Here is a 47500-nt window from a genome sequence, read left to right on the forward strand (position 1 = left end):
TGACCAGCCGCGACGCGTTGAACGAGAACACGATCATCACCACGATGGGGACGTAGAGGAAGGCGTAGGCGAGGATCAGGAGGCCGTAGAGAATCATTTCCCGGCCTCCTCCGCCTTGGTCCTGGCGTTCTGAATGATCATGATGGGGGCGACGAGGAGCACCAGCATGGCGATGGCGACGGCGGACGCCACCGGCCAGTCGCGATTGTCGAAGAATTCGGCCCACAGAACCTTGCCGATCATCAGGGTGTCGGGGCCGCCCAGCAAATCGGGGATGACGAACTCGCCCACCGCCGGGATGAACACCAGCAGCGATCCGGCGACGATGCCCGGCATGGACAGCGGCAGGGTCACCGCCACGAAGGCCTTGAACGGCCTGCAGCCCAGGTCGGCGGCGGCTTCCAGCAGGGTCAGGTCCATCTTTTCCAGATTGGCGTAAAGCGGCAGCACCATGAAGGGCAGGTAGGAATAGGTCATGCCGATGATGACGGCCAGATCGGTCTGAAGGATCTGCAAAGGCTCGGAAATCACCCCCAGCCACAGCAGCAGGGCGTTGAGCATGCCTTCGCTCTTCAATATGCCGATCCAGGCATAGACCCGGATCAGGAACGAGGTCCAGAACGGCAGCGCCACCAGCAGCAGCAACGACTGGCGCCACGCGGTCGGCGCCCGGGCGATGGCATAGGCGGCGGGATAGCCGATCAGCAGGCAGCCCAGTGTGGCTATCCCCGCGATGCGGATGGAATTGAGATAGGCGAAGGCGTAAAGCTCGTCGCCGAACAGGGTGGCGTAATTGCCCAGGGTGAGGTGAAAGGCCAAGGCGCCGGTCTCGTCCCAATCCCACAGCGGCAGATAGGGCGGCGCCCCGGCCGAGGGCTCCGACAGGCTGATTTTCAGGACGATCAGGAAGGGGACCAGGAAGAACAGCGCCAGCCACGCATAGGGCGGCAATCCCACCAGGAAACGGCCGAGACGCCCTGTTCCCAGCCGGTCCATCATTTTGTCAGCACCAAAGCATTAGCAGGATGCCAGGACAGATAGACCGGATCCTCCCAGGTCAGCTTGCGTTCGTCGGTGTGGCGCAGATTGGTCTGCAAGGCCTCGATGCGATGGCCGGACTCCAGCCGCACATGGAAGATGGAAACGTCGCCCAGATAGGCGATATCCGCCACCACGCCCTGGGCCCAGTTCAGACCCTCGGCCGGCTTGTCGCGGGAGATGGCGACCTTTTCCGGCCGTACCATGACGGTGACCGGCGTTCCCTCCGGCAACATGTCATTGTGGGCGATGATCAGGTCATGGGCCAGTTCCGGGCAATTGACCACCACCTGATCCGTGCCGCTCTGGCGCACCGAGGCCTCGAACATATTGGCGGCGCCGATGAAGTCGGCGACAAAGCGGCTTTCGGGGTATTCGTAGATATCGACCGGCGTGCCCACCTGGGCGATGCGCCCGGAATTCATGACGCCGATGCGCGACGACATGGTCATGGCCTCTTCCTGGTCGTGGGTGACCATGACGAAGGTGACGCCGACCCGGTCCTGGATATTGACCAGTTCCAACTGGGTCGCCTCGCGCAGCTTCTTGTCGAGCGCCCCCAAGGGCTCGTCCAGCAGCAGCACCTTGGGCTCCTTGGCGAGCGCGCGGGCGAGGGCGACGCGCTGGCGTTGGCCACCCGACAGTTGATGCGGCTTGCGGGTGGCGAACTTGCCCATCTGGACCAGATCCAGCACCGCCTTGGTGCGATCCGTGATGACCGGCTGGGGCAATCTGTCCTGCTTCAGGCCGAAGGCGATATTGGCCTCCACCGTCATATGGGGAAACAGGGCGTAGGATTGGAACATCATGTTGACGGGCCGCTCATAGGGCGGCACCGCGCTCATGTCGACGCCGTCGATGAAGATGCGGCCCTCGGTGGGCGTCTCGAACCCGGCCAGCATGCGCAGCAGCGTCGTCTTGCCGCAGCCCGAGGCGCCCAGCAGGGAAAAGAACTCGCCCTTGTGGATGGCGAGGTCGACCTGATCGACGGCGACGAAATCGCCGAACCGCTTCGAGACGCCCTCGAAGCGGATCAGCGGCTTGGCGCCTGGATCATTCCAGGGGGCGGCGGTGGTCTGGCTTGCCATTACTTGCCGGTCTTCACGCTGGTCCAGATGCGGGTGCGTTCGCGTTCCTTGGCGAGATCGGCTGGCGGCACCTGGAACTCCTTGGCCAGCACGTCGGCGGGCGGATAGATCACCGGATCGGCCAGGATCTCCTTCTTGACCACGGATTTCGACGCGGCGACCGCATTGGCGTAGCCGGTGGTGTTGGTGATGTCGCCCATGATGTCCGGCTTCAGCAGGAAGTCGATGAAGGCGTGGGCGTTGTCGGGATGGGGCGCATCCTTGGGGATGGCGGCGGCGTCGATATTGACCACGGCGCCTTCCTTGGGGATGAAGATGCCGATCTTGACGCCCTTGCCCGCCTCGTTGGCGCGGTTGCGGGCTTGGACCAGATCGCCCACATAGCCGTGCGCCATGCAGGTGTCGCCGTTGGCGATGTCGTTGATGTATTTGGACGAGTGGAAGTATTTCAGCGACGGCCGGATGGCGGTCACGGCGGCGGCGGCGGCTTTCAGGTCGGCGGTCTCGAGGCTGGACCCGGTCTTGCCGAGATGGAGCAAAGCGGCGGGGAACACCTCGGTGGGGGTGTCCAGCACGCTGACGCCGCAGCCCTTCAGCTTGGCGACCTGGGCCGGGTCGAACAGCACCGACCAGCTGTCCATGGCCATGCCCGGCGCCGCCTTGGCCACCTTGTCCATGTTGTAGCCGATGCCGGTGGCGGAAATCTGATAGGGCACCGCATAGAGATTGCCGGGATCGGCGACGCTGGCCATGGTCTTCATGACCTGAGGGTCGAGACCGGCGTAATTCTTCAGCTTGGCGCGGTCCAGCTTCTGATAGATACCGGCCTTGATCTGGCTTGCCAGGAAGGGCGAGGCCGAGGGGAAGACCACGTCATAGCCGGACTTGCCCGCCTGCAGCTTGGCCGACAGGATCTCGTTGCCGTCATAGACGTCGTAATTGACCTTGATGCCGGTGGCCTTGGTGAATTTCTCCAAGGTGTCCGGCGCCACATAGTCCGACCAGTTGTAGACGTTGACGACCTTTTCCTCTTCGGCCCAGGCCGAGGTGGACAACAGAACCAGTCCCATGATCACGGCGATACGCATCACAGCCCCCCTGTATGGCTGAAACGTGGCGGTCCCGATATTTCGGACCCTGCCCGCGACTTGTCAACCGTGATCCTGTCGCGACTGATTGTTTGCTAGGTAAACAATCTTGTTGCTAAATTCGTTGACCTGGTAAACAATCCTCTTCGAAGAGTGAGGGAATGCCATGCGCGCCAGCCACGCCAAGACCGTCAGCGATGCCGCCGAGCCGGAGATTTCACACGGCGTCATGGTCGATGAACTGGGCTTTCATCTGCGCCGGGCTCAGGTGGCGGCGTTCAAGCAATTCGCCCAGACGGTGACCCAGGCCGAGGACATCACCCCCGGCCTTTACGGCATGCTGCAAGTGATCGCCAACAATCCCGGCCTGACCCAGAGCGCCCTGGCCGAGGCCATGGAGGTGGACCGCTCCTCCATCGTCAAGGTGGTCAACCAGTTGGAGGATAAGGGCCTGATCATTCGGGCCGCCGTTCCCAACGACAGACGCAGTTACTCACTGCGCATGACGGCGCAAGGCAAGCTCTCCCTCGCTCGTATCGAGGACGCGGTGATGCGCCAGGACCGTGATTTTTCCGCTGCTCTCACCGAGACCGAGCGGGGCGTGCTGATCGGGCTGCTGAAGCGGCTCGGTAAATAAGATCGAAAGACTGGGAGGAAGACCGTGAAAAGCATCCTGCGATTGACCCTCAACGGGCGCGCCCGCGAGGATCTGGTGCCCGACAACATGCTGTTGCTGGACTATCTGCGCGAGATCACCGGCGTGACCGGCTCGAAGCAGGGCTGCGACGGCGGCGAATGCGGCGCCTGCACCGTGCTGGTGGACGACCGTCCCCGGCTGGCCTGTTCCACCCTGGCCCATCAGGTGGCGGGGAAAAAGGTCGAGACGGTGGAAGGACTAGCCACCCAGGGCACCATCTCCAGGCTGCAGGCGGCGTTTCACGAGAAGCTGGGCACCCAGTGCGGTTTCTGCACGCCGGGCATGCTCATGGCCTCGGAGGCCCTGTTGCGGAAGAACCCCAATCCCAGCCGCGATGAGATCAAGGCGGCGCTGGCGGGCAATCTGTGCCGCTGCACCGGCTATGTGAAGATCATCGAATCGGTGGAGGCGGCCTGCGGCTGCTCTGCTCAGGAGGCGGCGGAATGAGCGTCAAGATCCCCAAGAATGGCACGGTCGGCGCCCGCACCCCCCTGGTGGACGGCGTCGAGAAGGTGACCGGCAAGGCCAAGTATACCGCCGATATCGCGGCGGTCGGCGCGCTGGTCGGACGTATTCTCAGAAGCCCGGTGGCCCATGCGCGGATCGTTTCCATCGACACCTCGGCGGCGGAAGCCTTGGATGGCGTCGTCTGCGTCTGCACTGGGGCCGAGACGCCGGTGCCGTTCGGCGTGCTGCCCATCGCCGAGAACGAATATCCGCTGGCTCGCGACAAGGTGCGCTATCGCGGCGATCCCGTGGCCGCCGTCGCGGCGGTGGATGAACTGACCGCCGAGAAGGCCCTGGGCCTGATCAAGGTGGAATACGAGGCGCTGCCCGCCTACATGACCGCCAAGGCGGCCATGAAGCCCGGCGCCGTCGCCATCCACGACGACAAGCCCAACAACATCCTGCGCGAGGTCCATGCCGAATTCGGCGATGTGGAAGCGGGTTTCGCCGAGGCGGAGATGACCCGCGAGAAGGTCTTCACCTTCGCCGAGGTCAACCACGTCCATATGGAGCTGAACGCCACCCTGGCCGAATACGACCCGGTCCGCGACTGGCTGACGCTGAACACCACCACCCAGGTGCCGTACTACGTCCATCTCAAGGTGGCGGCCTGCCTGCAGATGGATTCGGCCCGTATCCGGGTGATCAAGCCCTTCCTGGGCGGCGGCTTCGGGGCGCGCACCGAATGCCTGCATTTCGAGATCATCGCCGGTCTGCTGGCCCGCAAGGCGCGGGGCACGGTGCGGCTGATCCAGACCCGCGAGGAGACCTTCATCGCCCATCGCGGCCGTCCGTGGACGGAAGTGAAGATGAAGATCGGCCTGAAGAAAGACGGCAAGATTACCGCACTGGCTTTGGAAGCCACCCAGGCGGGCGGCGCCTATGCCGGTTACGGCATCATCACCATCCTCTATACCGGCGCGTTGATGCACGGGCTCTACCATATCCCGGCCATCAAGCACGACGCCTGGCGCGTCTATACCAACACGCCGCCCTGTGGCGCCATGCGCGGCCACGGCACGGTGGACACCCGCGCCGCCTTCGAGGCGCTGCTGTCCGAGATGGCGGATGAACTTGGTATCGACACACTGAAAATACGTCAAATCAATCTATTGCCGGAAATTCCTTATGTAACGGCTTATGCCCAGCGGGTCATGAGCTATGGCCTGCCCGAGTGTCTGGAGAAGGTCAAGGCGGCGTCCGGCTGGGACCAGCGGCGGGGCAAGATGCCCAAGGGCCGAGGCCTCGGCATCGCCTGCTCCCACTTCGTCTCGGGCACCTCGACCCCCAAGCATTGGACCGGCGAGCCCCATGCCACCGTCAATCTGAAGCTGGATTTCGACGGCGGCATCACGCTGTTGACCGGCGCCGCCGATATCGGCCAGGGCTCCAACACCATGGCGACCCAGGTGGCGGCGGAAGTGCTCGGGGTGCGGTTGGATCGCATCCGGGTGATCTCCGCCGACAGCGCGCTGACGCCCAAGGACAACGGCAGTTATTCGTCGCGCGTCACCTTCATGGTGGGCAACGCCTCGCTGGATGCCGCCGAGGCCTTGAAGGGCATCCTGGTCAAGGCGGCGGCCAAGAAGCTGGACGCCCGCGAGGAGGATATCGAGGTCATCGACGAGGTCTTCATGGTCGCGGGCAGCCAAGACCCCGGCCTGACTTTCCAGGAGGTGGTGAAAGCCGCCCTGATCGACACCGGCACCATCACGGTGAAGGGCACCTTCACCTGTCCGGTGGAGTATCAGGGCGACAAGAAGATCCGGGGCAGCGCCATCGGCGCCACCATGGGCTTCTGCTACGCGGCCCAGGTGGTGGAGGCCTCGGTGGACGAGATCACCGGCAAGGTCACCGCCCATAAGGTCTGGGTGGCCGTCGACGTGGGCAAGGCCTTGAACCCGCTTGCCGTCGAGGGCCAGACCCAGGGCGGCGTCTGGATGGGCATGGGCCAGGCCCTGTCGGAGGAGACCCGCTATGACGACGGCCGCATGATGCACGGCAATATCCTGGATTACCGGATGCCGACCATGGCGGAAAGCCCCGATATCGAGGTCATCATCGTCGAAAGCATCGATCCCAACGGGCCGTTCGGCGCCAAGGAGGCCTCGGAAGGCATGCTGGCCGGTTTCCTGCCCGCCGTGCTGGAAGCGGTCCATGAAGCGGTCGGCGTGCGCGCCACCAAATTCCCCTTGAGCCCGGAAACCATCACCGAACTGCTGGACGCCAGGGAGGCCGCAGAATGAATATCCTTCCCGACTTCAAGACACTGCGCCCCGCCACCCTGGCCGAGGCCGTCAGCGCCCTTTCCGCCGAAGGCTCCACCGCATTGGGCGGCGGCACCGATCTGCTGCCCAATCTGCGCCGTGGCCTGGGGCAACCCAATACGCTGGTGGACCTGACCGGCATCGGCAATCTGGGCGGAATTTCCGTCCTCGCCGATGGCAGCTTGCGCCTGGGCGCCGGTACCACCCTGGAAGCCATCGCCGAAAGCGCGGCGGTCAGGGCGGGCTGGCCGGTGGTGGCGCAAGCGGCCGAACTGGTGGCCGGTCCCACCCATCGCGCCGCCGCCACCCTGGGCGGCAATCTGTGCCAGGACACCCGCTGCGTCTTTTATAACCAAAGCGAATGGTGGCGGTCCGGCAACGGCTATTGCCTCAAATACGAGGGCGACAAGTGCCATGTGGTGGTGAAATCCGACCGCTGCTACGCCACCTATCACGGCGATGTCGCTCCGGCGCTGATGGTGCTGGAGGCCGAGGCCGAGATCGTCGGCCCCAATGGCAAGCGCATGGCTCCCATGGCTTCCCTGTTCAAGGAGGATGGCGCCGAGCATCTGGCCTTGGCCCAGGGCGAGGTGCTGGCTGCCGTGATCGTCCCGGCCACCGACTGGATCGCCGCTTACGTCAAGGTGCGGGTCCGCGACGCCATCGACTTTCCGCTGGCCGGTATCGCTGGCGCCTTGAAGCGGGACGGGGCCAAGGTCGCCGGTCTGCGCCTCGCCATCACCGGCACCAATTCGGCGCCGCTGATGGTTGATACCGCCGCGTTGTTGGGCGGTGCCTGGGACGCGGCGGCGGCCGAGACCCTGGTCCAATCGGTGCGCAAGACCTCCAACGTGCTCAAGACCACCATCACCGGCGTCAAGTATCGCCGCCGGGTGTTGCTGGCCATGGCGCGCAAGGTGGTCGACGACCTCTGGAACGGGAACTAAGGCCATGTGCGTCGACGCCATCCGCTGCGATCCGGCCGACATGGCCGCCGATGACGGCGAGGTGCTGGAAACGGCGCTGCGCTGGATGGAGGCGGGCAAGCCGGTCCGGCTGGCGGTGGTGCTGGAAACCTGGGGCTCGGCGCCGCGCTCGCGGGGTTCGTATATGGCGGTGGCAGGGGATGGAGCCTTCGCCGGTTCCGTCTCCGGCGGCTGCGTCGAGGCGGCGGTGATTTCCGAGGCCCGGGAATTGGAGGCGGGGGAGGCTCCCCGCATCCTGTCCTTCGGAGTCGAGGACGAAACCGCCTGGCATGTGGGACTGCCCTGCGGCGGCAATATCCGGGTGGCGGTGTTCATCCCCGAGAAAGCGCTGCTGGAGCGGATCACCGCTTGTCATGCCCAGCGGATTCCCACCGCCTTGGCGCTGGACCTCACCAACGGGGCGCAGAGTCTGGCCGAGGGCGACGCCGCCATGGACGCCCTGCCCAAGGATGAAGAAGACCGCTTCATCCGGGTTCACGAAGCCCCCTGGACCATGATCATCGCGGGCGCGGTGCATATCAGCCAGGTGTTGGCGGGCATGGCGCGGGCGGCCGGGTTCGCGGTGACGGTTCTCGACCCCAGGACCGCCTTTGCCCAATCGGAACGCTTTCCCGGTGTTTCGCTGGTTTGCGGTGAACCCGACGAGGTGCTGGCCGAGATGACGCTGGACCGCCGCACCGCATTGGTCAGCCTGACCCATGTGCCGCGCCTGGATGACGCCGCCCTGAAGATGGCGCTGGCCTCGGAAGCGTTCTACGTAGGGGCGCTGGGCAGTACCCGGACCCACGCCAAGCGTCGCCAGCGTCTGGGAAGTGCCGGGATCGACGACGAGGTTTTGGACCGCATCTGCGCGCCCGTGGGACTGGATATCGGGGCCAAGACCCCGGCCGAGATCGCGGTCTCCATCCTGGCCGAAATCATCGCGGCGCGCCGGGGAAAGCCGTTTGGGCGGGCTACCCGCAATTAAGTCCGGTCTGCCCCTCGCTGCATGACGGCCTTGACCGGCCTCAATGCGAGGCTTTCCCCATTGGGACCAATCTCCGGCGTCACCTCATCAGGTTAGGGCGTCCCATGGCCACCATTCCACTGCAAGAACCGAAATATCAAGGCTCACAGGGGCCCGTCTTCTTTGCCGCCGGGTTTCGTCCGTTCTTTCTGATGGCCGCTGTCCAGGCCGCAATCATGCTGCCTTTGTGGCTGGCGGTATTCTTCGGTATCGTCCCCATGGCCGAAGGCTGGAACCCGGTGGCGTGGCATGCCCATGCCATGGTATTCGGCTTTGCCGGTGCCGCTATCGGCGGTTTCTTGCTGACGGCGGTTCCCAATTGGACCAGTTCCCATCACGTGTCGGGCAAGCCGCTGATGGTGCTGTTCATGGTCTGGTTGGCCGGGCGCCTCGCGGTGGGGCTGGCGGGACATCTGCCTCCGATCATGGTCGCGGTGCTGGACCTTGGTTATCTGCCGCTGCTCGCCGCCCTGCTGGCCAAGCCGCTGGTCGCGGCCAAGAAGTGGCGCAACATCGCCTTCCTGCCCATTCTGGCCGTCATGTGGCTGGCCGATCTTTGCGTTCATCTGGAAGTGCTGACCGGCCGCGACACGGCCATGAAGGGGATCTATCTCGGCCTGTTCGTGGTGCTGCTGATGATCGTCATCGTCGGCGGCCGCATCATTCCGTCCTTCACCCAGAACTGGTTGCGCATGCAAGGCCAGCCGGTGGAGATGGAGCCGGTGGCCTGGATGGAGAAGGGGGGCGCCGCAGGCAGCCTGATTCTCGCCGCCCTGGCGCAGTTGATCATTCCATCCTCGCCGCTGGCTGGGGCCCTGGCCTTGGTGGCTGCCGCGGTTCACGGCTATCGCCTGTCACGCTGGCACGGGGCCAAGACCTTTTCCAATCCCATTCTGGCGGTGCTGCATGTGGGCTATTTCTGGATGGTGGCCGGTTTCGCCCTGTTGGGTCTTGCCGCCTTCCTGCCCGGCTTGCCCGCCTCGGCGGCGGTGCATGCCCTGACCGCCGGTTCGGTGGGCACCATGGTCATCGGCGTCATGAGTCGAGCGGCGCTTGGGCATTCCGGACGTCCGCTGCAACTGGCGCCCGCCACCGTACTGGCCTATGGTTTGATATCATTGGGCGCCTTGCTGCGGGTGGCGGCCCCAATCATTCCCGGTGCCATGACGGTCCTGACCCTGGCGGGAGGACTGGCCTGGACTGGCGGTTGGGTGGTCTATGCCGTGGTGTATTTCCCGATCTGCGCCCTGCCACGGGCCGATGGACGGCCGGGATGAGGAGCTAGGACGACGGATCTGATCGCCACCTTCACCGATTTCGGCACCCAAGGGCCCTATCTCGGACAGATGGAGATGGCGTTCCGAAGGCTCGCGCCCGCTGTTCCGGTGGTCCATCTGCTGGCCGATGCGCCGGTGTTCGATCCCATGGCTTCGGCCTATCTGCTGGCTGCCCTCGCACAGGATACGCCGCCGGGGACGGTGTTGCTTTCCGTCGTCGATCCCGGCGTGGGCGGGGATAGAATTCCCATGGTGGTCAAGGTGGACGGGCGTTGGCTGGTCGGGCCGGACAATGGTCTGTTCGAACCCCTGATTCGCCGGGCCGTCTCGGTGGAGGCTTGGGAGATCGTCTGGCGGCCGGAGAGGCTTTCGGCGACCTTTCACGGGCGTGATCTGTTCGCGCCCGTCGCCGCCCGGCTGGCGCTGGGGCAGGGGCCGGATGCCGCCGGTTTGCGGCCCATGATGGTGCCGCGACGCCCCCATTGGCCCGATGATCTTGGCCGGGTGATCTATTTCGACCATTATGGCAATGCCTGGACGGGGCTGCGGGCCGCCATGGTGGAGGGCGAGCATATGGAGGTCGCCGGGCATCGCCTGCGCAAGGCCCGTACTTTTGGGGAGCTGGCGCCGGGCGAGGCATTCTGGTACGAGAATTCTAGCGGGTTGGTAGAGATCGCTGTCAATGGGGGACGCGCCGATCGGCTGTCGGGGATTGAATCTGGGGCATTCGTCACAATTTGACGAAACTCACGTCTTAATTTTTCCATCCTGTGTGACCAAATGCATACAGGTAGCGCCGGGTTAGGCTTAACCTGGGCGTGTGAACGGTCGTCGGAGAGCGAAAGCATGGAATACAAGGTGAAGTTTTGGGGGGTGCGTGGCAGCATCGCCTGTGCTTCGCCTGACCATGTGATCTACGGCGGCAATACCAGCAGCATTTCCATTACCACCGATATGGGAGTCATCGCCTTCGATGCCGGGACCGGCATTCGCTCCCTGGGCAGCGATCTGATAAAGAAAGGCGTGACGGAGGCCCATCTCTTTTTCACCCATGCCCATTGGGATCACATTCTGGGTTTTCCGTTCTTCGCGCCAGCCTACAATCCCGCCTTCAAGCTTCATATCCATGCGGCGCGGTTGGAAGGAAGCCCCAAGGGCATCCAATACATTCTGGCCCAACAGATGGAGACGCCGAATTTTCCGGTGCCACTGGCGGCCATGCGAGGCATTGTTTCCCACGAGGACTTTCCGATCGGAACCGTGCACGAGCCCTATCCAGGCGTGGTGGTGAGGACTGGAAAGTTGCGCCATCCCAACGGCGCCTGCGGCTATCGGGTCGAATACGGCGGCATCGCGGCGGCCTACATCACCGATACCGAGCATGTTCCCGATCACCCCGACGCCAATGTCCAGGCTTTGATCGCGGGCGTCGATCTGATGATCTACGACTGCACCTATACCGATGCGGAATTCCCGTCCAAGGTTGGCTGGGGCCATTCCACCTGGCAAGAAGCGGTACGGCTGGCCCGGGCGGGCGGCGTCAAGCGTCTGGCCATCTTCCACCACGATCCCGAACATATCGATCCCATCATGGCCGAGATCGAGGCCGAGGCCGCCAAGACCTGGGACGGCGCCTTCGTCGCCCGTGACGGCATGGAAGTGGTGCTGGCCTAAAGGCCTTAGCCGGTCAGAGTTTGGTGGAATCGGTTTTTCCTTTTCGTCACCCTCGGACTTGACCAGAGGGTCCATGGATGGCCGGGCCTGTCCCATGGCCACCGCCGCGGATTCACCACCAAGGCACCAAGGACACCAAGAGGGCGGAGCAAACGGCCAAGCCTCACTCTTTCGTCATGGCCAGGCTTCTCACGGGCACGACGGAAGGCAAAAAACCGTGTCGACCTCTTGGTGTCCTTGGTGACTTGGTGGTGATTCCTTATCCGAGTTCCATGCCGAAGTGAGGCGCTTCCACATAGCCTCCGATTCGGAAAGATCCTGCCAGGACGAGATTCTTCCTCGCGTTGGTCGTCAGGATGACAAGACCAATATGCTTATCTCGGATAGATATGAATCTCGATCCGGCGGTTGATGGCCTGGTTTTCCGGATAGGGCTTGCCGCTTTCGCTGCGGTTGGGCACGCGGGGGGCGGTGTCGGCCATGGCCGACAGCTTCATGCGGGACTGGACGATGCCCTGATCGGTCAAGGCCTTCAGGGCGGCCAGGGCGCGGGCCGAGGACAGATCCCAGTTGGAGGGGAATTGTTGGGTGCGCACCGGCGTATCGTCGGTATGGCCCTGGATTTCGATCTGATAATTGGCGAAGCGCTTTTGGTTGAGCGTGCCGGAGATTTCCTTGATCAGGGGCAGGATCTCGGCGCGGACCTCGGCTGAGCCGGGCTTGAACATGGCGCCCGAGGCAAGATTGAGCACGATGCCCTTGTCGTCCTTGCCCACATCGACGCTATCATCCACTCCGGCGCCCGCCACTTCGCCCAGCAACTCGCTTTTCAGATCCTGCAACGGCTTGGTGACCTCGCGGTTGCCCACGTCCTTGGCCATGCCGGCCTGGACTTCCTCGTATTTGGCGGGGTCGATCTTGGACATGGACACCAGCACGATGAAGAAGGCCATCAGCAGGGTGATCATGTCGGCATAGGAGAGCAGCCAGTCTTCCTGCGCCTCCTTGTTTTCCTTATGAAACTTGCTCATGGCCGATACCCTTTACTTCTTCGGCGCCTTGTCGATGTCGAAGTGGATGGAGGGATCGAGGAAGCTGTTCATGCCGTCCTGGATGAAGCGGGGGCTGCGGCGCTCGGCCAGCAAGGCCAGCCCCTCGGCCACCAGCAGATTGCGGAACCGCACGATGGCTTCGCGCTGATGGGTCTTCTCGGCGGCGGGCATGATGGCGAGGCGGGCGAACAGGACGCCGTAGAGAGTGCCCAGCAGACCGACCGCCATGCCGGCGCCCAGCTTGGACGGATCGGTGCCCATATTGTCCAGCATGACCACCAAACCGATCAGGGTCGCCATCATGCCGAAGGCAGGCGCGTTGCTGGCCATGTATTTCAGGATTTCCACCGGGACGGTGTTGCGCTGGAAGGTGGTCTCGATCTGGTTTTCCAGCATGGAACGCACCTCGGGGCCGGTATAGCCCGAAATCACGAGGCCGATGCCGTAGGCGAGGAAGGCGTCTTGGCTCTTGATGCTTTTGGCATCGGTTTCCAATGCCTGGATGCCGCTTTTCTGGAGCAAATAGGCCCAACGGATGATGCGCGCCACTTCGTTGGTCAGCATGTCGCGGGTGACCTTGGGCGAATTGAACACCGCCTTCAGCTTGCCCAGGGACATCTTCACATAGCGGGCCTCGTAGGCCACCAGGGTGGCGGCAAGGGTACCGCCGATCACCATGAGAATACCGCTGAGGTGGAGGAAGATCTTAAAATTGGTGGTGAGTTCGAGAATCGAGCCGATCAGCAAAAGCAGGCTAATGGAGAAGCCGATGATTGTTGGAAGTGACATGCTGGTCCGGTCCCCACTCGCTCTTGGCGTCGTCGACTCTCTCAGGCTCTCGCGACATCTTGAGGCAAGTCGTCACGTTGGGCAACACTTACGGAACGGTGGGGGCAACACTTCCGGAACGGTGGGTCAGGCGGTGGGATCGGGGCCTGTCGGCGGCTCCTTATGGAGATCGAGTTCCACCTCGACGATGTCGCCGTCGATGGTGCGGGTGGGGATGAAGCCCAGATGCTGGACGAATTTCAGCATGCGCGGATTGTCGCGCAGCACTTGGCCCGCGATGCCGTGGGTTCCGCGGGAGCGACAGTATTCGATCATCTTGACCAGCAGCCGCTTGCCCAGGCCGGATCCCTTGAGATCGGAGCGCACCACGATGGCGAATTCCGCCTTTTCATTATCGGGATCGGTCACGGTGCGCACGACGCCCAAGGTTTCCTTGGTGCCGTCGGGGCCGTCCACTTCGCCGATGAAGGCCATTTCGCGGTCGTAGTCGATCTGGGTGAGGCGCGCCATCTCGGTATGGGGCAGCTCATGGACGAGGCCGAAGAAGCGGAAGCGGATGTCTTCCGGCGTCAGCTTGGACAAGAAGACATGGTGATTGGGCTCGTCCTCCGGACGGATGGGACGCAGCAGCGTCTTGCGCCCATCGGTCATGGTGAACCATTCCTCCAATTCCTTGGGATAGGGGCGAATGGCGAGGCGCTCGGTTCCCGGCCGCGCCGCGGCAACGGTGATCCGGGCGTCCAGCGCCAGGACGCCCTGGGCGTCGGCGAACAGCGGATTGATGTCCAGCTCGATGATCTCGGGGAAGTCGATGACCAGTTGCGACAATTGCACCAGGGTCAGTTGAATGGCCTGGCGATTGGCGGGCGGACGGCCGCGATAGCCTTCCAGCAGACGCGATACCCTGGTGCGCGAGATCACTTCCGCCGCCAGGTTCATGTTGAGCGGCGGCAGCGCCATGGCGCGATCCGCGATGACCTCGACGGCGATACCGCCCTGGCCGAACATCAGCACCGGACCGAATACCGGATCGGTGGCGACGCCCGCGATCAATTCCACCGCGCCGGGGCGCCGCGCCATGGTCTGGACGGTGAATCCCTCGATGGTCGCCTCGGGATAGACTTCCTTGACCCGGTCGAGCATCTGGTGGGCGGCCTTTTCCACCTCGAAGTCGCCCTGGAGATTGAGCATGACGCCGCCCACATCGGACTTGTGGAGTATCTGCGGCGACAGAATCTTCAGCGCCACCGGACCGTTCATGCCGCGCGCGATGCGACCCGCCATGGCCGGAGTGGGGGCCACATGGGTTTCCACGGTGGGAATGCCATAGGCCTCCAGCACCGACTTGGCCTCGTGCTCATTGAGCGTGCCGCCGCCCTTGGACAGGGCGGATTCGATCAGAAAGCGGGCCCTTCGCGTATCGGGAATAAAGTCGGTGGGGGCCGAATTGGGCACTTCCATCAACAGTTCCTGATTCTTGCGGTATTGAATCAGGTGGGTGAAGGCCTGGATGGCGGCGCGCGGCGTGTCATAGGTGGGGATACCCGCGCCACTGAACATATGGCGCGCATGGGAGACCGCCGTGGCTCCGACCCAACAGGTCATGACATTGGCCCTGGGCTTGTCCTTGCAGCATTTGATCACCGCCACCGCCACGTCGGACGGGTCCGACAGGGCGGTGGGGGCATGCATGACCAGCACCGCGTCGACCAACTTGCTGTCGGTCAGGATATTCAGGGTTTTGACATAACGCTCGCCGTCGGCGTCGCCGCCGATATCCACCGGATTGCCGTGGGACCAGTTGAGCGGCAAGATGGCGTCCAGTTTCTCGATCACGTCATCGGGGAGCGCCGCCAGCTCGCCGCCCATTTCCGACAAATCATCGGCGGCGATGACGCCGATGCCGCCGCCATTGGTCAGTACCGCCAAACGCTTGCCCTTCATGGGCCGGGCGCGGGCCAAGGTTTCCACCGCGCCGAAAATCTCCTCGATATCGTGGACGCGCAGCATGCCCGCGCGACGCATGGCCGCGTCGAACACGGCGTCCGAGCCCGCCAGGGCGCCGGTATGGGAGGCGGCGGCGCGGGCGCCTTCGCGGGAACGCCCCGCCTTGATGGCGAGAACGGGCTTGTTGCGAGCGGCGGCGCGGGCGGCCGACATGAAGCCGCGCCGCTCGTGGATGGTCTCAACATAGAGCAGGATGGCCCGCGTCATGGGATCGCTGCCCAGATAGTCCAGCACGTCGCCGAAGTCGACGCCTTCGGTGTCGCCCAAATGAATGAAGTGCGAGAAGCCGATCTCCTTGTCGCGCGCCCAATCCAGCACGGCGGTGCACAGCGCGCCCGACTGGGACACGAAGGCCAGCTTGCCCGGCAGCGCGCTTTCATGGGCATAGCTGGCGTTGAGGCCGATGCTGGGGACCAGGATTCCCATGCTGTTGGGGCCCAGCAGGCGCATGTCGTTGGCTTGGGCGACCGCCAGTGCTTCGTCGAGCTTGGTGGTGCCGTCGTCGTTGCGTACCAGATGGAGGCCGGCCGTCATGATGCAGGCCGCCTTGGTACCGCGTTCGGCAAGGGTCGACAGGATGCCGGGAATGGTTTCGGGCTTTTGCACGCAGACCAGGGCCAGGTCGGGCGCCTGGGGCAGGCAGGCCACATCCGGATAGGCCAGCACGCCCGCCACCGAGGGATGATCCGGCGTGACGGGCATCACCGGTCCGGCGAATTCCGATCTCAGCAGATTGCGCATGACCAGGGCGCCGATGCTCTTGGGCGCGTTGGACGCGCCGATGACGGCGATGGACTTCGGACGGAAGAGGGCCTTGAGATTACGGGTGCTCATGGGGTGTCCCGAATAGTGACCATGGAATGGTTCTGAGTTGGAGCATAGGCGGGACGGTTGTGCGCCGCAACATCCTCTCGCGACATGACCGCCATGTTCTCATAATGATCTTGGTCACGAAGCCGTCATTGTACCGGAGTCGAAGGATCGGTATATTTTGCGGCGCAATATGGCCGCGTCACAAGCCGTCGAGGGAATCAGTCATGGTCGAAATGATGAAAAACCGGGTCTTCGCCGATATCAAGGTCGGTGATACGGCTACACTCGAGCGCACTTGCTCCATGAAGGATGTCGAGCTTTTCGGCGTCGCCACCGGGGATTTGAACCCCACGCATTACAGCGCCGAAAGCGCCGAGAAATTCGCCCATCATCGCAAGGTGGTCGCTCATAGCATGTGGGGCGCCTCGCTGCTTTCCGCACTGCTGGGCAACGAATTGCCCGGACCGGGCACCGTCTATCGCAGCCAGGATCTTGATTTCAAGCTTCCGGTCGAGGTGGGCGATACCGTGATCGTCAGCATCACCGTCAAGGAGAAGATCGCGCCCGCCGATGTGGTGTTCGACTGCAAGGCGGTGAACCAGAGGGGCGAGGCCGTTTTCACTGGCCGCGCCCAGGTGATCGCGCCGACCGAGACGGTGTCGCAGCCGCGCATGGAACTGCAGGAGGTCGCTCTGCGCCGCCGCCACCATGTGTTCGAGGACATCATCACCCGCTGTTCCGATCTGGCGCCCATTTCGGTGGCGGTGTGCCATCCCTGCGATCAGGTTTCCCTGGAAGGACCGGTGGAAGCCGCCCGTCTCGGACTGATCGACCCGATCCTGATCGGTCCGGAAAGCAAGATCCGCTCGGTGGCCAAGGAATTCGGCTTCGATCTGACCGGTCTGCGCATCGTCGATACCGCCCATAGCCATGAATCGGCGGAACGTGCCGTGGCCATGTGCCGGTCGGGCGAGGCCGAGGCGCTGATGAAGGGCTCGCTGCACACCGACGAGATGATGCACGAGGTGGCGTCGCGCGATAAGGGTCTGCGGACCGCCCGGCGTATCAGCCATGTCTTCGTCATGGATGTGCCTACCTATCCCCGCACCCTGCTGATCACCGACGCCGCCATCAATATCTACCCGACCCTGGAGGACAAGGCCGACATCCTGCAAAACGCCGTTGAACTGGCGCATGTTCTGGGTGTCGAGGTGCCGAAGGTTGCCATCCTCTCGGCGGTCGAGACCGTCTATCCCAAGATCAATTCCACCATCGAGGCGGCTGCCCTGTGCAAGATGGCCGATCGCGGCCAGATCACCGGCGCCCTGCTGGACGGTCCGCTCGCCTTCGACAACGCCATCAGCGAGGAAGCGGCCAAGATCAAGAAGATCAATTCGCCGGTGGCCGGTCGCGCCGACATCCTGCTGGTCCCCGATCTGGAGGCCGGCAATATGCTCGCCAAGCAGCTGTCCTATCTGGCGGAGGCCGATGCCGCCGGAATCGTGCTTGGCGCCCGGGTGCCGATCGTGCTCACCAGCCGCGCCGACAGCGCCAAGGCCCGCCTTGCGTCCTGCGCGGTGGCGGTGCTGTTCGCCCATGCCCGGCGTGCCAAGGCTTAATTCCGGATTTATCGTCATTCCCGCTTTCGCGGGGGTGACGAGGGAAGAAAATCGGACGCTGCCCGCTTGTTTGAATTAGGATTTATTGACATGCGCGACGGAATTCTGGTCATCAATGCTGGGTCTTCCAGTATCAAATTCTCGCTCTACATCGCCAACGGCGACGAAAAGCCCTTGCTGTCGTGCAAGGGGCAGGTGGAAGGCATCAACGTCTCGCCGCATTTCGTCGCCAAGGCGCCCCACGGCGCGGTACTGAACGAGCAGCGTTGGCCCGATCAACCCAATCTGAGCCATTCCGCCCTGTTCAAATACATGATCGATTGGATCGAGAGCCAGTTGGGCGACGCGCAACTGAAGGCGGCCGGTCACCGGGTGGTTCACGGCGGGTCGCAATATGCCCAGCCCCTGCTGATCGACGACGATCTGATGGTGGAATTGGAGAAGTTGGTGCCGCTGGCGCCCTTGCACCAGCCGCATAATCTGGCCCCCATCCGGGCGCTGAAGGAGGTCCATCCCGAGCTGTTGCAGGTGGCTTGCTTCGATACCGCCTTCCACCGCTCCAATCCCTGGACGTCGCAAAGCTTCGCCCTGCCGCGCAAGATCACCGGCGAGGGTGTGAAGCGCTATGGCTTCCACGGCCTGTCCTACGAATATATCGCCCGCCAGTTGGGCCAGATTGCTCCGGCGGTGGCGCGGGGCAAGGTGGTGGTGTGCCATCTCGGTTCCGGCGCTTCCATGTGCGCCATTTCCGAGGGCAAGAGCATCGCCAGCACCATGGGCTTCACCGCCCTGGACGGCCTGCCCATGGGGACGCGGACCGGCACCCTGGATGCTGGCGTCGTGCTCTACCTGCTGCAGCAAAAGGGCATGAGCGCCAAGGAAATCGAGGACATGCTTTACAAGCAGTCCGGCCTGATCGGCGTGTCGGGGGTTTCAAACGACATGCGGGTGTTGCTGGAAAGCTCGGAACCCCACGCCGCCGAGGCGGTGGAACTGTTCGTCTACCGCATCTCGCGGGAACTGGGGTCGCTGGCCGCCGCCATGGGCGGCATCGACGCCCTGGTCTTCACCGCTGGCATCGGCGAGCATTCGCCCAAGGTGCGTTCCTTGGTCTGCGAGCATGCCCAGTGGCTCGGCGTCACCATCGACGAGGACGCCAATAAGCACAATGCCCAGTTGATCAGCACCATCGACAGCCCGGTGTCCATCTGGGTCATTCCCACCGACGAGGAAATGATGATCGCCAAGCACACCCGCGAGGTTCTGCATTCCATCAAGGCATAGGCCAAGCGGCCGCCCGCTAAATCATCCGCTTGGCCTTCGCTATGTTTTGGGCCGCTATACCTAGTATTTCTGGTCAAACCTATCGGGACCGGGCAAACTGGCGCCGACCTTTTGAAGGCTATGGGGAAGCGGCCTGATGCGGAAACTTAAGATCACCATTGGACACGTCGTCCTGCATGTGGATGGCTATGACTGCAAGACGACCGACGCCATCTTGGCGGCGGTGCCGTTCGAGACCAGGGCGGCCATCTGGCAGGGCGAGGTCTATTTCCAGGCGCCGGTGCATGCGGACCGGGACGACAATGCCCGCGACGTGGTGGAACCGGGTGAATTGGCCTTCCGTCACGAAGGCGAATCCATCGTCATCGGCTATGGGCCGACTCCCTGTTCCGAGGGCGACGAGATCCGCCTTGCCATTCCCGCCAATATCTGGGGCCGCACCCCCGACGATCTCGGCAAATTGGCGGAGGTCGAGGCGGGCGAACTGGTCAAGGTCGAGGCGGCGGATTAGTCCCATGCGGCTTGCAATGGCCTTGATGGTGTCCTTGGCGTTATCGTCCCTGGTGGGCGGCTGTGCCTTGCCCGATCTGGTCGCCCATGCGGTCAAGGAAGTGGAAAAGTCCCAGCGGGACGGAGCGGCCCCCGCCAGCCAACAATCCCCGGCCACGCAGACTCGGACGGAAGAAGAGCCTCCGGCACCGGTCAGCGCGCCCCAGCCCCACCGCAATTCCGTCACGGTGGAAGAGATTCCCGCGAAGTAGGGGGAGTAACAGGGGGCGGAAAACGACCGTCATTCCCGCGAAAGCGGGAATCCATGCGTCAGCCCCTCAATATCTTATGGCTAAAGCCCGGTCTTGCGCCGACATGGACCCCCGCCTGCGCGGGGGTGACGATAAAAAGGGGGCTGGAACGCTTTCTTCCACAGCCTGTCAAAGCTGGCGGCGGCCTTCGGTGCTGATGGCCGCCTTCAGGTCCATGTCACCGGCCTCGCCATCCTCGATGATATGGTCGTGCCGCTTGTCCTTGGCCCGTTGGCCGATTTCGGCCAGTTCGCCCAGGTTATGCTCAAGCTTGGCCAGCACGCCCAGCATCTCGTCGGCCAGGGGCCGATCATCCATCAGATTGGCGTAGCGCTTGATATTGAAGGCGAAATGCCGGATCAGCTTGATATTGTCGCGAAAGCTGCGTGGCCGCCGCACGAAGATGCGATGGGAACTGCGGATGTTCTTGATGAACATGGTGACCAGGGCGTGGACGAATTTATCCGTCGCCCCCAGCTTGCGAGCGAACAGCGGTTCGGGGATCCTGGTGACGGAACTATCCAGGGCCGCAACGGCAGTGGCCATGCGGATGGAACGGTCGATCACCGCCATTTCGCCGAAGATCTCGCCCGGCTTGATGGAATCCAGCTCGACGCGCTGGCCTTCCACCTGCTGGAAGATGACGACCTTGCCCTTTTCCAGGATATAGGCGGCATCGCCCTCGTCCCCCTGGCGGAACAACACGGTTCCCGCCGGGATGGTCAGCTTCTCCAGCTTTGGTTCAGCGGGAGGAGGGGGGGAGGTGACGGCGCTGTCCATGTTGTCGCTCATTCGGTTGGGGGTGAGGCTTCGGCCGCGGCTTTCGCCGAGGATTTGGCCTTGCCGCGCAGGGCGCCGAACACGCCAACGCCGATCATCAATAGCACAAAGCCGAATAACACGTACCATTTGCTGTCGCCCAGCCAGTCTTCCAGCTTGCGACCGAGGAAGAATCCGCCCCAGGCGAAGCTATGCGCCCAGATGGCGGCGGCGATAAAATTGAGGACCAGATATTTCACCCGAGGCACCCCGGCGATGCCGACAATGAATGGGGCCAAATTCCGCACTCCGTAGATCCACCGGAATGACAAAATGAATATGGCCGGGGTTCGATTGACGGCGTCGAAAGCCCATTCGATCCGAGAACCGAGGCCAGGCCACCGGTTCAGCAGGGGGGTGCCGTATTTACGGCCGATATAATAATAAAGCTGGTCGCCAAAGAAGCTGCCGGTCAGGGCCGCCAGGGCCAGCAATTCAACACTGATATTGAAGCGGCCTTCGGAGGCAAGAACCCCGGTAACGATCACCACGGTTTCGCCTTCGACGAAGGTCCAGGCAGTGATGAACGGATAAAGCAGGAAGCCGTATTCCTTCAGAACGTGGAGAACGAGATCTTCCAAAGGGGCTCCTGGGGGAAAGGAAACAATTCAATACCGCCCGTAAAAATCCGGCAATAAGGGGCCATGCGTCAATGTCGAAATGCGGCGATTACAAAATCGTCACGGGGCGGTGGTCGGGGAGCGGGGACCAATGCGATTGACGTGACCCATCTTGCGGCCGGGCCGGGCTTCCGACTTGCCGTAAAGGTGCAGCTTCGCCCTGGGATCGTGAAGGATTTCAAGCCATTGGTTCACGTCGTCGCCGATGAGATTCTTCATGACGGCGTCGGAATGGCGTTCCGGCGAGCCCAGCGGCAGGCCGCAGACGGCGCGGATGAACTGCTCGAACTGATCGGTCAGGCAGGCGTCCATGGTCCAATGGCCGGAATTATGCGGCCGGGGCGCCATCTCATTGGCCAGCAGGCCGGTCTTGGTGACGAACAGCTCCACCGCCAGCAGTCCAACCACCCCCAAAGCCTCGGCGGCGCGATGGGCGATATCCATGGCCTGGTCCGCCATGGCGGCTGAAATGGGAGCGGGGGCGGTGGTGGTGTCGAGGATGTGGTTGGTGTGTACGTTCCACACCGGATCGAAGGCGGCCCATTGACCGTCCAGGCCCCGCGCGACGATCACCGAGATCTCGCCCTCGAAATCGATGAAGCCTTCCAGCACTCCGACGTCGGCACCGTTCAGGCCGCTGCCCAGTTCGCCCCAGGCCTGGGCCAGATCGGTTTCGGCGGTGATCTTAACCTGGCCCTTGCCGTCATAGCCCATGCGGGCGGTCTTCAGCACCGAGGGACGGCCGAGCTCTCCCACCGCCCTGGTCAAGTCATCGAGGGAATTGACCTCGCGCCACGGCGCCGTCTCGATGCCGATGGAGTTGAAGAATTTCTTTTCGCTGATGCGGTCCTGGGCCACTTCCAGCACGCTCCAGCACGGACGAACCGGCGCATGAGCGGCCATGCGCCGCACGCTTTCGGCGGGAATGTTCTCGAACTCGAAGGTCACCACGTCCACCGTGCAGGCGAAAGCCTCGATGGCGGCGTGGTCGGAATAGTCCGCCACGGTGGAAACCGCCGAGACCTGAGCCGCCGGACCGTCGGCCTCGGGCGAGTAGATGTGGACCAGATAGCCCAGCTTGGCCGCCGCCAGCGCCGCCATGCGGCCCAACTGACCGCCGCCGACGACACCGATGGTGCTGCCGGGCGGCAGCGGTCTTGCTTCCGATGGAGCGCTCACGGGCGGATCAGGTCGGGATTTTCGGGATCGACCGGAGCGACGGCCACCGATTCGGTCTGACGGGCGCGCCAGGACTCCAGGGCGGCGTCGAGCTTGGGGTCCATCAGGGCGAGAACGGCGGCAGCCAGCAAGGCGGCGTTGATGGCCCCGGCCTTGCCGATGGCCAGGGTTCCCACCGGGATTCCGCCGGGCATCTGCACGATGGACAGCAGCGAGTCCTGGCCTTTCAGGGCTTTGCTTTCCACTGGAACCCCGAACACCGGCAGCGAGGTCATGGCGGCGGTCATGCCTGGAAGATGGGCGGCGCCACCGGCGCCCGCGATGATGATCTTGAGGCCGCGCGACTTGGCGGTTCCGGCATAGTCATAGAGCCGCTTGGGCGTGCGATGGGCCGAGACCACGCGGGTCTCGAAGGCGATGCCCAGCTCGGCCAGGGTGGCGGCGGCGTGGCGCATGGTCTCCCAGTCGGACTGGCTGCCCATGATGATGCCGACCTGAGGCCCCGAAACACTGACCATGCGGCTCGCCTCGCCGAAGGGGGTTAAAGAAAGGGCGGAATTATAGGGATCGGCGACCGGGAAGCAAGGATGTATTGCCGAAATATCGGACACACCCCCATGATCATGATAGAATCCATGACTTCGACCTGGGTGTGATATGGCCAATCAGTTCCGTAGCGAGCCGGTCCGTTCCATCGGTCACGTCAATGAGTACGTGCGCGACCAGGATCACCATCACTCCGGGCATCAATCCCCCTATCCCCCGAACGAGCCGCCGCCGACCGAGCATACCGAGGCCGACGTGGCGTCCATTCTCGGCCTGCCCGAGGCGCTGGTCACTCCGGCGGTGATGTCCTCGGTGACCCGCATCCTGGCGGAGGTGGACCGGCTGCGCTGGCTGGACGCCCAACATCGCCGCCGACAATCCTATCTGGAGGGACTGGCGGACCGCGATCCCGTGGTGGCGGCGCTGAACCGGCGCGGCTTCATGCGGGAGCTGGAGGCCTTGCTATCGGCGGGCAGCGGCGACGGCACCCTGGTGGTGCTGCACGTGGTCGGCATCGAGCAAATCCGTCAGGTTCAGGGCATGATCGCGGGTGACGGCGCCTTGCGGCACATTTCGGCCAATCTGGTGGGATCGTTGCGGTCGTCCGATCTTGTCGGGTTGTTGGGCGTCACCGATTTCGCCGTGCTGATGGCCGCCACCGACCTTTGGTCGGCGCGCGAGAAGGTGCGTGACGTGATGGAGCGCATCAATTCCCAGCCCTATATATGGCTCGGCCAGCCCTATAGCTTCGCCATGTTCTCCGGCTATCATGTCCTGGTCCCGGGGGAAAGCGCCGAGGCCGCCCTGGGGGCGGCCGACCGGGCGCGGCGGGGCCTGCCCGACTGAGCCCTGAAGCGGTCTGATGGAATTAGTCCGGTTTGGTCGTTGAAGCCGACGACTTACCACCAAGACACCAAGGACACCAAGAGGCCGACACGGTTGCTTGCGCTCCGTCTTGCCCGGACTTGTTCCGGGCATCCACGCCGATCAGTCGAGGGCAATCGGGTGAACGACGATGCCCCCCTTTCTCCCTCTCCCGCAAGCGGGCGAGGGAATTTCGGCAAGGGTTCCTTCACCCGATTGCCCTGCCGAACAGTCGAATTCATTGCGTCATGGAACGCTATGGGGCGTTGTGGCGGTGCCGCGTGGATACGCAGGACAAGCCCGCGCATGACGAAAATAAGGAAAAGACCCCTTGGTGTCCTTGGTGCCTTGGTGGTGAATCCGCGGCGGCGGCCATGGAACCGGTGGTCGGACATTAAACTGGACTGGCGTGGATCAAGCCCGCGCATGACGAAGAACGTGGGCGCTTCCGCTTAAACCAGACAAACTCTAGTTGATGACCGGCGGCATGATCCAGCCCGACTGCAGCGCGATGCGAACCGCCTGGGCGCGATTGGCGGCGCCGATCTTGCGATAGACGTTGCGCAGATGAACCTTGATGGTGATTTCCTGAAGGCTCAGGGCGATGGCGATTTCCTTGTTGGTGCGGCCTTCGACCAGTTGGGCGAGGATTTCGCCCTCGCGCCGCGACAGCTTGTCGAAGGGCGGCGGCACGACGGCTGACTTGGCGGCGGGCGGCAGGCTTCCCTGATTGGCGGGATCCTCGAAGAAGGAGCTGGACGGCAAATAGGTCTCGCCCGACAGAACCAGCCGCAGCGCGTTGACCATGGCGGCGCCACTGACCGTCTTGGGGATGAAACCGGCGGCACCGGCCTGAACGGCGGCGAAGACATGGTCGCGGGTGGAATAGCCGGAAACGATAACCACGGGAACGTTGGGGATCTTGGCCTTGATTTGCTGCAAGCCATTCAGCCCTTCCATGCCCGGCATCATCAGATCCAACAGCACCAGCGACAGATTGGGAGACTTTTCCACCATGGCGATGGCCTCGCCAAGGGTGGCGGCGTCAAGAATATCGGCCTGGGCATCGAGTTCATGAAGGAATGGCCGCAACCCGTCGCGGACCAGCTTATGGTCATCGGCCACCAAGATCTGCATGCGTCCCGCTCCCGAAAATCCCATCGTCGTCCAACCCTAACCTACCTGAAAGTATAAACAACCCACTTATCTCAGACAATGCAAACGATGCGGTCCAAATTAAAAAAGCTATTCAGCCGGAGGTTGGAGGAACTCGGCGATGATCTCGCCCAAAGTTCCAAGAGCGAGAGGTTTCTTGAGGACGGCGCAGCGGTCGTCTTGCAGGCTGTCGGCGATCCGCTCGGTGGCGCCGAGATGGCCGGTGACGATGATGATGGGTTGCAGCGGATCGAAATCACGTAGCTTTTCAACAAGTTCCTCGCCATTGCCGGCAGGCATGCGGAGATCGGTGATGACCACATCGGCTGGGTCGCTTGAAAACAACGACCACGCTTCCTCGCCGGTTCCGGCGACGCTGACCCGGCATCCAAGGGCCTTGAGGTAGTGCCCCAGGGACTCGGCGGCGGCGGTTTCGTCATCGACCACCAGCACATGGGCATTGCCGAAGGCGCCGTGGGATGGGGCGCAAGGCGGCAGCGATGCGGGGAAGGGCTGCATCTCATGGGCCAGTGGCAGTTGGATGACGAAGGCGGCGCCGCTATCGCTTGCCAAAGCCTGTAGATGCCCCCCCATGGTGGCGATCAGGGTGAAGCTGACCGACAAGCCCAGGCCGGTTCCGCGTCCGGCTTCCTTGGTGGTGAAGAACGGTTCGAAGATTCGGGCGCGAATGGCATCGGGGATGCCGGGGCCGTTGTCGACGATACGGATCAGCAATTGATTGGAATCGTGTCTGGCGCTGACTGAAATCTTGCCGTTCCAGTCCCGTGGCATGCCGCCTTTGACATCCTTGAGCGCATGATGGGCATTGTTCAACAGATTCATCACGACCTGTTCGAGCTGGACGCGGCGACCGCGTACCGGCGAGGCTCGGTGGGGCGGCGTCAATTCAATCGTGATTCCATCCGGCTTGAGTTGCCCGGACAAGACATCGATGGCCGACTTGACCGAATCCATGGCGTCGAACACTTGAAGCGGCGTGGCATCTCGGCGGCTGAAGATACGGATGTCGTCGATGATCTCGGCGGCCCGCTCCGATTGTTCCGCCACCAATTGGAATTGCTGGGCCTGCCATTCCGCCGTGGCCTTGCCGCGTTCGATCAGCATCAGGGCGCCCTCGGATGCCAGACGGATGATGTTGAGAGGTTGCGACAATTCGTGGACCAATCCGGCGGCCATCTCTCCCAACGTGGCGAGCTTGGCGGTCTGGAGCATCTGGTCCTGCGCCTGGGTGCGTTCAGTGATATCGCGAATGGTCAACAGGCGAGCCGCCATTCCCCGGAAGGTAATGGCGCAGGCGGTCACCTCGGCGTCGAAAATGCGGCCATCCAGGCCGACGAGCTTGTATTGGCCGAGATAGGGACCGGGCGGCGGCTCCGCGATGCGCGATATGGCCATGGTCCTCGACTCGTCGTGCACCATGTCCAGCAGCGGCCGCCCCACCAAGGTTACATCCGGACCGGCTCCGAACACTTCCGACGAGGCGGGATTGGCGAACAAAATGGTTCCGTGGCTATGCACCAGGATGGCGTCGGGCGCCATCTCGATCAGCGAACGGTACCGTTCCTCGCTCTCCGCCAATTCACGGGCGGTCTGGTCATGGCGCGCCTTCATTCGCAGCGCTGAAATGCCGTGCGCCAGATTTCCCGCGATGCCGGTCAGCAATCTTACGGTCAAGGGATCGAACGCATTCGGCTGTTCGGAGTAAAACATCAAGGCGCCGATTCTCGCCTCGCCTTCACCGATGGGCAAGGCGATGGTGGAACGAAAGCCGTATTCCCGCGCCGCGTCGCGCCATGGGGCAAAGCGGGGGTCTGCTTCGGTGTCCGAGACGATGCAGGGTTGGCCGCTGCGGATGGCCACGCCGGTCGGGCCGTCGCCGGATTCCCCTTCCCCCCACGATACTTCGATCCGATCGAGATAGTCGAGCGCCGTGCCCGCGCTGGCGATGGGCATGACCAATTTGCCGGGAGCGGGGCGGGCATAGCCGATCCAGGTCAGGCGATAGCCCGCCACTTCGGCGCCGATGCGACAGATGTCGTCTAACAGGTCGTATTCGTCGGTGGCGTGAACCAGGGCTTCGGTGGAGCGGGTCAAGATGGTGACGGCGCGGTTCACCGAACGGGTCTGGTCATCGGCACGCTGCCCTGTCATCCGCCGCTCCCTAAATTGAACCTCATGGACATGATGATAAGGCCGACCGGCGGCTTCGCCAAATTTATATGCGGGGAGTGCTTGAGCGGGGGCCTGTCTCGTGGTTTCCTCTCGCCCATGGAGATACCCGGCTCATGAAATTCTTCAAGACACTGGCGCTGACCATCGGTTTCGGGATGTGCGGTATGGCGGCCGAGGCGGCCGAGGCCGCCCTGGAATTGCTGGATGCCGCGACGTCCTATACCGCCGACTTCACCGTCAGCAGTCCGCGCGGCACCTATCGCGGCAAGGTCTGGCACGCCAAGGGACGCGAGCGGCGCGAAGTCGCCACCAGCGGCGGTGGTCAAGCGGTTCTTCTGCGGCGGGATCTGGATGCCGCGTATGTCATGAGCCTGGGGGCAAAGTGGTATGTGGGGGTTTCTATGCAGGCCGCCGGTGCCCTGGCGGGCGGCCTGGACTCCTGGCAGGTCAGCAGAACCAAATTGCGCGAGGAGACGGTCTCGGGGCTTAAAGCAACGAGATGGACCGCCCGTGCCGACGGCCCCAAGGGGGGCTTTACCGGCGATATCTGGACCACACGCGACGGCATCATCGTCAAGGCGGTCGGCGTCGTCGACAATCCCAAGGGCGATGATTCGCCGGTGGAGATGACGCTGTCCGGGCTCAAGGTGGGGGCGGTGGATCAACAAATGCTGGACCTGCCCCACGGCTGGTTCGGCTTCGATCTGCGCAAGGTGCCCGCCGATCGCATCGAGCAGGCCATTGAAGGTATCAAGCCGCTGCTGGAAGGCCGCAAGGGCGGGTGAACCGGCGGGGTTGGTATGGAGCGCGGCCGTCCCGGCCGCTTACCAGGTACGGACGCGGCCGGTATCGATATGGACGAAATCGGATTCGGGATAGATGCCGACGCCGCCGGCCTTGAGCACCTTGGCGGCCTTGCCCACGTGGCGGACCGAATGGCCGGGCAGGCGGATATCCACCGCCTTGCCTTCGGTATGAAGGCTGTGAGTGGCGACACCGTCGCTGTAGGAGGCAAGGATGGCATTGGTGGCCGGCGAGCGATAGCCGCTGATGATGTGGATGGCGCCCTTGGCGCCGACCTTTTTCTGCACCGAGGCCATGAGGTCGAGCAGGCGGGGATCGATGGCGTGGATGGCGCCGTTGCGGTGATCGCGCAGGAAGCGGCTGATCTGGGCAATGGTCTTGGTCTGGTAACGCCCCTCGGCCCAATAGACCGACTTGAGGGATTCACCGGTATGGGTGTTGTAAAGGTGCAGCGAGCGTTCCGGCATGCGGCGGACCGCGGCTTCCACCGGGGTGGAAACCACAAGGGCGGCGGCGGCACCGAATCCCATGGTCAGGAAGCCACGTCGGCTTTTGGCCTGCTCGATCATTCCCCCTCCCTTATTCGGCCCCAAGGCACTCCCTCCTCGGGTGGGCACCTTAATACCATTCGGGAGGTGGCGGGAGTCAACACTCCCGTCGAGCCTTAAGGAATTTTAATCTTATAGCCGGTCCGACGACAGGTTGGTTGCCGTGCGTTGGCCCGGTTGCCGCGCCTTTTCCAAGACCGGCGCAAGGCGGCGGTCATGACCATAGAGATCGTCGCGGAAATGTATTCCGCCGTCCTCGTCCGCCCAGGCGGTGATGTACAGCAGATAGACCGGCAGAGTGCGTTCCAGCATCAGGGTGCGGGTGGTCGGGTTGGCCGCGATGTTTTCGTCCAGACGTCCCTGCCAGCGCGACCCCAACGTCATCTCCGCCAATTCGATGGGGCGCTCCAGCCGGACGCAGCCATGGGAGAGGGCGCGATAGGTGCGGCCGAACACCCTGCGATTGTTGGTGTCGTGCATGTAGATGTCGTCGGAATCCTTCAGATTGAACTTCACCCGCCCCAAAGCGTTGTCGGGGCCTGGCGGCTGCCGCAGCCGGTAGGGGAACTTCTTGCCGATGGCGTTCCAGTCGATGCCGTCACCGGCGGCTTCCGGGCTGTCCATGGGATATTCGGTGATCTTGAGATTGCTGGTCGTCAGGTAATTGGGATCGCGCCGCAGCTTGGGCAGGATCTCCTTGTTGGCGATGGACGGCGGCACCGACCATGGCGGATTGAGGACCAGCGAATTCATGGTGGCGTTCATGCTGGGCGTCGGATGCTTCTGATCGCCGACCACCACACGCATGCTGAGGACGACGGCGCCGTCCTCCACCACGTCGAGCATGGTGGCCGGAATATTGACCGCGATGTGATGGCGGCCGGGAGTGCGGGTCATCCAACGCCAGCGTTCCAGATTGACGGCGATCTGGCGGGCGCGGGATTCGGCGCTGACATTCAGATTGGTGAGGGTGCGGGCACCGATGGTTCCGTCGGCCTCCAATCCGTGGCGCGTCTGGAACCGCTTTACCGCTTCGACCACCGGAGCATCGAATTCGCGGCCCTCGGCATATTCGGCGGCCAAATCGCCCGAGGCAATCAGGCGCTTTCGCAAGACGGGAAGGCGGTCGTCGGCTTCGCCAGGCACCATCTTGGGGCCGTCGGGCAGGCTGGGCCAGCCTCCGGCTGCCGCCATGGCCCTGGTCTTTTCAAGGGCCTGCTTCAGCCGCGCATAGCCGACGAAACCGGGGGCAGCGGCGGCCGAAACGCCAGCCAGCGGTTTGCCGTCCGCCAATTGACGCAAGAAGGAGAGGGCGTCGAAATGCCCCCTGGTGTCATGGCCAAAGCCGCCATAGGCCCGCTCGGGCGGCACCGCGCCGATGGCAAGGTCGCGTCCGAAGCGCATCAGCGCGGCGCTGACGGCCACATCGCGTTGCACATCGCCGTCCACGGCAGGCAGGACATAGGCACTCGGCGCAAGTCCTTCGGTAATGGCGATCTCCCGTATCTCGGCCAATAGGGCCGTGGCACGGGATTCCGACCAAGCCGTTTGGCCCTGGCGCTCGCGATAGAAATCTCGTAGCGCCTTGGTGTCGGCCGAGGGATCCACCAGCGTGGCCACGTTCAGCGCGGCATCGAACTTTTGCGGAAGTGCGACGGTCTGCGACCAGGCGGGCGACACGAATCCCACCGCCAGCCCGGACATCAAGACGACACGAAAAATTGGGGTAAGCGGCAATATGACCTCTGACCCGACGGGCGGGCGCTGGCGAATGGTTCCTTGGAATCGATATCGATCCAAACCGCCTCACTGTCAACGGTCAAGCGTGGATTATCACATAATATTCCTATCCCTGGGCCCAGGGCAGTCCATCGGCCTTCCATCCGGCGGTGACGCCGCGGTGCTTGGCGGCGTCATGGGGGCCTTCGAATCCCTCGGATACGTTCCATGCGGAGCCATAGCCGACGCCGGTCAGATATTCCGCCGCCGCCTTGGAACGCACGCCGGAACGGCACAGCAGCAGCACCGTGTCGTCCTTTTTCACGCCATGGGCCGCCAGTTGGTCGGCGAATGCGTCGTTGCGGGCCATGGAGGGGAATACCTGCCATGACACAAGAAGAACTTGCTTTCCGAGCGTGGCGAGATCAGGAACGCCGACAAAGGACCATTCGGCCTGGGTTCGGACATCCACCAGCTTGGCGTTCGGCTCGGCGCAAAGCCGCTCCCAGGCTTGGTTTGGGCTGAGGTCACCGGCATAGTCGGCATGCTTATGCTGGATCGGGGCGTCGGTCATGGTATTTGGCTCCAGGGTTATAAACTACACATAGTCTACTGCATAATGGGATTATACTACACAAAAACATGTTGACCAATGTGTAAAATACGGAGTAATTCGTACTTCATTGCAGACATACACCTGTCTGTGTGTGAAACAAAGAGGCCCAAGCCATGAAAGATGCCACTCACGCAGGTCTGGACGCTATCGAGCCGTTGGTTCGCATGTCCGATCTGACGGAATACCGCCAGGCTCTCCAGCGCCGCCTGACCGGGGAGTGGGATGATGAGCGGTTCACCGCCTTCCGTCTGCGCTTCGGCGTCTATGGTCAAAAGCAGGCCGGGGTCCAGATGGTCCGCATCAAGATTCCCGGCGGCATCGTCCCGACGCCGTGGCTGAAAGCCCTGGCGCGGGTCAATCGCACCTTTGCCCAAGGTCCGGCCCATATCACGACCCGGCAGGATTTCCAGCTGTATTACGTGCCGCTCGATCGCACGGCCGATATGCTGGAAGACCTCTATACCCACGGCATCACCACCCGCGAGGCTTGCGGCAACACTCTGCGCAACATGAGCGCTTGCTCGCTGGCTGGGGCCTGCCCGCGTGAACTGGTGGACGCCGGGCGCGTCGCCGAGCAGCTTTCGCGCAGCTGGATTCGCCATCCGCTGGTCCAGCACATGCCCCGCAAGATGAAGTTCACCGTTTCGGGCTGCGCCACCGATTGCGGCGCCTCGCCCATCCACGATCTCGGCTTCATCGCCACGGAGAAGGATGGCCGCAAGGGCTTCCGGGTTCTGGCGGGCGGCGGCCTCGGCGGACAGCCCATCATGGCGGCGGAAGTTCTCTCCTTCGTGGCTGAAGAAGACTTGCCGGTGGTGGTCGAGGCGACGGCGCGGCTGCATCAGCGCTATTCCAACCGTCGCGACCGTTCGCTGGCCCGTTTGAAATTCGTCTTGAAGCGGTTCGGCGCGGAAAAGTTCGTCGCTTTGTTCCAGGAGGAATTCGAGCGCTTGAAGGGACTGCAGCAGCGGCCCTGGCAGCCGCTCGCATGGCGAAAGCCCACCGAGGCGGCCGTCGACCGCACGCCGTCGGGCGTCGTCGCCAGCCATGACGGCAGTGCGGCGGTGGTGATCTATGCGCCGCTGGGGCTGTTCACCTCGGATCAACTGGACCAGCTGCATGATATCGCTGTGGCGGCCGGGGTGTCGCAGCTGCGCACCACTCGGGATCAGAAGATCGCCATGTTGGGCGTCGCCAAGGACATGGTCGCCGCCGTCATCGCCGCGGTGAAGGCCATCGGCTTCGACGTTCCCGCCCAGGCCGAGGACGTGCCCGACGTGGTGTCGTGCCCCGGTACCACCACCTGCCGCATCGGCATCACCAATTCCCAGAGTTTCGGACTCCAGGTCGAGAAAGAAGCCCATGGCGATGTCTTGGCGCGCGGCGTTTCCGTCCATGTGTCGGGCTGCCAGAATTCCTGCGGCCTGCATCACGTGGCCGATATCGGCCTGCACGGCATGGGCAAGAAGATCGACGGCAAGGCGGCGCCGCATTACCAGCTGCATTTCGGCGGCGACGCCACCCGTGGCGTGGTCGGCTTCGAAGGTCCGGTGATCGCCGCCCGTCTCGCCAATCAGGCGGTCAAGCTGTTGCAGGCCGCCATCGCTCCGGTGCGGGCGGCGGGCGAGGACATCCGCGCCTGGGCCGAGCGCCAGGGCAAGGACGGCATCAACGCCATCCTGGCGCCGCTGGACGGCATCGGCGGCGACGAGCGCTTCACGGACTGGGGCGATGCCGATGTCTTCCTCGGCCCCCCCAAGGCCAAGGGCGAATGCGCCGCGCCGCAGGTCAGCACCACCTATTACACCGACCTGGCCGATGACGGTCTGGTCAATCTGGATCGCTATCTCGCCCGTGGCCGTTGGCCCGAGGCCCTGAAGGCGGGCGAGGAGGCGACCGTCTACGCCGTCCGTCTGCTGCTGGCCACCAAGGGGATCGTCACCGAGGACGGCGAGGAGTCGGAAAGCGTGTTCGCCCGGCTGCGCGCCGCCAATGCCGGGGCCGAGGCGCTGAACGCCTTTGATTCAGTCCTGGCCGAACGTACTTCGGCCCTGGTCAGCGGCGACGCCGACTCGTATCGCGAGGCGGTGGCCTATTTCATCGACACCGTCGGCATGATCCTGCGCCAGCCTGCGGCGCCGGTGGTTGCCGCCGTGGGCAATCTGGCCGACGTGCTGGTCGAGGTGGCATGATGGATGTGGTGTCGGTCCAGCGCCTGATCGCGGCCTGCGGCCATCTTGATGGCAAGGACTTGTTGGAGGCGGTGCTGTTGGGCGACCTCATGGGCCGCGTCGCGGTGACCTCCTCCTTCGGCGCCGAATCGGCGGTGCTGCTCGATCTGGTCGCCCAGGTGGACCCGGCGACGCCGGTTATCTTCCTCGATACCGGCGAGTTGTTCGACGAGACGGTGGAATACCGCTATCAACTGGAACGGCGGCTGGGGCTGACCAATGTGGTGGTGGTGAAGCCAACCCCCGAGGAATTGGCCGAAGCGGAAGATTTGTGGCGCGCGGATAGCGACCGTTGCTGCGAACTGCGCAAGGTGCGGCCGCTGGCCCGCATCGCCAAGGGCTATGACGCCTTGGTGGATGGCCGCAAGCGCGCCCACGGCGCCGAGCGCCAGCACCTGTCCGCCATCGAGGAGGTCGGTGGCGTGATCAAGATCAGCCCGCTGGCCAATTGGTCGGCGGAGGAGGTCGAGACGGCTTTCAAGACTCGCGATCTGCCGCGTCATGCCCTGGTTTCCCAGGGTTACCGCTCCATCGGCTGCTGGCCTTGCACGCGGCCGACCGCCGAGGGAGAATCACCCCGCGCCGGACGTTGGGCGGGGCAGGCCAAGACCGAATGCGGCATTCACACCAACGACCTCGGCCGCGACGGCGCCGGACTTTAGAGCTTAGAGAGATCAGAAAAATGAGCATGACCGACCTCGATGCCTTGGAAGCGCAGTCCATCTACATCCTGCGCGAGGCCTTCAACCGCCTCGACAAGATCGCCATGTTGTGGTCCATCGGTAAGGACTCCAACGTCATGCTGTGGCTGGCCCGCAAGGCCTTTTTCGGCCATGTGCCGTTCCCGGTGCTGCATGTGGACACCCATCACAAGATCCCCGAGATGATCGAGTTCCGCGACCGCGTCGCCAAGGAATGGAAGCTGCCGCTCATCATCGGCGAGAACACCGCCGCCCTGGCCGCCGGAATGGGGCCGCACGAAGGTCGCGTCAACTGCTGCACAGCTTTGAAGACGGATGGCTTGAAGGCGCTGTTGGCAGAGCATGGCTTCACCGGCGTTATCGCGGGAATTCGTCGCGACGAAGAGGGCACGCGGGCCAAGGAACGGGTGTTCAGCCCGCGCACCGAGGACGCCGGTTGGGACTTCAAGGACCAGCCGCCCGAGTTCTGGGACCAGTTCAAGACCGATTTCGCGCCGGGCACCCATCTGCGCATCCATCCGCTGCTGGCCTGGAGCGAGCTGGACGTCTGGCGCTATATCCAACGCGAAGAGATTCCCATGGTCAGCCTGTATTTCGCCAAGGACGGCAAGCGCTACCGCTCGCTGGGCTGCGCGCCCTGCACCGGTTCGGTGGCGTCCACCGCCTCGACGGTGGCCGAGATCATCGAGGAATTGGAGACCACCCGCATCTCCGAGCGTTCGGGCCGCGCCCAGGACAAGGAATCGGAAGACGCCTTCGAACGGCTGCGTGCCGGCGGCTATATGTGAGCCAAGGAACAGACATCATGAGCAAGACCGCCACCGCCCTTCAAACCCAATATTCCGAGGCTCCCGTGTCCAATGCCCATAGCTCCGCCCCCATGAAGATCGTCGTGGTCGGTCACGTCGATCACGGCAAGTCGACCCTGGTGGGCCGTATCCTCAGCGAAACCGGCGCCCTGCCCGAGGGCAAGGTGGAATACCTCAAGGAAGTCTGTGAAAAGCGTGGCATGCCGTTCGAATGGGCCTTCGTCATGGACGCCCTGCAGGCCGAACGCGACCAGGGCATCACCATCGACACCGCCCAGATCCGCTTCGCCACGCCGTTCCGTCCCTATGTGATCATCGACGCGCCGGGCCACAAGGAATTCCTCAAGAACATGATCACCGGGGCGGCCTCCGCCGAGGCCGCCGTGCTGGTGATCGACGCCGACGAAGGCGTCCAGGAGCAGTCGCGGCGTCACGGCTATCTGCTGCACCTGCTGGGCCTGCGCCAGATCGCGGTGGCGGTCAACAAGATGGATCTGGTGAATTTCGGCCAAGCCCGCTTCGAGGAGGTCAAGGCCGAGATCACCGTCTATCTCAATTCCATCGGCGTCCAGCCCACCCATGTCATTCCGGTGGCGGCGCGCTCGGGCGTCAACATCTCCGGTCCGGCGGCCGAGACGCCCTGGTACAAGGGCCCCAGCGTGCTGGCCGCCCTGGACGGCTTCGAGGCTGCCAAGCCCGCCACCGATCTGGCGCTGCGCTTTCCCGTCCAGGATGTCTACAAGTTCGATCAGCGCCGCATCATCGCGGGGCGCATCGAATCGGGACGTCTCAAGGTGGGCGACACCCTGGTTTTCGCCCCCACCGGCAAGTCGGCCCGGATCGCTTCCATCGAGACCTGGGGTGTCAATGCGACCGTCGCGGTCTCCGCCGGGGCGGGGCAGTCCATCGGCGTCACCCTGGACGAGCAGATCTTCATCGAGCGCGGCCAGGTCGCCAGCCTCGCCGAGCGGGCGCCGTCGGTATCGCACACCCTGCGGGCGCGGCTGTTCTGGCTGGGCCGCAATGGGCTGAAGGTTGGCTCGCGCTACAAGCTGAAGCTGGCCACCGCCGAATACGCCGTCGAGGTCATCGCCATCGAGCGCGTCATCGATGTGGAGGATCTCGCCAATCATCCCGGCGCCGAGGTGGGGCGCAACGCGGTGGCGGAAGTGGTCTTCCGCTCGCGCACGCCCATCGCCCATGACTCTTTCCTGGACAATCCGCGTCTCGGCCGTTTCGTGGTGGTGGAGGATTACGACATCGTCGGCGGCGGCGTCATCGCCGAGGCGGGCGGCGTCCATCAGGCCCACAAATCCACCAACATCACGGAAGTGGAGCACAAGGTCGATTTCGATACCCGCGCCCTGGCCAACGGCCATCGCGGAGGCGTGGTCTGGCTGACCGGCCTGTCGGGCGCGGGTAAGTCGACCATCGCCATGGAGGTGGAGCGCCAGTTGTTCCTTAAGGGCTGGCAGATCATGGTGCTGGACGGCGATAATGTCCGCCACGGCCTGTGCTCGGATCTGGGCTTCAGCCCCGAGGACCGCGCCGAGAACATCCGTCGCGTCGGCGAGGTGGCGCATCTGTTCGCCCAGGCGGGCATGCTGGTGATCACGGCCTTCATCTCGCCCTATCGCAGCGACCGCGAGCGGGTGCGCACCATTCATCCCGATGTGTTCCACGAAGTCCATGTGGCCACCGATCTGGCCGAATGCGAGCGTCGCGACCCCAAGGGGCTCTATCGCAAGGCACGGGCCGGCGAGATCGCGGAGTTCACGGGAGTGACCGCCCCCTACGAAGCGCCCCTGTCGCCGGAATTCACCTTGGACACCAGCGGCAAGAGCATCGACGAATGCGTCGCCGACCTGCTGCGCTACATGGAAGCCAATTTCTCGCTGAGCGCCCGCGAGCAGACGCAAAGCTGGGGCTTCTGAACCGAAGGCGGGGAGGGGAGACCCTCCCCGCCAAGGCTTGACCAAACGCAAGTTCACTCCCACTGTCCCCATGGTCTACTCCCGGCCGGAATGGAGCCTTGGGGCTCCTCCTTGCGGATGGTAGGGCTGATGTCTGATCGCGTTCTCATGCTGGTGGCGGTGTCCATAATCCTGATGATGGTGGTGGGCACCAGCTTGCAACTGCGCAAGCCGCAGCATGCGTCGCCCCTGTTGGTCGCCGCCGTGGCCAAGGCCAAGGTTCCAAGGCCGCTGACCGATATCGCCTCGGTGGACGCGGCAGGCGTGTCTCAGCCGCTCAACGCCCGCGTCAAGCGGCCGACCGTGATCAATTTCTGGGCCACATGGTGCATTCCATGCGTCCGCGAGCTGCCGACCCTTGGCACCTTCAAGGCCATGGCCGATGCCGCCGGTATCGATGTGCTCACCATCTCCGAGGATAAGGAGGGTGCCGCTCCGGCCTTGAAGATGCTCGAGGACAAGGGGTTGAAGGCCCTGCCGCTGATCGTGGATGCCGACGGCTCCGTCGCCAAGGCCACCAGCGTCAAGGGCATGCCCACCACCCTGATCATCGACGCCAAGGGCATGGAAATCGCTCGCATGGAAGGTGAAGTGGACTGGAGTCAGAAGCAGTCGCTGGACACCATTCTCGAACTCTTGGAAGTGGACGCGCCCGCCCGGTGATGAGAAGAGTGTTGGAATGACCATAAGCGATAGCAGTCTTCTGGATCGGAATGGCGCTTCGGCCCATCGCCATGTGGCGATCTGGCTGCTGGCCTGTTGCTTCATGGTCTTCGTCATGGTCTTGCTGGGCGGCTTGACCCGCCTGACCCATTCCGGCCTGTCCATGGTGGAGTGGGAGCCCATACGCGGCATCATTCCGCCGTTGAACGATGCCGATTGGCAACTCTTCTTCGAGAAGTACAGGCAGAGCCCCGAATACATCAAGGTCAATGCCGGCATGACCCTGAGCGGGTTCAAGGGCATCTTCTGGCTGGAATACATCCACCGGGTCTGGGGCCGCCTGATCGGCATGGTGTTCCTGCTTCCCTTCCTGTGGCTGGCGTTTTCCGGCCGTATCGGCAAGGGACTGATTCCGCGCCTGATCGGCCTGTTCCTGTTGGGCGCCGCCCAGGGGGGAATGGGCTGGATCATGGTGGCCAGCGGGCTGGTGGACAATCCCGCCGTCAGCCACTATCGCCTGACCGCCCATCTGGGGCTCGCTTTCCTGATCCATGGCTGGATGTTCTGGATGGCGCTGGACATCCTGGCCGATCACCGCGACCGGCCGCCCCGGCTGCACGGCAATGTGTCGGCCAGCCTGCATTGGCTGAAGATCTTGACCATCATGGCCGTGGTCACCCTGCTGTTCGGCGGCCTGGTGGCCGGGCTGCGGGCCGGGCTGATCTACAACACCTGGCCGCTGATGGACGGCGCCCTGATCCCCAAGGATCTGTTCGCCACCGGATTGCACGAGCTATTCGAGGACCATATGACGGTCCAGTTCACCCACCGCACCCTTGCCGAACTGACCGTGCTGGTCGCCCTGTTCGGATGGTTCAAGGCCAAAGGGCGCTTCGGCGCCCAGACACCTGTTGCCCTCCACGCGGTCGCCGCCATGGCGGTGGTGCAAGTGGGGCTCGGCATCGCCACCTTGCTGTTGGCGGTGCCGGTCTGGCTGGCCTCGGCCCACCAGATGGGGGCCATGGTCCTGGTGACCCTGTGCCTGTGGGCGCTGCACGACCTGGGCCGCCGCGCCTAATCCTGTTTCCGATCGCCTCCGTTTCACGCAACAAAACTGTGTGAAACCGCACTCTCCGTTTCCTGACTTTACCAAAGTCAATGAGATGAACTTTCCGTAATGCGACGGTCAGGGTCCGGTCGTCCGGAGTTCATTCGGAAATGCCAAGGGAGTTCGATCGATGTCAAATTCAGTCGAGAGCAAGGAGGAGGAACAGGTTCCGGTGTTTCAACGCATCCTGGATAACCCGTTCCTGCTGCTTTTTATCGGGGTAGTCGTTCCCGCCGTTTCCTACACCCTGTGGGGTGTGATGGAAGTGGCGCAGCTGCCCATCGCGAAATAGGGGGGGGCGCGCAATGTCAATTACTCCTCCAGAACAGAAAATCTGGTTCAACGAGCCGGTCGATAAGGTGGAGCTGCTTTGGGTCGGCATGGCCCTGGTATGGGCGCTCATCATGTTCGCCATGATGCCGCTGTGGCACCTGAAGGGCAGCCAGAACATGTCCAACGAGGCCTATCGCATTCAACCGGAAGCCTATCAGGCCAAGGTCGATGCCATGGTCGAGAAGTTCAAGGTCGGCGAAGAAGGCAAGGCCAAGACCCCGGTGGTTCATCCCCCGGCCGGGTCCGACGTCTACCTGCTGGCCCGCCTGTGGGAGTGGTATCCGGTTCTCGAGCTCGAGCAGGGCAAGAGCTATCGCATCCATCTCTCGTCGTTGGATTGGCAGCACGGTTTTTCGGTGCAGCCCGCCAACATCAATCTTCAGGTCCATCCCGGCATCGATGAAGTGGTGACCATCACTCCGACCACGTCGGGTGACTTCGGCATCATCTGCAACGAGTACTGCGGAATTGGCCACCATACCATGCTCGGAAAGCTCCGAGTCGTGGCGGCTAAGTAACGAGGGGGAGCGCAAATGGTTGCCAAGCCCGTGTTTCGAACCTGTGGACTCACAGGTCTGAAAATTCATGACGACGCTGAAAAGCTCATCAAGGCCAATGCGGTCATCGCCATCGTGGTGTTGGCCATCGGCGGTCTGATGGGTCTGCTGGTCGTTCTAACCCGTTGGCCGTCCGTGCATCTGCTGCCGGCCGACCTGTTCTACCTGGCGCTGACCGCGCACGGTATCGACATCCTGATCGTGTGGTGCATCTTCTTCGAAGTCGCCCTCATGTACTTCGCCTCGGCCATATTGTTGGGAAGTCGCATCGCGGCCCCCAAGATGGGCTGGGTCGCGTTCGGCCTGATGGTCCTGGGCGCCGCCATCACCAACTGGAAAGTCCTCGAGGGCAATTCCAGCGTGATGATGACCTCCTACGTGCCCATGCAGGCCGATCCGCTGTTCTATGTGGGTCTGATCCTGTTCGCCGTCGGCGCGCTCATCGCCTGCTTCATCTTCCTCGGCACCCTGGTGATCGCCAAGGAAGAGAAGACCTATGAGGGCTCCATTCCGCTGGTGACCTTCGGCGCCCTGGTGGCCTGCATCATCGCCGTCTACACCATCGCCTCCGGCGCCATCATCCTGATCCCGACCTTCTTGTGGTCCATCGGGCTGATCAGCCATATCGACCCCTTGATGTACAAGGTCGTGTGGTGGGGCATGGGTCACTCGTCGCAGCAGATCAACGTGGCCGCCCACATTGCCGTGTGGTACGCCATCGCCGCGATCCTGTTCGGCGCCAAGCCGCTGTCGGAAAAGGTCAGCCGCATGGCTTACCTGACCTATGTGTTCTTCCTCCAGATCGCCTCGGCCCACCATCTTCTGGTGGAACCCGGCCTGTCGTCTTCCTACAAGATCTTCAACACCTCCTACGGCATGTATCTCGCCGTGCTGGGTTCGATGATCCATGGTCTGACGGTTCCGGGCTGCATCGAGGCGGCTCAGCGCAAGAAGGGCTTCAACAAGGGCCTGTTCGAGTGGCTGCGCAAGGCTCCCTGGGGCAATCCGGTGTTCTCCGGCATGTTCCTGTCCCTGATCATGTTCGGCTTCCTGGGCGGCATCTCCGGTGTCACCATGGGCGTGGAACAGATCAACATCATGATCCACAACACCATCTACGTGCCGGGTCACTTCCACGGAACCGTGGCGGTGGGCACCACGTTGGCCTTCATGGCGATCACCTACTTCCTGGTGCCCGCCCTGTGGCAGCGTGAGATCGTGATGCCGGGCCTCGCCAAGCTCCAGCCGTATCTGTTCGGCCTGGGCATGGGCGTGTTCTCGCTGTTCATGATGGGCGCGGGCACCCTGGGCGTGTCCCGTCGTCACTGGGACATGGCCTTCTCGGACGCTCCGCACGCGTTCAGCTATCCTCCGGCCGCCTATCTGATGATGGGCATCGTCGGCATCTCCGGCGTCATCGCCGTGGTTGGCGGAGCGCTGTTCGTCGTGATCATCGTCGCCTCGGTCCTGTTCGGCAAGCCGATCAAGGCCTCTGCTCCGGCTCCGGCTCCGTCGCCGGTGGCGTCCTATGGCAGCGAGCAGCATGCAGCGGTTCCGGGCACCTTCGTCCTGGCCCTGCTGTTCTTGACCATGTTCGTGCTGTACTACTTCGTGAACTGGAAGTATCTGGCCAGCACCTGGCTCATGAGCTAGGTTTCGGTCGGTTGGAGATGCGGGCGGAACCCTTTGGTTCCGCCCGTATTTTTTTGAAATGCGCTTCGTGGCCCGTCCCACTTGACCACCGTCATGGTCGGGCGGCGGTCTGAGAATTAGAAAGTTAGCATGTTACGTGCGCGCTTCATTCTTCTGTTGTTGACGATACTGCTGGCGGCCGGTTCCGCCCGGGCGGCGCCCGGCGTATCGGCCAATGCCGAGGAGGCGCTGAAGCGGTCCCGCGCCTCCGAGGGCAGGGTGCTGGGCGAGCATCGTCTGACCGACCAGGACGGCAAGCCGGTGGATCTGTCGGCCTATCGGGGCAAGCCGGTGGTGGTCAGCATGGTCTATACCGCCTGCGATCACACTTGCCCCATCACCACCCAGACGGTGGCGAAAAGCGTGGCGGCGGCCCGAAAGGCTTTGGGAGCCGATGCCTTCCAGGTGGTGACCATCGGCTTCGACACGGTGCGCGATACCCCAGATGCATTACGAATCTACGCGAAGCAGCAAGGAATCAGCCTGGATGGTTGGAGTTTCCTGGCCGGCGGCGCCGACGTCATGGAGAAGCTGGCCGCAGATCTGGGTTTTACCTGGTTCGTGACCTCTCGTGGCTTCGACCATATCGCCCAGACCACGGTGATCGACGGCGAGGGCCGCATCTACCGTCAGGTCTATGGCGAGAATTTCGAGATTCCGCTGCTGGTGGAGCCGCTCAAGGACGTGGTCCTGGGGCGCACGGCGGCGCTGGATTCCCTGGAAGCCATCAGCAACCGCGTTCGCTTCTTCTGCACCGTTTACGACCCGTCGTCCGATGCCTATCGCTTCGACTACGGCATCTTCCTGTCCATCGGTTCCGGCCTGCTGGCGGTGCTGACCATCATCTGGTGGATGGTCAAGCTGTGGCGCGAGCAGCGAATGCTTCCCCCCGGCGTGAACAATTAAGGAAATTCGCCTTGTCCAATCCGATCAAGAGCGCGTTGCGCGCCGGCCTGTTTCGCGTGGAAAGCGGCTGGGATACCCTGGTGGGGCGCGAGTCCAACCCCATGTACTGCCTGGGCGCCATGTCCTGGTTCTTCTTCTGGGTGGTGGGCGCCAGCGGCCTTTATCTGTTCATTCCTTATGACACCAGCGCGGCCCGGGCCTGGGGCTCCATCGAGCATATCTCGCGCGAGCAATGGTATTGGGGCGGCATGTTCCGCAGCCTGCACCGCTATGCCTCGGACGCCATGGTTCTGACCATGATGCTCCATCTGCTGCGCGAATGGCTGATGGAGCGCTATCACGGCGCCCGCTGGTTCGCCTGGTTCACCGGCGTGCCGCTGATCTGGATGGTGTTCAGCTCCGGCATCACCGGCTATTGGCTGGTCTGGGACGAATTGGCCCAGTATCTGGCCATCGGCACCGCCGAATGGCTAGACTGGCTGGGGATCTTCGGCCAAAGCATCGCGCGGAACTTCATCACTCCGGCGGCGCTGACCGACCGCTTCTTTACCCTGCTGATCTTCATCCATATCGCGGTGCCGCTGTTCCTTCTGTTCGCCATGTGGATCCACATCCTGCGTATCAACAACGTCAATACCAATCCGCCGCGCCAGTTGATCATCGGCACCGCGCTGATGCTGGTTGCGCTGTCGCTGCTTCATCCGGCGCAAAGCCATCCGGCCGCCGATCTGGGCAAGGCCACCGCCGTTTTGAATCCCGATTGGTATTTCATGGCGCTCTACCCGCTTTACGATAAGCAGGGACCGGCCATCGCCTGGACGGTGTCCATCGGAGCCTCGGTCTTCCTGTGCCTGATGCCGTGGATGGCATTGCGCCGCAAGCGCCGCCCCGCCGCCGTGGTCTCGCCGCCCAACTGCAATGGCTGCGGCGTGTGTACCTTCGATTGCCCGTTCGGCGCCGTGGTCATGCGTCCGCGCAATGACGAATCCGGCCACGCCCAGATCGCGGTGGTGCAGCCTGATCTGTGCACCAGTTGCGGCATGTGCATGGCGTCGTGCAACCGGACCAACCCGTTCCTGCCCCACGAGGAGCCGCGCCAGACCGGCATCGACATTCCGGACTTCACCTTCGACCTCATCGTCAAGCGGATCTCGGCCCGCAGCCACGGTCTGGTGGGAGACAACCGGGTGCTGGTGCTGGGCTGCGAGCACGGCGCCAAGCTGGACCATATGAAAGGGCCGTCGGTGGGCGTGCTGGAACTGCAATGCACCGGCGCCCTGCCGCCATCGGTGATCGACTATATCCTCAATAAGGATTTGGCCGACGGCGTGCTGGTGACCGCCTGCCGTCCCGGCGAATGCTTCTACCGGCTGGGGCCGGAATGGACCGAGCTGCGCCTGAAAGGCGAACGGGTTCCCAAGCTGCGCGGCGCCGTGCCCAGGGAACGCGTCAAGCTGTCCTGGGCCGCCAGCACCGAGACCAAGGGATTGATGACGGAATTGGCGGAATTCCGGGTCGCCCTGGCGGAGCTGCCGAAACAGGTCCGTCCCGAAAGCACCAAGAGGAGGGTGGCGGAATGATCAAGCCGCAACACTTGGCCGGGCAGTTCATCGCCTATAGCGCCTTCGCCGTGATGATCGCCTATTTCGCCTCGTCGCCGCCCTATCAGCACCACCCGCAGGAGAGCGCCCTGGTGCGCCTGTCGCTGACCCATGCCGGTCAGCGGGTGGGAGACTGCAAGGAGCGCTCGCCCGACGAACTGGCGAAACTGCCGCCCAATATGCGGGCCAAGCAGAATTGCGGCCGCGAGCGCAATCAGGTCACCCTGGAAATGGATATCGACGGCAAGACCGTCTATAGCCAGACCGCCAAGCCCGCCGGGCTGTCGGGCGACGGACGTTCGCGCTTCTACGACAGTCGGGAAGTGCCCGCCGGACGCCACGTCATCCGCGCCCGCATGCGTGACGGCGGCAAGCCCGACGGCTTCGATTACGACGAGCAGGTGGAGGTTGAGCTTGCGCCCAGGCAGGTGTTCGTGATCGATTTCGACGAGGAAGATAAGAAGCTGTCGTTCGAATAGGGTGAACGCGAATGCCGTCAGCCTTGTGGTCGCTTGAGTCGCTGCCGCCCGTCCGCCGGGCGGAGATGCGGGGCTGGGTTCTGCTGGCGGTGGGGTCGTTGGCGGTGGCGGGAACCCTGGCCCTGCTGCTGGGCCTGTCGCGCACGCCCAAGGTGCAGGATTGGCTGCCCTGGGGGCCGCATTTCTTCTATCGCGCCCTGGTCACCCATGTGGTGCTGTCCTTTGAGGTCTGGTTCCTGGCGGCGCTGGGCGCGCTGTCGGCCATGGCGGCGCCGCCGGGGGTCTGGGGCGACCGGTTGGGACGGCTGGGCTTGGTCCTGGGGGCTGCTGGCGTCGTGCTGCTGCTGATCCCGGCCCTGGCCGATCAGGGCGAGCCCTCGCTCAACAATTATGTGCCGGTGGTGGGGCACAAGCTGTTCTATGTGGGACTGGGAGTGCATGCCATCGGCGTGGCGCTGGCCAGTGTCCGGCTGCTGCCGCTGCTGTGGCGGCGGCCACGGGTTTGCGCGGCCTACGGCATCGCCTGCGGCGCTCTGATTTATCTGGCGGCTCTGATCTGCTTTGGTCTCGCCTGGGCGTTGATCCCGGCGGGAACGGACCCTGACCTGTTCAATGAGCGGGTGTTCTGGGGCGGCGGCCATGTCCTGCAACTGCTCAACACCCTCATCCTGATGGTGGCGTGGCAAAGCCTGTCCGAGCGGCAATACGGCAGCGGGCCGCTTCCCGCCGCCCTGGCCAATGCCTGCTTCGCCGCCTTGGCCCTGTTCGCCGCCGCCTCGCCCCTGATCTACGCCTTGGGCGGCGACGTGCTGGGACTGGATCACCGCCAGATCTTCACCCGCCTGCTGTGGGTGGGATTGCCGCTGCCGCCCCTGGTCATGGGGCTGGGCGTCGCCTGGCGATTGATCTCGGCGCCCCGGGACTGGCGCTCGCCCGCCTTCCTGGCGCTGGCCTTGTCCCTGTTCGTCTTCGCGGTCGGCGGTTTCGCCGGGTTCTTCCTGGGCGTCGCCGATACGCGGACGCCGTCCCATTACCATGCGGTAATCGGCGGCGTGCAATTGGGGCTGATGGGCATGGTGCTTGCCGTCATGCTGCCGCTGCTGGGCCAGACCGCCGGGCAGGGCAGGGCGGTAAGGGTTCAGTTCCACCTCTACGGCTGGGGCCAGCTCGTCCATGCCCTGGGCTTCTTCCTGGCGGGCGCCGCCGGAGTGCCGCGCAAGACCACCGGCATCGACCAGGGATTGGACACCTTGTGGAAGAAGGTCTCCATGGGCGTGGTGGGCATGGGAACCGGCCTCGCGGTCCTCGGCGGCGTCATCTTTGTCTGGATGGCCCTGGTGCGGTTGCTGCGCCCGACCGTTGCGCAGAGGGCGGAGAGCGGCCATGAATAGCAATGCCCGCGCCGCCGCCTCGGCCCTGCTGCTGGCCACCATCCTGCTGTTGGCCGGTTGGCTGGCGGGGCGAACGGGGGCCGATATCCTGCCCGCCGAGTCCTATGCCGCCAATCCCATCGACTTCGTCACCCGTACCGAAGCGATGATCGCGGCCTCGCAGGTGGGGCGCACGGCGGAGGGAATGCCGGTGGTACGGCCGCCGCCGGGCGATGTTTATGTGCGGGTTCGCCGCTGGGAGTTCAGCCCGGCGCTGGAACTGGCCCCCGGCCAGACTTACCGCCTGCATCTGCTGTCCGAGGACGTGGTCCATTCCGCCGCCATCGGCGACGCCGAGGTGCTGCTGGAGCCCAATACCGTCAAGGTGGTGACGCTGAAGGCCCCCGCCACGGGCCGGGTGCGCATCCAGTGCGGCGAGTATTGCGGCCTCGGCCATACCAAGATGATCGGCAGTATCGAGGCGGTTCCTTAAAGGCGCTCGCTTGACGGCACTCCTGGCCGGTGGGAAGCTTATTTTCCCACCACCGGAGCGAGGATTCCATGGCAGCCAAGAAACCCGAACAGGTCGCCAAGGCCCTGGGCTTGCGCCCGGACTTCGTCTGGGGCGTGTCCACCTCTGCCTTCCAGGTGGAGGGCGCCACCAAGGAAGACGGGCGCGGCCCCAGCATCTGGGACACCCGCTGTCGCCTGCAAGGTGGCGTCTGGGGCGGCGTCAATGCCGATACCGCCTGCGATCACTATCATCGCTGGCCGGAAGACATCGCCCTGATGAAGGAGATCGGTGTCGCCGCCTATCGCTTCTCGCTGGGCTGGCCGCGCTTGCAGCCGAGAGGGCGGGGGGCTGCGAACCAGGCCGGTCTCGACTTCTACGACCGCCTGATCGACGGCTTGTTGGACGCCGGGATCGAACCCTGGGTCTGCCTCTATCATTGGGATCTGCCCCAAGCGCTGGACGATCTCGGCGGCTGGACCAACCGCGACAGCGCCGGATGGTTCGCCGATTATGCGGTGCTGGCGGCCAAGCGCTATGGCGACCGGGTCAAGAACTGGGCCACCTTCAATGAATTCTCCGTCTTCACCATGTTCGGCTACGCCATCGACTGGGCGGCGCCGGGGGTGACCGACAAATCGGCCCATATGCGGGCGATCCACCACGTCAATCTGGCCCATGGCGCCGGAGTGGACGTGCTGCGCGATCATGTGCCGGGCGCCTCCATCGGCGCCATCCACAATCGCCAGATCGTGCGGCCCGAGGGCGGGCTGGAGGAAAACAAACCGGCGGCCGAGCTTCTCAATGCCCACTGGAATCTGGTCTTCGCCGATCCCCAGCATCTCGGCCATTATCCTTCCATCGTGCTCGACCATATGGAGCCCCATGTCAGGGCGGGCGACATGGCGGCCATCTGCCGCCCCACCGACTGGATCGGCCTGAACCATTACGGCCCCATCTACGCCAAGGTCGATCCCACCACCACCTGGGGCTATGGCTGGGGCAATCCGCCGGAATCGGCCAATCACCCGGAAGTGGGCTGGCCCATCTTCCCCGAGGTGTTCCGTGACGAGCTGCTGGAACTGACCCGGCGCTACAAGATGCCCATCTATGTGACCGAGAACGGCTGCGGCGGCGGAGCGGGCAGCGACACGCCCGACGAGAACGGCGAGGTCAAGGACACCCACCGCATCGCCTATTTCCGCGAATACACCCAGGCCATGCGCGATGCCGTCAAGCAGGGCGCCGATCTGCGCGGCTATTTCGTCTGGGCGCTGTTGGACAATTTCGAATGGGGATCGGGCTATGGGCCGCGCTTTGGCCTATTGCACGTGGATTTCGAGACCCAGAAGCGGACCTTGAAGAATTCCGGCAAATGGTATCGCGGCTTCATTCGCGGCGAGCATGGCGGAACCTAGTGTCCGTCTGATTTATGTGGAATCGGTTTTTCCTTTTCGTCACCCTCGGGCCGTGACCCACGGCTGTCCGGTTTAAATCGACGTGGTTTCATC

General features: G+C 63.5%; 45 protein-coding genes (1 of these 45 cut by a window edge). 29 read left to right on the forward strand and 16 right to left on the reverse strand.

Going from position 1 to position 47500, the window contains the following annotated elements:
- The 4 genes in view from CU669_RS14620 to CU669_RS14635 are tightly spaced (each overlapping or abutting the next) and all read right to left on the reverse strand, a layout consistent with a single transcriptional unit that may run on beyond the window.
- On the reverse strand, positions 1 to 97 hold the beginning of the coding sequence (locus CU669_RS14620; RefSeq protein WP_112145998.1) for an ABC transporter permease subunit. Its footprint begins 698 nt before the window's first position; the window shows 97 of its 795 coding nt (coding positions 1-97); it begins with the start codon at positions 95 to 97; its stop codon lies off the left edge, out of view.
- Entirely contained in the window at positions 94 to 996 is a 903-nt protein-coding gene (locus CU669_RS14625; RefSeq protein ID WP_407671594.1) for an ABC transporter permease subunit, read from the reverse strand. The genes CU669_RS14620 and CU669_RS14625 overlap by 4 nt, the downstream gene beginning before the upstream one ends.
- On the reverse strand, positions 996 to 2126 hold the full coding sequence (locus tag CU669_RS14630; RefSeq protein WP_112146002.1) for an ABC transporter ATP-binding protein: 1131 nt from the start codon (positions 2124 to 2126) through the stop codon (positions 996 to 998). The genes CU669_RS14625 and CU669_RS14630 overlap by 1 nt, the downstream gene beginning before the upstream one ends.
- Positions 2126 to 3214 (reverse strand): polyamine ABC transporter substrate-binding protein, encoded by a 1089-nt coding sequence (locus CU669_RS14635; protein ID WP_112146004.1) that lies wholly within the window; start codon positions 3212 to 3214, stop codon positions 2126 to 2128. Before CU669_RS14635 ends, CU669_RS14630 begins: the two co-directional genes overlap by 1 nt.
- Positions 3215 to 3380: 166 nt before the next feature.
- Between CU669_RS14635 and CU669_RS14640 the strand changes: the two genes are divergently transcribed.
- The 8 genes from CU669_RS14640 to CU669_RS14675 all read left to right on the forward strand — a co-directional run bounded on the left by CU669_RS14640 (position 3381) and on the right by CU669_RS14675 (position 11628).
- Positions 3381 to 3851 carry a MarR family winged helix-turn-helix transcriptional regulator gene (locus CU669_RS14640; protein WP_205119463.1) on the forward strand — a complete coding sequence of 157 codons (471 nt, stop codon included), beginning with the start codon at positions 3381 to 3383 and terminating at the stop codon, positions 3849 to 3851.
- 24 nt (positions 3852 to 3875) lie between these two features.
- A complete protein-coding gene (hcrC, locus tag CU669_RS14645; RefSeq protein WP_112146006.1) occupies positions 3876 to 4358 on the forward strand; it encodes a 4-hydroxybenzoyl-CoA reductase subunit gamma in 483 nt (160 codons plus the stop codon).
- Entirely contained in the window at positions 4355 to 6664 is a 2310-nt protein-coding gene (gene hcrA, locus CU669_RS14650) for a 4-hydroxybenzoyl-CoA reductase subunit alpha (RefSeq protein WP_112146008.1), read from the forward strand. Before hcrC ends, hcrA begins: the two co-directional genes overlap by 4 nt.
- The gene (hcrB, locus tag CU669_RS14655; protein ID WP_112146010.1) at positions 6661 to 7632 is read left to right on the forward strand and encodes a 4-hydroxybenzoyl-CoA reductase subunit beta; all 972 of its coding nucleotides are present in this window, start codon (positions 6661 to 6663) and stop codon (positions 7630 to 7632) included. Before hcrA ends, hcrB begins: the two co-directional genes overlap by 4 nt.
- Positions 7633 to 7636: 4 nt before the next feature.
- A complete protein-coding gene (locus CU669_RS14660; RefSeq protein ID WP_112146013.1) occupies positions 7637 to 8638 on the forward strand; it encodes an XdhC family protein in 1002 nt (333 codons plus the stop codon).
- Between the two features lie 104 nt (positions 8639 to 8742).
- Complete coding sequence (locus CU669_RS14665) at positions 8743 to 9954, forward strand: NnrS family protein (protein ID WP_112146015.1); 1212 nt, start codon at positions 8743 to 8745, stop codon at positions 9952 to 9954.
- A 21-nt stretch (positions 9955 to 9975) separates the two neighbouring features.
- Entirely contained in the window at positions 9976 to 10695 is a 720-nt protein-coding gene (locus tag CU669_RS14670; protein WP_322096913.1) for an SAM hydrolase/SAM-dependent halogenase family protein, read from the forward strand.
- Between the two features lie 105 nt (positions 10696 to 10800).
- Entirely contained in the window at positions 10801 to 11628 is an 828-nt protein-coding gene (locus CU669_RS14675) for an MBL fold metallo-hydrolase (protein WP_112146019.1), read from the forward strand.
- A 374-nt stretch (positions 11629 to 12002) separates the two neighbouring features.
- Here CU669_RS14675 and CU669_RS14680 read toward each other — a convergent pair whose 3' ends face one another.
- From CU669_RS14680 to CU669_RS14690, 3 genes are all read right to left on the reverse strand, one after another.
- Positions 12003 to 12659 carry an OmpA/MotB family protein gene (locus CU669_RS14680; protein ID WP_112146021.1) on the reverse strand — a complete coding sequence of 219 codons (657 nt, stop codon included), beginning with the start codon at positions 12657 to 12659 and terminating at the stop codon, positions 12003 to 12005.
- A gap of 12 nt (positions 12660 to 12671) precedes the next feature.
- Positions 12672 to 13469 (reverse strand): motility protein A, encoded by a 798-nt coding sequence (locus CU669_RS14685; RefSeq protein WP_112146023.1) that lies wholly within the window; start codon positions 13467 to 13469, stop codon positions 12672 to 12674.
- A 126-nt stretch (positions 13470 to 13595) separates the two neighbouring features.
- Positions 13596 to 16310 carry a bifunctional acetate--CoA ligase family protein/GNAT family N-acetyltransferase gene (locus CU669_RS14690; protein ID WP_112146025.1) on the reverse strand — a complete coding sequence of 905 codons (2715 nt, stop codon included), beginning with the start codon at positions 16308 to 16310 and terminating at the stop codon, positions 13596 to 13598.
- A gap of 203 nt (positions 16311 to 16513) precedes the next feature.
- Between CU669_RS14690 and CU669_RS14695 the strand changes: the two genes are divergently transcribed.
- The 4 genes from CU669_RS14695 (at position 16514) to CU669_RS14710 (ending at position 19953) form a co-directional block, all read left to right on the forward strand.
- A complete protein-coding gene (locus CU669_RS14695) occupies positions 16514 to 17908 on the forward strand; it encodes a bifunctional enoyl-CoA hydratase/phosphate acetyltransferase (protein ID WP_112146027.1) in 1395 nt (464 codons plus the stop codon).
- A gap of 90 nt (positions 17909 to 17998) precedes the next feature.
- Positions 17999 to 19192 carry an acetate/propionate family kinase gene (locus CU669_RS14700; protein ID WP_112146029.1) on the forward strand — a complete coding sequence of 398 codons (1194 nt, stop codon included), beginning with the start codon at positions 17999 to 18001 and terminating at the stop codon, positions 19190 to 19192.
- Between the two features lie 136 nt (positions 19193 to 19328).
- On the forward strand, positions 19329 to 19703 hold the full coding sequence (locus CU669_RS14705; RefSeq protein ID WP_112146031.1) for a cyclophilin-like family protein: 375 nt from the start codon (positions 19329 to 19331) through the stop codon (positions 19701 to 19703).
- Between the two features lie 4 nt (positions 19704 to 19707).
- The gene (locus CU669_RS14710) at positions 19708 to 19953 is read left to right on the forward strand and encodes a hypothetical protein (protein WP_112146033.1); all 246 of its coding nucleotides are present in this window, start codon (positions 19708 to 19710) and stop codon (positions 19951 to 19953) included.
- A gap of 168 nt (positions 19954 to 20121) precedes the next feature.
- Here the strand turns inward: CU669_RS14710 and CU669_RS14715 are convergent, their stop codons facing one another.
- The 4 genes from CU669_RS14715 to purE form a co-directional block, all read right to left on the reverse strand.
- Positions 20122 to 20772 carry a cyclic nucleotide-binding domain-containing protein gene (locus CU669_RS14715; protein ID WP_112146085.1) on the reverse strand — a complete coding sequence of 217 codons (651 nt, stop codon included), beginning with the start codon at positions 20770 to 20772 and terminating at the stop codon, positions 20122 to 20124.
- An 8-nt stretch (positions 20773 to 20780) separates the two neighbouring features.
- On the reverse strand, positions 20781 to 21392 hold the full coding sequence (locus CU669_RS14720; RefSeq protein WP_112146035.1) for a DedA family protein: 612 nt from the start codon (positions 21390 to 21392) through the stop codon (positions 20781 to 20783).
- A 99-nt stretch (positions 21393 to 21491) separates the two neighbouring features.
- Positions 21492 to 22610, reverse strand: coding sequence for a 5-(carboxyamino)imidazole ribonucleotide synthase (locus CU669_RS14725; RefSeq protein ID WP_112146037.1), 1119 nt, complete (start codon positions 22608 to 22610; stop codon positions 21492 to 21494).
- On the reverse strand, positions 22607 to 23128 hold the full coding sequence (gene purE, locus CU669_RS14730; RefSeq protein WP_112146039.1) for a 5-(carboxyamino)imidazole ribonucleotide mutase: 522 nt from the start codon (positions 23126 to 23128) through the stop codon (positions 22607 to 22609). Before purE ends, CU669_RS14725 begins: the two co-directional genes overlap by 4 nt.
- Positions 23129 to 23267: 139 nt before the next feature.
- Between purE and CU669_RS14735 the strand changes: the two genes are divergently transcribed.
- Entirely contained in the window at positions 23268 to 24002 is a 735-nt protein-coding gene (locus CU669_RS14735; RefSeq protein ID WP_112146041.1) for a GGDEF domain-containing protein, read from the forward strand.
- Between the two features lie 486 nt (positions 24003 to 24488).
- Here the strand turns inward: CU669_RS14735 and CU669_RS14740 are convergent, their stop codons facing one another.
- Together CU669_RS14740 and CU669_RS14745 are read right to left on the reverse strand one after the other, a co-directional pair.
- Positions 24489 to 25157: a response regulator transcription factor gene (locus tag CU669_RS14740; protein ID WP_112146043.1), complete on the reverse strand. Its 669-nt coding sequence runs from the start codon at positions 25155 to 25157 to the stop codon at positions 24489 to 24491.
- A gap of 108 nt (positions 25158 to 25265) precedes the next feature.
- The gene (locus CU669_RS14745; RefSeq protein ID WP_112146045.1) at positions 25266 to 27347 is read right to left on the reverse strand and encodes a hybrid sensor histidine kinase/response regulator; all 2082 of its coding nucleotides are present in this window, start codon (positions 27345 to 27347) and stop codon (positions 25266 to 25268) included.
- Positions 27348 to 27481: 134 nt separating this feature from the next.
- On the opposite strand from CU669_RS14745, the gene CU669_RS14750 reads away from it, so the two are divergent.
- Positions 27482 to 28153 (forward strand): hypothetical protein, encoded by a 672-nt coding sequence (locus tag CU669_RS14750; protein WP_112146047.1) that lies wholly within the window; start codon positions 27482 to 27484, stop codon positions 28151 to 28153.
- Between the two features lie 39 nt (positions 28154 to 28192).
- On the opposite strand, the gene CU669_RS14755 is transcribed toward CU669_RS14750, so the two are convergent.
- The 3 genes from CU669_RS14755 to CU669_RS14765 form a co-directional block, all read right to left on the reverse strand.
- Entirely contained in the window at positions 28193 to 28741 is a 549-nt protein-coding gene (locus CU669_RS14755; RefSeq protein WP_112146048.1) for a DUF882 domain-containing protein, read from the reverse strand.
- A 111-nt stretch (positions 28742 to 28852) separates the two neighbouring features.
- The gene (locus CU669_RS14760) at positions 28853 to 30424 is read right to left on the reverse strand and encodes a L,D-transpeptidase family protein (protein ID WP_112146050.1); all 1572 of its coding nucleotides are present in this window, start codon (positions 30422 to 30424) and stop codon (positions 28853 to 28855) included.
- A gap of 142 nt (positions 30425 to 30566) precedes the next feature.
- On the reverse strand, positions 30567 to 31013 hold the full coding sequence (locus CU669_RS14765; protein ID WP_112146052.1) for a rhodanese-like domain-containing protein: 447 nt from the start codon (positions 31011 to 31013) through the stop codon (positions 30567 to 30569).
- 155 nt (positions 31014 to 31168) lie between these two features.
- On the opposite strand from CU669_RS14765, the gene CU669_RS14770 reads away from it, so the two are divergent.
- The 15 genes from CU669_RS14770 (at position 31169) to CU669_RS14835 (ending at position 47407) form a co-directional block, all read left to right on the forward strand.
- Entirely contained in the window at positions 31169 to 33247 is a 2079-nt protein-coding gene (locus CU669_RS14770) for a nitrite/sulfite reductase (protein ID WP_112146054.1), read from the forward strand.
- Positions 33244 to 33948 carry a phosphoadenylyl-sulfate reductase gene (locus CU669_RS14775; protein WP_322096912.1) on the forward strand — a complete coding sequence of 235 codons (705 nt, stop codon included), beginning with the start codon at positions 33244 to 33246 and terminating at the stop codon, positions 33946 to 33948. Before CU669_RS14770 ends, CU669_RS14775 begins: the two co-directional genes overlap by 4 nt.
- 26 nt (positions 33949 to 33974) lie before the next feature.
- Positions 33975 to 34775: a sulfate adenylyltransferase subunit CysD gene (gene cysD / locus CU669_RS14780; protein ID WP_112146088.1), complete on the forward strand. Its 801-nt coding sequence runs from the start codon at positions 33975 to 33977 to the stop codon at positions 34773 to 34775.
- A gap of 17 nt (positions 34776 to 34792) precedes the next feature.
- Entirely contained in the window at positions 34793 to 36730 is a 1938-nt protein-coding gene (cysC, locus tag CU669_RS14785; RefSeq protein WP_112146056.1) for an adenylyl-sulfate kinase, read from the forward strand.
- Positions 36731 to 36859: 129 nt separating this feature from the next.
- A complete protein-coding gene (locus CU669_RS14790) occupies positions 36860 to 37432 on the forward strand; it encodes a TlpA family protein disulfide reductase (protein ID WP_112146058.1) in 573 nt (190 codons plus the stop codon).
- A gap of 16 nt (positions 37433 to 37448) precedes the next feature.
- Entirely contained in the window at positions 37449 to 38510 is a 1062-nt protein-coding gene (locus CU669_RS14795) for a COX15/CtaA family protein (RefSeq protein WP_112146060.1), read from the forward strand.
- A 160-nt stretch (positions 38511 to 38670) separates the two neighbouring features.
- Complete coding sequence (locus tag CU669_RS21580) at positions 38671 to 38832, forward strand: hypothetical protein (RefSeq protein ID WP_192884618.1); 162 nt, start codon at positions 38671 to 38673, stop codon at positions 38830 to 38832.
- 13 nt (positions 38833 to 38845) lie between these two features.
- Entirely contained in the window at positions 38846 to 39391 is a 546-nt protein-coding gene (locus CU669_RS14800) for a cupredoxin domain-containing protein (RefSeq protein ID WP_112146062.1), read from the forward strand.
- A gap of 15 nt (positions 39392 to 39406) precedes the next feature.
- Complete coding sequence (locus CU669_RS14805; RefSeq protein WP_112146064.1) at positions 39407 to 41083, forward strand: cbb3-type cytochrome c oxidase subunit I; 1677 nt, start codon at positions 39407 to 39409, stop codon at positions 41081 to 41083.
- A 129-nt stretch (positions 41084 to 41212) separates the two neighbouring features.
- On the forward strand, positions 41213 to 42028 hold the full coding sequence (locus CU669_RS14810; protein WP_112146065.1) for an SCO family protein: 816 nt from the start codon (positions 41213 to 41215) through the stop codon (positions 42026 to 42028).
- 11 nt (positions 42029 to 42039) lie between these two features.
- Entirely contained in the window at positions 42040 to 43608 is a 1569-nt protein-coding gene (locus CU669_RS14815; protein ID WP_112146067.1) for a hydrogenase iron-sulfur subunit, read from the forward strand.
- Positions 43605 to 44108, forward strand: a complete 504-nt coding sequence (locus tag CU669_RS14820) for a hypothetical protein (protein WP_112146069.1) — start codon at positions 43605 to 43607, stop codon at positions 44106 to 44108. Before CU669_RS14815 ends, CU669_RS14820 begins: the two co-directional genes overlap by 4 nt.
- 11 nt (positions 44109 to 44119) lie before the next feature.
- On the forward strand, positions 44120 to 45499 hold the full coding sequence (locus CU669_RS14825; RefSeq protein WP_112146071.1) for a cbb3-type cytochrome c oxidase subunit I: 1380 nt from the start codon (positions 44120 to 44122) through the stop codon (positions 45497 to 45499).
- Entirely contained in the window at positions 45492 to 45971 is a 480-nt protein-coding gene (locus CU669_RS14830) for a cupredoxin domain-containing protein (RefSeq protein ID WP_112146073.1), read from the forward strand. Before CU669_RS14825 ends, CU669_RS14830 begins: the two co-directional genes overlap by 8 nt.
- A 68-nt stretch (positions 45972 to 46039) precedes the next feature.
- Entirely contained in the window at positions 46040 to 47407 is a 1368-nt protein-coding gene (locus CU669_RS14835) for a GH1 family beta-glucosidase (protein WP_112146074.1), read from the forward strand.
- Positions 47408 to 47500 lie beyond the last annotated feature (93 nt).

Source organism: Paramagnetospirillum kuznetsovii (genome assembly GCF_003284725.1).
In the GTDB taxonomy this organism is placed as follows: domain Bacteria; phylum Pseudomonadota; class Alphaproteobacteria; order Rhodospirillales; family Magnetospirillaceae; genus Phaeospirillum; species Phaeospirillum kuznetsovii.

What these genes read in the sequence shown, in the direction of transcription:
- CU669_RS14775 (WP_322096912.1), top strand. Translation starts at nt 33,244, where the DNA reads ATGATGGATGTGGTGTCGGTCCAGCGCCTGATCGCGGCCTGCGGCCAT.
- CU669_RS14630 (WP_112146002.1), bottom strand. Translation starts at nt 2,126, where the DNA reads ATGGCAAGCCAGACCACCGCCGCCCCCTGGAATGATCCAGGCGCCAAG.
- CU669_RS14705 (WP_112146031.1), top strand. Translation starts at nt 19,329, where the DNA reads ATGCGGAAACTTAAGATCACCATTGGACACGTCGTCCTGCATGTGGAT.
- CU669_RS14685 (WP_112146023.1), bottom strand. Translation starts at nt 13,469, where the DNA reads ATGTCACTTCCAACAATCATCGGCTTCTCCATTAGCCTGCTTTTGCTG.
- CU669_RS14710 (WP_112146033.1), top strand. Translation starts at nt 19,708, where the DNA reads ATGCGGCTTGCAATGGCCTTGATGGTGTCCTTGGCGTTATCGTCCCTG.
- CU669_RS14735 (WP_112146041.1), top strand. Translation starts at nt 23,268, where the DNA reads ATGGCCAATCAGTTCCGTAGCGAGCCGGTCCGTTCCATCGGTCACGTC.
- CU669_RS14640 (WP_205119463.1), top strand. Translation starts at nt 3,381, where the DNA reads ATGCGCGCCAGCCACGCCAAGACCGTCAGCGATGCCGCCGAGCCGGAG.
- cysC (WP_112146056.1), top strand. Translation starts at nt 34,793, where the DNA reads ATGAGCAAGACCGCCACCGCCCTTCAAACCCAATATTCCGAGGCTCCC.
- CU669_RS14755 (WP_112146048.1), bottom strand. Translation starts at nt 28,741, where the DNA reads ATGATCGAGCAGGCCAAAAGCCGACGTGGCTTCCTGACCATGGGATTC.
- CU669_RS14700 (WP_112146029.1), top strand. Translation starts at nt 17,999, where the DNA reads ATGCGCGACGGAATTCTGGTCATCAATGCTGGGTCTTCCAGTATCAAA.
- CU669_RS14745 (WP_112146045.1), bottom strand. Translation starts at nt 27,347, where the DNA reads ATGACAGGGCAGCGTGCCGATGACCAGACCCGTTCGGTGAACCGCGCC.
- CU669_RS14790 (WP_112146058.1), top strand. Translation starts at nt 36,860, where the DNA reads ATGTCTGATCGCGTTCTCATGCTGGTGGCGGTGTCCATAATCCTGATG.
- CU669_RS14800 (WP_112146062.1), top strand. Translation starts at nt 38,846, where the DNA reads ATGTCAATTACTCCTCCAGAACAGAAAATCTGGTTCAACGAGCCGGTC.
- CU669_RS14810 (WP_112146065.1), top strand. Translation starts at nt 41,213, where the DNA reads ATGTTACGTGCGCGCTTCATTCTTCTGTTGTTGACGATACTGCTGGCG.
- CU669_RS14805 (WP_112146064.1), top strand. Translation starts at nt 39,407, where the DNA reads ATGGTTGCCAAGCCCGTGTTTCGAACCTGTGGACTCACAGGTCTGAAA.
- CU669_RS14835 (WP_112146074.1), top strand. Translation starts at nt 46,040, where the DNA reads ATGGCAGCCAAGAAACCCGAACAGGTCGCCAAGGCCCTGGGCTTGCGC.
- CU669_RS14695 (WP_112146027.1), top strand. Translation starts at nt 16,514, where the DNA reads ATGGTCGAAATGATGAAAAACCGGGTCTTCGCCGATATCAAGGTCGGT.
- CU669_RS14715 (WP_112146085.1), bottom strand. Translation starts at nt 20,772, where the DNA reads ATGGACAGCGCCGTCACCTCCCCCCCTCCTCCCGCTGAACCAAAGCTG.
- CU669_RS14765 (WP_112146052.1), bottom strand. Translation starts at nt 31,013, where the DNA reads ATGACCGACGCCCCGATCCAGCATAAGCATGCCGACTATGCCGGTGAC.
- CU669_RS14740 (WP_112146043.1), bottom strand. Translation starts at nt 25,157, where the DNA reads ATGCAGATCTTGGTGGCCGATGACCATAAGCTGGTCCGCGACGGGTTG.
- CU669_RS14795 (WP_112146060.1), top strand. Translation starts at nt 37,449, where the DNA reads ATGACCATAAGCGATAGCAGTCTTCTGGATCGGAATGGCGCTTCGGCC.
- CU669_RS14825 (WP_112146071.1), top strand. Translation starts at nt 44,120, where the DNA reads ATGCCGTCAGCCTTGTGGTCGCTTGAGTCGCTGCCGCCCGTCCGCCGG.
- CU669_RS14820 (WP_112146069.1), top strand. Translation starts at nt 43,605, where the DNA reads ATGATCAAGCCGCAACACTTGGCCGGGCAGTTCATCGCCTATAGCGCC.
- hcrB (WP_112146010.1), top strand. Translation starts at nt 6,661, where the DNA reads ATGAATATCCTTCCCGACTTCAAGACACTGCGCCCCGCCACCCTGGCC.
- CU669_RS21580 (WP_192884618.1), top strand. Translation starts at nt 38,671, where the DNA reads ATGTCAAATTCAGTCGAGAGCAAGGAGGAGGAACAGGTTCCGGTGTTT.
- CU669_RS14675 (WP_112146019.1), top strand. Translation starts at nt 10,801, where the DNA reads ATGGAATACAAGGTGAAGTTTTGGGGGGTGCGTGGCAGCATCGCCTGT.
- CU669_RS14680 (WP_112146021.1), bottom strand. Translation starts at nt 12,659, where the DNA reads ATGAGCAAGTTTCATAAGGAAAACAAGGAGGCGCAGGAAGACTGGCTG.
- CU669_RS14770 (WP_112146054.1), top strand. Translation starts at nt 31,169, where the DNA reads ATGAAAGATGCCACTCACGCAGGTCTGGACGCTATCGAGCCGTTGGTT.
- CU669_RS14760 (WP_112146050.1), bottom strand. Translation starts at nt 30,424, where the DNA reads ATGTCCGGGCTGGCGGTGGGATTCGTGTCGCCCGCCTGGTCGCAGACC.
- CU669_RS14635 (WP_112146004.1), bottom strand. Translation starts at nt 3,214, where the DNA reads ATGCGTATCGCCGTGATCATGGGACTGGTTCTGTTGTCCACCTCGGCC.
- CU669_RS14665 (WP_112146015.1), top strand. Translation starts at nt 8,743, where the DNA reads ATGGCCACCATTCCACTGCAAGAACCGAAATATCAAGGCTCACAGGGG.
- purE (WP_112146039.1), bottom strand. Translation starts at nt 23,128, where the DNA reads ATGGTCAGTGTTTCGGGGCCTCAGGTCGGCATCATCATGGGCAGCCAG.
- CU669_RS14625 (WP_407671594.1), bottom strand. Translation starts at nt 996, where the DNA reads ATGGACCGGCTGGGAACAGGGCGTCTCGGCCGTTTCCTGGTGGGATTG.
- CU669_RS14660 (WP_112146013.1), top strand. Translation starts at nt 7,637, where the DNA reads ATGTGCGTCGACGCCATCCGCTGCGATCCGGCCGACATGGCCGCCGAT.
- CU669_RS14690 (WP_112146025.1), bottom strand. Translation starts at nt 16,310, where the DNA reads ATGAGCACCCGTAATCTCAAGGCCCTCTTCCGTCCGAAGTCCATCGCC.
- CU669_RS14750 (WP_112146047.1), top strand. Translation starts at nt 27,482, where the DNA reads ATGAAATTCTTCAAGACACTGGCGCTGACCATCGGTTTCGGGATGTGC.
- CU669_RS14830 (WP_112146073.1), top strand. Translation starts at nt 45,492, where the DNA reads ATGAATAGCAATGCCCGCGCCGCCGCCTCGGCCCTGCTGCTGGCCACC.
- hcrA (WP_112146008.1), top strand. Translation starts at nt 4,355, where the DNA reads ATGAGCGTCAAGATCCCCAAGAATGGCACGGTCGGCGCCCGCACCCCC.
- cysD (WP_112146088.1), top strand. Translation starts at nt 33,975, where the DNA reads ATGACCGACCTCGATGCCTTGGAAGCGCAGTCCATCTACATCCTGCGC.